Source organism: Vibrio sp. HENC-03 (assembly GCF_000305755.2).
In the GTDB taxonomy this organism is placed as follows: domain Bacteria; phylum Pseudomonadota; class Gammaproteobacteria; order Enterobacterales; family Vibrionaceae; genus Vibrio; species Vibrio owensii.
Window position 1 is genome coordinate 115,343 of the sequence record NZ_JH976124.1, and the last position, 56,376, is coordinate 171,718.

Sequence of the window (56,376 nt, forward strand, 5' to 3'; positions counted from 1 at the left end):
ATACTGCTGATCTCCCGGAGCAGGCATTCCGCCAACCTTACCTGCTGCAACTTGTATGTTTTGTGTTTTGATTGCTGTGATGACGTCACTGGCAGAAAGCTTCAAGGTCGCTAGCTTGTTAGGATCTAACCAAACTCGCATGGAGTAATCTTTTTTACCCAGTAAGGTAATATCACTCATACCTTCAATACGCTTCAAACGTTCAACTACGTTTAAATCCGCATAGTTGGAAAGGTAAATGCTATCGAATGATTGATTTGGTGAGCGAAGAGTAATAACGCCAAGCATGTCCGACGACTTTTTTTTCACCGTTACACCGATTTGGTTTACTTCTTGGGGTAAAGAGGAGGTCGCTTGGGCAACTAAGTTGTTCACTCGAACCTGTGCCATATCACCGTCAGCACCTACCCGAAAGTAAACCTTCAGCGTGTATGAACCATCGTTACCTATGACGGATGACATATAAATCATGTCTTCAACACCATTGACTTTGGCTTCGATAGGTTGAGCTACCGTCTTTTTAACCACATCCGCATTTGCACCCGGATACATGGTTGTTATTGAAATTACTGTCGGTGATATTTGGGGATACTCAGAAATCGGCAACACATTTAAAGCGATCATCCCCATCAAGGTCATCGCCAATGAAATGACCAAAGCGAACTTTGGTCGGTGAATGAAAAATTTACTTAACATCGTGGCTAACCCTGTCGCTCAATATCATTCACAGTGCTGCCTGGACGCACTTTTTGTAGACCGTTCACAATGACTTTTTCATTTTCAGACAGGCCTGATAGGACAGCATGGTTCACACCATAAACTTGACCCAACTCGATATTGCGACGTGAGACAACATGATCATCAGCAACCACCATAACGTAGCTACCAGCTTGATCTTGTTGAATCGCTGATGACGGAACTAGCAACCCATCAATCGTTTTGTTACGGAGTTTGATCGTCAAATTTCCGTATTCACCCGGCATGAGTGAGTAAGTTGGATTGTCAAACTGAGCCTCAGCCTGAATTGAGCCTGTTTCTAAATCGATCTTATTCCCAAGTGCATAGATCTTTCCTTTGTGCGGATATGTTTTGCCGTCGGATAAAGAAAGCGTTACATCAACATTGAGCTTTTCGTCGTGGCTTCGTGCCACATCAATTGCATTTCTTACACGTCGATAGAGTTTTTCATCCACATCAAAACCAAAGCGAATCGGATCAATTTGGGTAATCGAAACGAGTGGAACAAGTTGTATTTTTGAGATGCGGTCGCCAACGCGAAAGTTACTGAATCCCACACGACCAGAGAATGGAGCACGAACTGACGAGAATTCCAAATCAAGCTTAGCTGAAACCAGAGTCGCTTTTGCCTCTTCCACCTCTGCACTAGCCGTTGCTTTATCTGTAATCGCCTCATCAAACTGCTGCTCACTGATGCTCTTGTCTTTGATCAACTTTTGAGCTCGCTGTGCATTTCGGTTAGCTTGAAGCAAGTTAGCGTGGGCCTTTTCTAATGATGCTTCGGCATAGGAAAGTGCAGCTTCGTAGGGTCTCGAATCGATTTCAAATAGAAGCTGACCTTTTTCAACCATATCTCCATCTTTGAAATGAATCGCGGTCAACTCTCCTCCCACTCTCGGCATAATATCAACATCATTGACAGCTTCGGTTCTGCCGATAAAGGTATGGTAAGGGGTGATTGGTGTTTTAGTGAGAGTGAGCGTTTCGACTGATGGGACTGCCTTATCTAGTGTTTTCGCCTCATCAGTATTACACCCAGAGAGTAAGGTAGTCGTAATAAGTAGAGAGAGTAATACTGCTTTATTTTGGACTTTCATAATAGACCTACTTAGGAAAAAGTGAGCTTATGAAAATACGCCCACTCGTTTATTCCTGAGATATAAATATAATTATTAGAATTGGTAGTTATATTCGATGCGGTGATCACCATCGCCAAAGTCGACTTGCTCATTCCAGTTAGCGAAGTAACGAATATTTGAGCGTGGTGTTATTTGGTAAGAAATCGCAAATTCATGCGTTAAGATATTATCCTCACCTGCATAATACGCGTCTTTATAATCACTTGAGCCCGACAAGGTGTGCATATACATCGGGTTGTAGTTGATCCAAATTTTGTCGGTAATATCGATTTTCGAATACATACCGACCACAGTAAACGTCCCCGGAATCTCGTAGCCGTTGTCTTCACCACTGAAATCGTTGGCGATCGTTACACCTGCACCTGCTAGTGGGTAAAGCTGGACGACACCAAGCTTAGGCAAGGCCTTGATGAAGCTGTACGATGCATCTAACTTGTCAGCATCCACGTCGTAGTTCACATCAAGCTGACGTCCCAATCCTTTCGCCACTTCAACTTGGAAATTACGCAGACGGAAGGAATCAATACTGTCATCCACTTTGCTGTACAACGGATCATCTTTGTCTCGAATGCCAAACAGTTCACCACCAATACCTTTGACTTCGATAACGTTCATTGCCATCGTGCCCGGTTGTGACGCTTTATAAGTTTGGCCTATTTTGATGTTTGCTCCTTTGTCCGTAATACCAAAACCTGCTTGGGTATAAACCGCAAGAGGATCCGACATATCTTGTAATTGTTCATCTGAATTTGTCTCAGCAAAAACGGGGGACGCAAACTGGATTGCTGCTGCCATTACAACAACAGATGGTTTCACCAAATTCATAGGATTTTGTCCATTCTCATGATAATTAATTGTTTTGCGTCATCGAGTCATCACAAACAGCAAACGTTCAGAAGCAAGCTTTGGAGGATAATATTTCTAAATGCTATTCTAATGATGGCTAAAGGATTGACGCTGTGCGTAAATTAAGAGAAATGGTATAGAAAGTTCAATCACCTATGGTTATATGAGTTATAACCTAAACTTTGGTAAAAGAAGAAATAATAAGAAAACAATGGAACTAGAAATAAACAAGCATTGACAAAACAAATAATAAGTTGTTTTTAACATCACTTCTTCATGTGAAATCTTTCTTTGATTCTATAAGTTAACAAAAAAGAATCACTATTGATATTAGCTAGTAAATACGTGAGATACAGAAGTTTTTTATATCTATGTAATTTTCCTATTTCATATTTATACTTTACAGTTGTGGAGCATTTTATATTAAAATAATGTTATTCTCCCTTTTGTAAAAGTACCGTTTAATACCCTACAGAGAAATAATGAGGAATGTGAGAACTGTCACTCTTACTTTATCCCTTGTATTCACATAAAAAACGCAGCCCGAAGACTGCGTTTTAATTCCAAGGTAAATGAGCTTAAGCTCTTCGGTTAATCCGCCCTCTCGCTTACAGCTTTTCAACGCCCATATTGAACAAAGTAAAGCTGTAAACATCGGCAGTTTTCTCGATGACCTTGCTAGTCGGTGTGCCTGCACCGTGACCTGCATTGGTTTCGATTCGAATCAAAGTTGGGTTTGTACCCGCTTGTTTAGACTGTAGCTCAGCCGCAAACTTGTACGAGTGCGCAGGAACCACACGGTCATCGTGGTCACCCGTTGTTACCATAGTTGCAGGGTACTTAACACCGGCTTTAACGTTGTGTACTGGCGAGTAACCTTTGAGGTAATTGAACATCTCTTTACTTTGTTCTGCTGTACCGTAGTCATAAGCCCAGCCCGCTCCTGCCGTAAAGGTGTGGTAGCGAAGCATATCCAATACACCCACTGCTGGCAGTGCCACTTTGAACAGCTCTGGGCGCTGCGTCATCACTGCACCAACAAGCAAGCCGCCGTTCGAGCCACCGTTAATCGCGAGCTTGTCTGACGAGGTGTAGTCTTTATCGATAAGGAACTCAGCTCCGGCAATAAAGTCATCAAACGAGTTTTGCTTCTCTAATTTGGTGCCGGCGTTGTGCCACTCTTTACCGTACTCACCACCACCACGAATGTTCGCGACAGCATAGATACCACCCATTTCCAACCATGCAGCTCGGCTTGGGCTGAAGTAAGGCGTTAGACTGATATTGAAACCACCATAACCATACAAAATCGTTGGTGCACTTCCGTCTATCGGAGTGCCTTTCTTGTAGGTAATGATCATCGGAATCTTGGTGCCATCTTTCGACTTGTAGAACACCTGACGAGATTCAAATTGTGCCGGGTCGAATGGTGCGTTCGATTTGTGGTAAACCTCGCTGTCACCGTCTTTGATGTCTAAGCGATAGGTCGTGCTTGGCGTCTTGTAGTTGGTGAAAGAATAATAGACTTCAGCGTCTTCTTTCTTACCCCAAAAACCGTAAGCACTGCCTATGTCTGGTAGCTTGATTTCACGAATGAACTTGCCGTCCATGTCGTATTGTTTGACCATAGAAAGGGCATCAACAATGTAGCTTGCGAATAGGTAACCGCCCGCGGTTGATGGGCTAAGCACGTTGTCAGTTTCAGGAATTAAATCTTTCCAATTCTTCGGCTCAGGGTTGCTCGCATCCACCGTCACCACGCGTTTGTTTGGTGCATCTAAGTTGGTGACCAAATACAGCTTGGTGCCTTTGCTATCAATCACCCAAGTATCAGAATTGGTGTCATCCAAAATAGTTTGCAGCGGACTGTCTGGCTTGGTCAAATCTTTGAAGAACAGTTTATTGCCAGACGTTGAAGTACTTGCCGAAATAAACAGGTAACGTTGGTCGTCGGAAGTGTAACCACGAACGTATCGGTGCTTCTCAGCCTCCGTACCACCGAAGATAAGCTTGTCTTCACTCTGCTTAGTGCCTAGCTCATGGTAGTAAAGCTTGTGTTGGTCGGTTTTGGCCGAAAGCTCGCTGCCTTCTGGCTTGTCGTAACTTGAGTAGTAGAAACCTTTGTTGCCTAACCAGTTTACGCCACTGAACTTAATATCCACTAGCGTCTCACCGACAGGCTTTTTGGTTTCAGCATCAAGCACAATCACTTTGCGCCAATCACTACCGCCTTCTGAAATGCTGTAAGCGACTAAAGAACCATCTTTGGTGAAGCTCACATTCGCCAGCGAGGTCGTGCCATCTTCGCTAAAGGTATTTGGGTCGAGGAAGACTTCTGGCTTGCCATCGTCAAGTTGGCGGTAAAGCACATCTTGGTTTTGTAAACCGTCGTTCTTATAAAAATAGGTGTATTTACCTTCTTTGAATGGACGCCCTAACTTCTCGTAATCCATCAACTGAGTTAAGCGTTCTTCAATCTGGTGACGATAAGGAATTTGCGCCAAGTAATCGAACGTGACTTGGTTCTGCGCTTTCACCCAATCTGCGGTTTCTTTACTCCGGTCGTCTTCTAACCAGCGGTATGGGTCACTAACTTTGGTACCAAAATACTCATCCACCACATCGACTTTCTTTGTCGTTGGGTACTTCACCGCCATTTTGTGTACGTGTTCAACCAACTCCTTTGTTGAGTCTTCGGCATAAGCACTCGGCAATATGCCCGTCATCGCAAACGCGGTCACCAGTGCTAAGGTTTTCTTTTTCATAGACTTCCTTTTCTGTTTTTGTTTTGTGTAATGCATCAAGCATCTTACCCATATCGAAGTAAGGATTCTAATTGCTTTGAGAAAATTGCTTGGTAAAGGTTTTAAAGTCACCAAAGCCAAACTAGCTGCTTAGCTTCGGTGATCCCCCTCAATGTGGAGTTATAGACAAGAGCTTGTTAGCTCAGTTCAATGCTTCGAGACACACCCGACTCCGCAGCAAAATCTTGGTCGTGACTGATAAGAATAAAGCCACCTCGATACGCACTTAGTGCCTGAGCAAGCATGATTTTCGAATCCAAGTCGAGGTGATTATCTGGCTCATCCAAGAGCAACAAAGGCTGCGTTGGTTGATGACTGACAATCAGCATCGCGAGCTTCATTTTCTCGCCGCCGCTCAATACGCTGCCCAAACGAAACACACTGTCTCGGCGAAAGCCAATGCCTGCGAGTAATGTTCTGGCATCGCTCTCTTTCATCCCCTCACAATGTTGCATTAGGTTTTTCAACATCGAGAGTTCAGGCTCTATCGCACCAAAGTGCTGGTCGAGATAATAAAGCGGCGTATTGATTTGTAGCTCACCACTTTGCAGTGAGAACTCCCCCAAGAGGGTTTTCAGTAAGGTCGATTTACCGCATCCGTTTTTGCCCAACAAATGCAATTTATCATCCGCATGAACTTGCGCAGTGATGGGTTGAGCCGAACCAAATGGCAGCACGCCTTCTAAGAGCGACACGACTTTTCGCGAGCGACTTTGACTGTCTGCCAAATACAGTTTTTGCCCTTTAATTTGCTCTTTACGCACTCGCAAGCTTTGCTCTTTCTCCTGCAGGTGCGCTTGGCGAAGTTGCTCGTTTTTATTACGACTGGCGGCTCGGGCTGTGGCTTTGTCTTTCATACCATCTAGTAAGATTTTCGGCTGGCTGCCATCCTTTCTCAGCTTGTTACCTTGAGCCGCTCTTTGTTCTGCTTTCTCCCGATTGCGCTGAGCTTGCTCTTCCAATTGCTTTTTTTGTTTATCGACAGCAGCTAATTGGCGTTCCACCGCTTGCAGTTCGGTGCGCTTTTGCTCGGCATATACGTCGTAATTACCGCCAAACACTTGCAAGCCTAAACCGGATAGCTCCCAGATTTCCTCCATTTCGCGCAGTAACTCTCTGTCATGACTGATGAGCAGAATCGCAACTGAGAAACTGCGCATCGAATCAATCAACCACTGCTTGGCATGCGTATCAAGATGGTTTGATGGTTCATCAAGGATCAGCAATTCCAGTTCGCTGTCGAACAACTGCCACAGCTGCAAACGCGCTAACTGTCCGCCACTCAATTGCGAACAAGGAAAGTGTGGCTGTGGCGGTAAACCCATGGTTTCTAACTGCTTAGCAAGTTGGATGGGCAAATCCCATTGTTCGCCCACCACCTCAAACAAATGCTCAGAGCAATCGCCCATCTCGATCTGTTTGAGCGCGCTTAGCACGTTGTCCTTTGCTAAAAATTGGGCAATCGAAAGCTCTCCCCCCAACAAGTGAGATGGTTGCTGGCGATACACCGCAAAGGACCTTGGTAAGGTTACTGTACCGCTGGTTGGGGTTTGCTCACCGCTGAGTATCGATGCAAACACCGATTTTCCGACACCGTTGCGTCCGACTAACCCAACACGACGTTTGGTCATTGAACATGAGATTTGCTGAAACAGCGTTTCGCCATTACCAAATTGGTGACTGATATTGTAAGCCTGTAAAACTGGCATAATTTGCCTCCTGTATGACAGGGACAACAGCCGTAGCTTGAGATAAATCTAGAGATGAGATCGATGCAAATACACGCGTGCATAGAAGCGCTTCAAACAGAAAAATGGTAATTGCAAAGAAATATCGGAAAGTGAACTACGCCTACTAACCCTGTAAATCCAAAAAATAAAATGAGAGTTGGATGACAGGTTTAGTTGTTCATGTTGGCGTAATCTCCTAAAGAAGTGATGCACAAAGTCTAAAGGTTTCCTTGTATAAAAAGCAAGCGACTTCTGTCATCACATGAATCGGTTCGATCCAGAAGTGAACTAAAATCCATCGCTCGCCGTAACAGCCAAAGAGTGAAAACACCAATGGGAAACGGCTATGAATCTTTTGATTGAATCGGTCGAGGGTGGTATCTACCTCGCTTACAATGTGGAAAACCATACGAAGTCACTGATATTGAACGAGCACAAAAGCCCGCTCAAATTTGCCAGCCTCTGCGAGGCGAGAGACCACTTTCGAGGAGAAGGATACTCCTCTGCAAAACTGGTTCACCTCAACGCATCCGATGAGATGTGTGGAGAAAGAATACGCTGTGACGTGCCATTAGAGATTGAATTGAGCTGGTATTAGTACCGGCTCTTTTTTCGCCCTCCCCCTATATCCTCTCGCTCTTAGGCTGGTGATAATTTGCCAAAACTTTGAGCGATTTCGGGATCTTATCAACACATTTTTTGTTAAAGGCGTACTATGCTATTGGTAGTGTATTCCACAAGAGGGCGTGGTTATGAAATACAAACATATCCTAGTCGCACTGGAACTGTCTGATGAGAGTACTGTGTTGATTGACCGAGCGGTATCTATGGCGAGTTATCTCGGTGCCGAGATTTCTTTTATTCATATCGATGGTACTCATGGCGAAATTTATCGTGAGCTTGTCGATATCAAAGCAAACCCAGACCAAAGACCGTTGAATGAACATTCAATGGAGTGCTTGAAGTCCTTTAGCGATTACATGGAGCAGCCATTGAAGCACTTCTTCGTTGGCACGGGTGACTTGGCGGATAAACTGGAAGTGACCATCAAAGAGCAAGAAGTTGATCTGCTTATTTGTGGCCACCATCAAGACTTCTGGAGCAAGATCATTTCTTACTCAAGACATCTGATCAACAAGTCTCCGGTAGATATTCTGGTTGTGCCGATTCACGACTAGTTTGAATGAAGGATCTAAAAAGCCGCCAACGATGGGCGGCTTTTTTGTGTTTCTTGTTGGCTCAATTAAGGCTCTATTTCACCAATCGAATACAGCACCAACTCTTCTGGGTTGTTCCCTTCCCCTAACGAGTGAATGTCTTCCCCTTCTTGCTTCAGCTCATTAATCAGCTTGAGCGCTTTATCTTGCTTCACCCCAATAATGGTCGGCATTTCAGAGGCAGAGACGCCAAAACGTGTCGCAACAAGCAAGTTTCTTACTTTGGTTTTATCCGATTCAAACATGGCATGACCTCTTTATTTTCAATCATCTAAGCATAGCGAATCGCGATGAAAAAGCATCACGCAGGTCGAATCAATAACGGATTTTCCTACGAGTTAGACAAGTATGGCGAGCAAAAGGTCAGTTACTGAAAACGCGGTCGAAATAATTGAGTGGCGCCACCTTAGTGTTGGCTCTTCGCTGCCATTTACTCTTGTTCGCCACCAACCACTTTTGTTCGGAGTTAGCTAAAATTGCTTGGCTCACTTTAGCTTCTCGCAACTCATGTTCCATCGCGAACAACTGAGTCTCAACTTCAGTGCGACCAAAATTGACCATCTCTGAATGAGGCTGCGCGATTTCGGTGATACCTGCACAGCCAATAATTCCGATGTCTGCAGAAAACTGGCCGTAAAACTGCTCTGCCGAACCATCCACGACGTCGCGATCGTTAGTACGAATACGACCACCCGGAATCCAAGTTTCGATGTGTTCAAAGTGAGAAAGAATATGCGCCGCTTCGAAGTTATTGGTCACCACACGTAACTCGCTGTGATTAGCTAGACGCTCAGCAACCAAAGCAATCGTGGTACCAATACCTAGAAACAGAGTCGTGCCGTTTGGGATAGCTTTGACCACTTCATCGGCGATGATCTGCTTTTCCTGTTGATTGGTGACTTGGCGAGAGGCATAGCTGCGATTGCTCAGAGTAGCAGGCAGTCCGACACCACCATGATGGCGTCGGGTAAGTCCGAGTCGACAAAGTTCATTGATGTCGCGACGAATGGTTTGCGTCGTGACTTCGAAACGTTGGGCAAGTTCTTCTATCGAGCAATATTCTTGCTGATGAATTAGTTCAATGATGCTTTGTTGACGGACGTTTAAATTATTCATTCAATGCGGGTTCTCGTATGGCTGAAGGCACTTTAACTTTATAACGTTGAGGCGTATCTGTAATCATCATATCCACGCCCCAATGCCAATGTGCTTCAACTAATTGAGGAAAGTTTGGTGTATAGCAGAAGAGTTGATAACCATACTGCTTGATCTTCTGGGCTTGCGATTCAGTCAGGAAACGGTAATCACAATGCACACTGTATGCATCAATGTGTTGTAGCACGACAGGGGAATCATCTGGAATCTCTTGCCATAGCTGCCCTCTTCTCACTTCTGGCAGGTAGTTTTTCATCATCATTAAGGCTTCTGTGTTAAAGCTAGAGAACAGAATCGCGTCCGCTTCTACACCCAAATGCTCAATCACCTGCGCAACCTTTTCGCACAACAGGTCGATTTCGTCACCAGAGTAAACCTTCAATTCAATATTAAGCTTCACACCCGCTCTTGAAGTCAGCTCAAGCGTCTCTTCTAAACTAGGGATAGGTTCGCCTGCGAAGTCATCACCGAACCACAAGCCTGCGTCGAGTGTTCTCAGCTCCTGCAAAGTCAGATCTTTGACTTTACCTCGACCATTCGTGCAGCGGTTGACCGTTTTGTCATGGATGACGACAGGAATGTTGTCCGCACTGAGCTGAACGTCGATTTCAATCCATTCGCAACCAAACTTAATGGCGCGTTGTATTGCCGATAAGGTGTTTTCTGGAGCCAAACTGGATAAGCCGCGGTGTGCTGTTATTTTCATTTTTTATTCCGTCTTTTTCATTTGTTTTCAAATGAACTATCTCAACCCTCAATGACGCTTTGATTACAAAATAGTGACGAAAGTAATGTTCAAATAAGTTCATTTTTTTGTAACTAGAACGTCATTTGGCTCATTTAATGTTCATTTGAATTTTTTGGAGCGGATTCATAATCAAAATGAACATTCGCAAGGAAACACCTGTTCAAATCATCCAATGAAAAGGAATCATTATGGCTATTAAACACCTCGCCGGACTTGCAGTTGCAGCGGCATTCATCAGCACGCAAGCACAAGCAAAAACAGAGGTTGAGTGGTGGCACGCGATGGGCGGCGCGCTAGGTAACAAGGTTAATGAAATTGCGGCAGACTTTAACGCAAGCCAATCAGAATACGAGATCAAACCGGTTTACAAAGGCAGCTACGCAGAAACCATGACCAGTGCTATCGCGGCGTTCCGAGCAAAAGAGCAGCCAGCGATTGTACAAGTATTCGAAGTGGGTACGGCGACCATGATGGGCGCAGACAAAGCGATTTATCCTGTTTACCAATTGATGGAAGACACCAAAGAGTCGTTCAACCCTGATGATTACCTTGCAGCCGTAACGGGTTACTACACCACAAACGAAGGCAACATGCTTTCCCTGCCATTTAATAGCTCTACGCCGGTGCTTTACTACAACAAAGACATGTTCGCAAAAGCTGGCGTAGCAAACCCACCAAAGACATGGAAAGAGATGGAAGAAGTTTCCCGTAAGCTGCTGGCATCTGGTGCGAAGTGTGGTTTCAGCACAACGTGGCAATCATGGACGCAGATCGAAAACTTCGGTGCGCGTAACAACGTTCCTGTTGCCAATAACAACAACGGCTTTGCTGGCTTAGACACCGAGTTTAAGTTCAATGATTCGGCGTTTGTTCGTCACATTGACCAAATGGGCAAATGGTCGAAAGAAGGCATCTTTAAGTACGGCGGTCGCCAATCTGATGGTATGCCACTGTTCTACACCCAAGAGTGTGCCATGACTATGGGTTCCTCGGCAGGTCTTGCTGGCATTAAAGAGAACATGAAAGACGTTGATATCGGCGTGGCGCAACTGCCTTATGATTCAGAGATCGTCGCGAAGCCACAAAACACCATCATCGGCGGTGCATCACTTTGGGTACTTCGTGGTCATTCAAGCGAGGAATACAAAGGCGTGGCGAAGTTCTTCTCTTACCTTTCTAGTCCAGAAGTCCAAGCAGATTGGCACCAGTTCACGGGTTACCTACCAATCACTAAAGCGGCTTACGAGCTAACGAAAGAACAAGGCTTCTACGCTAAGAACCCAGGCACTGATACAGCGGTTCTACAAATGACGTCAACCGAGCCTACAGAAAACTCGAAAGGTATTCGCTTTGGTAACTTCCTGCAAACACGCGACATCATCAATGAAGAGCTAGAAGCAGTGTGGGCAGGCAAAGCAACGGCACAAGCTGCGCTAAACAATGCAGTTCGTCGTGGTGACGAGCAGCTACGTCGCTTTGAGCGCACACAGAAGTAACGAACATTAATAACGAACAATGGTGCACTGAGTCTTATTCAAATAACCACTCAGATACGCACTCTCCCCGCCCATCTTGGGTGGGGAATTCGTTCACACACCTTGCCTGTTTTACTTTGGTATTTGTATGTCCTCACCTGTTGTTTTTAAACACAAATGGCTTCCGGTTGCGCTGATCGCACCTCAGTTGGTGATCACCTTGGTGTTCTTCATCTGGCCGGCAGGACAAGCCATTTTCCAATCTTCTCAACTTGAAGATGCTTTCGGCATGAGCCGTGAGTTTGTGGGTTTGGAGAACTTTGAAAAGCTCATCCATGATCCCCTTTACCTAAATTCATTAATGACCACGCTGCAATTTAGCATCAGTGTTGCGGTGCTCGCGTTGGTCAGCGCACTTGTTCTTTCCGCTTTCGCCGAACAAATCATCCGTGGCGCAACCATGTATCGCACCTTCTTGATTTGGCCTTATGCGGTCGCTCCGGTTGTCGCAGGTTCGTTATGGCTATTTTTATTCGATCCAACTATCGGTGTCATGACCGAACTGTTGAACCTGTTTGGCGTGGACTGGAACCCAACGCTCAATGGGACCCATGCGATGTGGATGGTGATCATCACCTCGACTTGGAAGCAAATCAGCTACAACTTTCTGTTCTTCTTAGCGGCGCTGCAATCCGTTCCGAAGTCTTTGCACGAAGCCGCAGCCATTGATGGTAGCGGTCCGATCAAACGCTTTATCACTATTAGCTTCCCACTGATTTCACCAACCAGCTTTTTCTTGTTGGTCGTGAACTTTGTTTATGCATTCTTTGATACGTTCGCCATCATCCACGCGATGACACAAGGCGGTCCAAGTAACAGCACCTCGACCTTGGTTTACAAAGTCTACAACGATGGCTTTATCGGGCTGGATTTAGGTTCATCGGCCGCACAGTCTGTGATCCTGATGATCTTGGTTGCTTCCCTGACTGTGATTCAATTTAAGTATGTTGAGAAGAAGGTGGCGTACTGATGGTAGAAAGAAGACCGTTTTTTAATCTGTTTTGCCATGTCATTTTGATTCTTGGCATCATTTCGATTGCGCTTCCAGTTTGGATTGCGATCGTAGCAACGACCCATGAGAACAGTGCATTCGCTACGGGCACTCCATTGTGGTTTGGAGACTTGGGTTTTAGTGTATTTACTGACTTATTGAGTAACGACACTCAGTACAACAACAATACTTTACCGATTGGCAGTATGCTGCTGAACTCTTTCATTATGGCGATGTGCATTACCATCGGTAAGTTGAGCATTTCCATCATGTCAGCGTATGCAGTGGTGTTCTTCCGTTTTCCGGGACGAATGCTGGCGTTCTGGATGATCTTCTTCACGCTGATGTTACCCGTTGAAGTTCGCATCATGCCGACGTTTGAGGTGATTACGAACCTCAACATGCTCAACTCATTTTACGGCTTAACCATTCCGCTGATTGCCAGTGCGACCGCCACTTTCTTGTTCCGTCAGTTCTTTTTAACGGTACCGAATGAGTTGGTGGAAGCTGCACGCATTGATGGCGCAGGACCAATCAAGTTCTTCTTCGATATCTTGTTGCCCCTGTCGCGTACCAACATCGCTGCACTGTTCGTCATCACTTTCATTTACGGCTGGAACCAATATCTATGGCCACTGCTGATCACCACTGACGTGCAGTACTACACCATCGTAATGGGTATCAAACAGATGCTTGGAGTGGTTGATGGTGTTGTGGAATGGAACAAAATTATGGCCACCACCATTATCGCGATGTTGCCACCCGTGATTGTGGTAATTGCAATGCAAAAAGCCTTTGTTAAAGGTCTGGTAGATTCGGAGAAATAAATGTCCACGTTAACTCTTTCTAATATCGCTAAATGTTATCCGAACGGCTATCAGGCGATCCAAAAACTCAATCTTGATATCTGCGACGGTGAAATGGTCGTATTGGTTGGCCCAAGTGGCTGTGGTAAATCCACCCTACTTCGCATGATTGCGGGTCTAGAAGAAATCAGCTCTGGTGAGCTCAAGATCGACACTACAATCGTCAACGATCTCGAACCGGGCGAGCGCGATATTGCCATGGTTTTCCAGAACTACGCCTTGTACCCACACATGACGGTGTACAACAACATGGCTTATGGGCTGCGCAACCGCAAAACACCGAAAGCGGAAATCGAGCGATTGGTTCACGAAGCAGCAAAGATGCTGGAGTTGGATCACCTACTCGACCGCAAACCGGGGCAGCTCTCTGGCGGGCAACGTCAGCGTGTCGCGATGGGGCGTGCAATTGTACGTGAACCAAAGGTGTTTCTGTTCGATGAGCCTCTATCTAACCTAGACGCCAAACTGCGTGTTCAAATGCGTTTGGAAATAAAGAAGCTGCAACGTCGCCTTGGTACCACGTCGGTTTACGTTACCCACGACCAAGTGGAAGCAATGACGCTGGCAGACAAACTTGTCGTGCTGAACAAAGGTAATGTCGAACAAGTCGGCACACCGCTAGAGATATACGATAACCCTGCTTCTCTGTTCGTCGCGACCTTCATTGGCTCACCATCCATGAACATCTTGGATGGCAATGTTAGCGTTGACGGCATTACTATTGGTGACGCACTGCTGCCTACATCCACAACAAACTTAGATCTAGGTGAAGTAAAACTGGGGCTTCGCCCAGAGCATTTACAAATCAGCCAAGATGACCCATGGTTGCAGGTAAAAGTCGAATTGATTGAATCGCTCGGTGCTGACTTGTTGCTTTACTGCCGCACAGAAGGCGATGACTCACAAAAGCTGGTTGTTCGTGTTGAGGGGCATACGCCTATTCAAATTGGCGACAAGCTTGGTCTGGATATCAAACCAAAGCATGTTCATCTATTTGATGCCAATACAGAAAAGCGCATCGAGTGTACACTGGCTCCAGCGGTGTCACTGCAAGACGTCAGTAACAATACCCAAGCAATCAATCCTAAAGTAAACAAGCAAGGAGTGGTGAATGCCTAACCCGTTATCAGAGCTCAATGTGGAGAGCCTGAAACAGATCGAATGGCTGCTGACCGACGTGGACGACACGTTGACTTGGCAAGGCAAACTGCCACCAGAGACATTAATTGCGCTAGCAGAGTTAGAGCGTGTGGGCGTAAAAGTGGTCGCAGTAACAGGTGCATGTGCTGGTTGGTGTGACCAAATGGCAAAGATGTGGTCACTGCATGGTGTGATTGGTGAAAATGGCGCGTTTTGGATGAGAAAAGACGCGACAGGATTCAATACCACCTTCGCTCGCCCAACCGAAGCGATGCGCAAAGAACAACGCGCATTACAAGAAAGCATTGCGGGCATTTTGGCAGAGTACCCTGATGTCGAGTTCAGCCAAGATCAGAGTTTTCGCTACTGTGACGTTGCGGTGAACATAGCGCAAGATAGAGCGCCAGTTTCCCCTTCCACGACAATGGAGCTTCTTAATCGCATAGTGAATTTGAATGTGGAGTCTCACCCCGTGAACGCCACATTGAGTTCGATTCACATCAATGCTTGGGTAGGTAATCACAGTAAGCGTACTAGCGGTGAAGCGTACATTAAGCAGTTCAATAATGGTGAGCTACCGAGTTTGGAACGTATCACTTATGTGGGAGATTCATTGAATGATGAAGGCATGTTTGAGTGGCTGCCAACGACCTTTGGCGTAAACAACATTCGCCCTTTATTGGCGAAGCTTAATCATAAACCTAGCTTTTTGACCGAGGAAAATGGCGGTTTTGGGTTTGCCCAATTGGCTAACCTAATCGTCAAAGCCAAAAGGCAGTAACGGCTTTTATCAGGGCTGTTTGGTAAAAGTGCAGCCTTCGAAAGGGTTAGATACTCGGGTAAATGGATACCCTAAGAATAGGAGGACGCGGTTCTCTCTTCGGCGAACAGTCGATGGATGAATTGGCGTTCTTCTTCACTCAAACGCACTGTCACTTCCTGTTTGGTTGCATTCTGAACCAACTGATAAACCTCATTCAATTGCGATAACGTCAAAGAATTCAGTTTTTGCTTTATTGCACTAAATTGCTGCTGTTCCATATTTTTATGCTACTTATTCCTTATTTCATCCCTCATTGAGAAAAAAAGACACTCAATCCAAATATCACCATGGAGGGGGGAAATATATTCGGATTGAGTGAAAAGAAGGAGTAAAGACTGCGGCGGATTGCATGAGAAAATCAAACTCTCAATCTTTATTAAGCACTCCAACGAGAAAAAGAATATCGCTTTCTGATGTATTTATAATTAGCAGTTGTGAAGTTTATTTATCATAAGTGCTTAAAAATCTCTCACCGAGAAACACCGCTTAAGCCCTTGCTGTACTTAGCATTTCTCCAATTTAAGCAGCCTACCATGCCCAGAATGGACAATCTCGCAACAAAGATTGCTTGTTGTTTTCACTAATTATTTTTGTTTGTCGCATCCAAAAGCAGCCCATATTATCCGCAGCACAAGGGATGACATTCCTTACGCTCTTTAACAATCAAATGCCGTACTTCCTCATCTGCAACTTTCCTACTGATGTAAAAATTTCCTTTTGATTCCCATTTTCTAATTTTTACAACCACTGCGCAGAGCATTTAAAGCTGTGTTCTGCATTACAGTCTATTCATGTAGGAATTCATCGTGGATAAATATCAAGCTGCATACGCTAAGCGTCTAGAAAAACTGAAAGGCAATCGTTCGCCAAAAGCTATTGCACGTATTTCGGCGTGGGATGCGTTTTTTAACAAAGAATACGAGATGCAAGATCTAGAGTCTCAAATGACAGACTCAGCTCGCAAGCACTACGAGCAATCTGAAGTTAAAAATGAAATCAGCTTTGGTTCATTCAAACGCGCGTTCTATAAAGAATCGATCGTGATTTATGACCTAACCGATGGTGCTTCAATTCAGAAGGTGTTCACACCACTACTTGTGCTAACAACAGCATGGGTACTGTTCGTGTGTTTTACCCAGTAATTGAAGAACCGAATTTAATAAGCAATAGATAAACTATTGGCAGAGTGTTTATTACCTTTGTTCAATACAAACAGTTGAGAGTTTAAGGATGAAAGGAAGAAACATTGCGGCATTTGCCATTGTGATGGCAGCACTAACGTTTGGGTATGGCTTTAAAGCGTACCAAGAGGCTAATGGTGTCATTTACCCAACCTTTAAGAAGGAGTTTAATCTCTAATGCCTAAGATTACCCTTCTGCTACTCGCAACGACCGTCGCCATGGGCATTACCGGCGCTGCATTCTGTGTTGGCGTCACTTACGCGTTTACACAATTGCCAATAGAGCAAATTCTATCGAGCTTATAATAAAAAAGTAGAGCATTTCGGTGCTCTACTTTTTTGCTATTTAGGGTTTAAAAAACCAATCAAAATTCTCGATTCATCTTCTCTAAACAGGCGAACAAAATCGCTTGATGCTCAGGGTCGATATTACGCGTTAAGTCTTGAACCAAATCTAAATGCAGTTGATTGTGGTGGCGGTGAATCTCTTCACCCGCTGGTGTGAGCTTCACAACAATTGCGCGACGATCTTCTGGGTGCGGGCAACGCTCAATAAGCTCTGCTTTCACCAGCTTCTCAATTTGAACCGTCAGCGTACCCGTGGTGATACCGAGTTTCTCGGCCAACTCTTTCATACGCATTGCACCGTGCCCACCCAACACTTCGATGGTGTGAGTTTGAGCCAGTGAATAACCCGTTTCTTTTACTACAGATTGCTCCCAAGAAGACATTTTGTCATAGAACTCGGTAAGCGTTTGATTCAGCTTTTCTAATTCGCGCATCAGTCAGTCGTTTGAACTTCCAAAGTCAGGTGATGAATCTTATCAAATTTACTCAATAATTGCTTAAATTCATCCAGCGTTTTGTCGCTGTGATTTTTCAGTGCGATTGCCGCAGAGTAATGGTGACCACTCACTTTCCAGATGTGTAAATCAACAATCTCAGCATAAGGTGCAAGCGTCTCTATAATCTCATCTCGGTAAGACTTGTTGATGCTCTCGTCCAACAATACAGGCGCTGTTTGCTTCATTAAGCCCAAGGTCCATTTACCAATCACAACGGCACCCACAATACCCATCATGGCATCTAACCAAACCCAACCGTAAAACTTACCGACAATCAGCGCCACAATCGCCAGCAAAGACGTCAATGTATCCGCCAGCACGTGGAAATACGCAGCGGTTAAGTTGTGGTCGTGATGATGCTCGTGCTCATGATCGTGAGAGTGGTGATCGTGATGGTCATGCCCATGATGATGGTGATCTTGCAGAAGTAGCATGCTTGCAAGGTTAACCACGAGACCAATCACCGCGACCATGATCGCCTCGTTAAATTGGATACTTTCTGGATTAAAGAGACGATGAATCGACTCAACCATCATCATCAGTGCCACAATCCCCAACGCAATCGCACTGGTAAAACCGCCGAGTACACTCACCTTGCCCGTACCAAATGAGAAGCGGTCATTGTGAGCGTTTTGTTTCGCATAGCGGTAAGCAAAAAGAGTAATACAAAATGCCGCTGCGTGTGTGCCCATGTGCCAACCATCTGCGAGCAATGCCATTGAGCCAAACATAGTTCCGGCAGCAATCTCTACAACCATAGTGGTCACAGTTAGAATCAATACGTAGAGCGTGCGTTTTTCACCCTTTTGGTTATGAGAAACGAAATCATGTGAATGTTGCGATACAGCCATTGCGACACTTACCTTCCAATTTTAGTTTGATTATCAAATTATTTGATTTTAATTTAGTTTGATTATCAAACAATGTCAACCTAGGAAGGCAATTTGATCAAAGAGAAGGTAGAAAAAGGATCTTACTGAGCGCAGAAAACGCAAATGTAATAAAGCACTTAAGCTCGCTAGAGAAGCCTAAGTGCTTTTGAAGAAAGTGATGTTCTTGAGTTGAGAGTCGGGACTAACGTTCAACTAATCGGCGGGTATCTTCATCGATGATTGCTCGAAGCGCTTTGGTCAGATCATCAAAGTCGGTGTGCTTTTTGCCGTATTCCAGATTAAACGCGTAATTGAAATCAACAGGGTTATCACCTTGCGTGTGCTGCAGAATGGTCTCTAACTTATCCAACGCTTTGGTGAGGCGAGCTTCTTCGGTAGTCGCACTGTCATATTCCAACCAAAGGTCCAACAACTCCTGTTGCATAGACGCGTCTAGTGGAGCGATAAGCTGTTTCAAATCCGCCAGTTCTAGCGCACTTTTATCCAGCCCATCGTGTTGCTCCAATGCCGAAATGTCGCCACTCACGGCTTCTGCTAAGTCATGCACAATGCAAAGCTTGAGCACTTTAAGCATGTCTAAATGCGGATAATGTTCTGCCACCAGCATGGCTAGTAAACACAATCGCCATGTGTGCTCAGCTGTGCTCTCATGGCGACCAGATGATGTCCAAGCAGTGCGCAAGGTGCTTTTTAGCTGCTCCGCCTCACGCAGAAAAGTAAGAATGCCGGGTAGCTTGTCGATCATGTTTACACTCATTTCTGTCTGTTTTGCAAAAGACTAGCGGATTGCCCTCCATGAAGGAAGCAAATCGCTCGAACCTTTGTTCCAAATAGAGGCGTTAAACATCTATATCGAACACTTGGCTAAAGCACCTTTGCTCGCAACTGGGCAATTTTCAAACTGCCTGAATCCAAAATGATTTTTAGATCCTGATGCACGCGCATGTCGTAGTTATCGCCGTTCTTCGCTTTGGCTTTCCAAACCACATCGTAACTCACTGCCCAGCCAGAGTTTTGATCGCCCTTGATGGTCAAACCTTGAATATCGTGCGAGTTCCAGACGATGTTGTCCGTCACGCCTTTGTACCAACGGAGAAAGTCTTGGTATGACTGAATAGGGAAATCTGGGTACGCCATATCAACGGGCTCTGCGATACGAGCAAGGAAGTATCCTGATTCGCGCTGATGGTCAAAACCTGCGAACCACTGGTAAACAAAACTTGCGATGTCGTTTCGGCTCAACTGTGAACGAGCCTCTGCATCGTACGTCTTACTCAAAACATTCATATCAATTTGTAGCAGCTCAATCTCGCCCGCATCATTGAAAGTGAAATATTCCGTCCAGCGATGTCCATCTGGGTTGATGGTATCACTTTGACCGTCTTGAGTTTGAATCAGTGTGCCGAACAGCTCAACCTTCACTCTTCCGTCTTTCGAAACCGGAGCAATACGGTAGCTAAAATCATCTTGAGTTTGGTAAATCTCAAACCAGTCTTTGATAGATTCAAGATGCCCTGCTTTCCCTTTGTATTCTGTCGCTGTTAAGTCGTTGACAAGTGTTTTGCTGTCGTTAGAAAACAAGGTTTCACGCACTTTCGCAAATGCATCGAACCCTTGCTCTCCAAGCAGCTGATACTGAGCAAAAAATGCATTAATGGTGGCTTCGTTTTGAGCCTGTTTGTTTGGCTCATTCGCCAAAGAGAAAGCACTCACTAAAACCAATAGTGAAGCGAGAAATTGTTTTACGCGCATGGATTTTCCTCCCCCAAGGATATGCTGATCAAATTGTATGATAACGATTTGAATTACTGGGGATTAGAGGAATAAAGACTTAAGAACTATTAGCGAATACCTAATAATCAGAAGAAAGAAAAAGGCACCTCACGAAATGAGATGCCCAAGTTCGCAGTTTATGCTGATTCACACGAAAGCAGTTTGGCTTCAAATTGATCGTCAATGCTGTCTGCAATCAATTCGATGCGGCTTTCGGCACAATCATCCAACTCCACTTCGGTTAGTCCATCTGGCGTTAAGTTGTAGCCATAAATGCCATCGCTAGTAATAAACACGGCTTTCATGCGCTCGACTTCTAGCTCAACCAACAAAGGAATCAGTTTCCGACGGTCAAACACTTTCTCCGGTGAGAAGCGCCAACCAACACTTTGGAAGCCTTCGCCTTCATTGGTCGCTTTAATAATGCCACTTTCAGGCATTGGCATGTCTGAAGCCAACGGCTTGTCACTCGCATGATGGTGGTGATGGTGCGGCGGATGCTCATGAATGGTGGTTTCGCCTTCGAATTCATGAAAAGGAATCACACCGTGCTCCGCAAAAATCACTTTTGTGTTTGGACGACCAACTTCCGCCACGTAAGCTTCTAGCTTCTGGGTGTCGCCCTCTTGATAGAGATCGAGCTTGTTACCCACCACCGTATCGGCAATGGCGATTTGCTGATTGAATGTGTCGTGCTCGGTGTAACGAAGATCTGTCAGTTTACGAGCATCAACTAAAGTGATGTTCTTTTGCAGTGACAACACTTGTCGATAATGATCGGTCGATAAAACCTGTAACACCTCTTTTGGATGCCCAAGGCCAGTTGGCTCAATCAACAAACGGTCAGGCTTTGCTTCATTCAGCAGTTGATTAAGTGCGATTTGCATTGGCAATCCCGCCGCACAGCACATACACCCGCCGGGTACTTCACGAATAAAGACTTGCTGCTCTTCGCTTTGCTGCCCTTGAACCAAGCTGCCATCAACACCGATTTCGCCAAACTCATTCACCAAAACAGCCCAGCGTTCGTTCTCTGGCTTATTCGCCATCAGGTTCAAAATCACAGAGGTTTTACCGACGCCCAAAAACCCGGTAATAATGTTAGTTGGAACCCCAAGTATGGGCTGTTTATCAGAGCTCATTGGCAATTCTCCTGTAGCCTTGAACCAGCTCGTGGTTTGCTGAAACCACAGACTCCGAAAACGCCGAGTATTCTGGCGGCACTTTCGAGATGCTGTTCAAATCAAAGTCGGCGCCGATATTGGTCATCGGCGGAACATGGAAGTTCTCTGGCAAGTCTAGTCCATCCACCACACAGTTATGACGAATCACACAACCTGTACCAATCACAGCATTAAACACCACGGAGTTAAAACCGATAAACACGTCATCACTGACTTCACATGGGCCATGAATGATAGAACGGTGCGCAATCGAAGAACGTTCTCCAATGGTCACGGCTGCACCTGCTTTTGAGTGGATAACGACGCCATCTTGAATGTTGGTATCGCGCTTGATCACGATGGCTTCCATGTCGCCTTGCTCGTTCACTTCATCGGCACGAATCACCGCGTAAGGACCAATAAAAACGTTATCTTCAATGATTACTTTGCCACAGATGATCGCCGTTGGATCAATGAACGCCTTTTCCGATACTTCCGGCATGTGACCAGTAGGGTTTCTTCTTAACATATTGATTTCTCTTTATTCGGTGCCTTAGAGACACTCAAGCTACGACAACTATACTTCTACAAATAAAGCTCAAAGAAAGCGGATAAATGTAAGCTTTCGAAAATAAACTGAGCTTTCAAATAATCTAAGTTTCTGAAAAAAGTGAATCCTAACGCTCAAATACCAATCGCATGGCGTGTGCAGCCTGCTCATTCACTTGCTGGTTGGCATACACTAAACCGCCATTGACCCATGTATTCTTAATTTGAGCCGAGAACTGGTGACCAGCAAATGGCGACCAACCACAATGGTACAAGCTGTTCTCGTTCGTCACTGGCATTGGGGCTGCGGTATCAACAAGAACCAAATCAGCAAAGTAGCCTTCACGAATAAAACCGCGCTCCTGAACACCATAACGAATCGCCGGGTTGTGAGCGGTTTTCTCTACCACTTGCTCCATCGTCATGTGCCCACGACTCACTTGATCGAACAGCGTCAGTAGTGCGTGCTGCACCAAAGGTAAGCCAGCAGGTGCTTGGTCGTAAGGCACTTGTTTTTCTTCCCAAGTGTGCGGGGCATGGTCCGTCGCAATAATATCAATCTGACCTGTGCTTAATGCCTTTAGTAGCGCGTCGCGATCGCTTGGGTACTTCACCGCTGGGTTGCATTTAATTTGGTTACCACGATCTGCATAGTCTTCATTGCTAAACCAAAGATGGTGAACACACGCTTCTGCGGTGATGCTCTTACCTTGAATCGGGCCCGCTTCAAACAAAGCCAATTCTTTTGCTGTTGTGATATGCAGTACGTGCAGTTGGCTGTTGTGCTTCTTCGCTAACTCAACGGCGTAAGAAGAAGAGGCATAACAAGCTTCATCGTCACGAAGTACAGGATGGTCTTCAATGGTGAATTCCGATTTCTCTTTCAACAAACGTTCTTTGTTCTGAGCAATGACAGGACCACTTTCACAGTGCGTTACGATCAATACTGGCGAATCACGGAAAATCTCATCCAATGCTTGCTCGTCTTCGACCAATAGATCTCCGGTAGATGCGCCCATAAAGACTTTCACACCGCAGTGTTTCTTTGGATCGAGTAATTTGATTTGATCCAGATTGTCTTCTGTTGCGCCAAGGTAGAAAGAGTAGTTAGCCAGAGAGCTTTGTTCCGCGATAGCAAATTTGCGTTCCAACGCTTCAATCGTCGTGGTTGCTGGGTTTACGTTTGGCATTTCCATGAAGCTCGTGATACCACCAGCGACGGCTGCGCGTGATTCGGTTGCAATAGAGCCCTTATGAGTCAGTCCTGGTTCGCGGAAATGTACTTGGTCATCGATCATTCCAGGGAGCAAATAGCAACCTTTCGCATCGATAACGACATCACTTTCCCTTGCTGCTATGTCAGTTGCGATGGTTTCGATTCGTTGATCGACCATTCGCAAATCGGTTTCGGTGATGGTTCCTTCATTTACCACACGGGCGTTTTTAATGAGCGTTGCAGACATAGCGGTTCAGAATCTCCTTGCTGATGATGCTAATGGTTGGGATGTATTTGAGGAAAAGGCGACGAAGTCATCATGGTGTGAGCCAAGCTCAATAAAAAGCACAGCTATTTGGTGTCGGCGCAGTCATCACACACACAATTGATTTCTAATTGCGGGCTAACGACGGTAAACCCCTCTTGTTTTGCATGAAATTTAAGACCGTTAATCAATTTGGGATCGATGGCTTGTTCGCTGATCTTGTTGCACTTGGAACAGATAAGAAATTGAGGGATACCGTGCTCGTGTTCGCAGAGAATATGGGAGCATACGATGTATTTATTGGAAACTTTAAGCTTGTGAGCCAGATGCTCACCTTCAAGAAAATCCAAGATTCGATACACAGACATAGCCTGAATATTCTGATCAAAATGGGCTTTGCAATAATCCACTAGCTCATAAGCTGATAACGCTCTATCGGCATGGACCAAGGCTTTCAACACCAGTTTTCTCTTAGAAGTTAATTGCTTTCCCTGAGCCTTAAAACTTTTCTCAACATGCTCAATAATGGCGTCAATATTGCTCACTCTCACCTCACACAAGACACACGCTACCTTTTAATAATTTTGATTATTGTTATGTTATAACATAAAAAATAGATTCATCAAGGTGAGACCAAAGTGAACGCGACTTGGGAATGCGCATTAGATCCGTTACTCTAATTAGCTCGTATCCCAAATCAGAATAATCAAAACGGATGGCTAGAATGGAACACGTTGGCTCTCGGGCACTGGTTGTTGAAGGCGGTGCCATGCGCGGGGTATTTTCCTGCGGCATACTCGATCATTTTATTAAGCAAGACTTCTCCCCGTTTGACAGTTTTTGGGGCGTTTCGGCAGGCGCGAGCAACTTAGCCGCATACCTTGCAAAAATGCCGGGAAGGAACCTCAAAATCTATCTTGATTACAGCTTGCGTAAAGAGTTCATATCTCCCACTCAACTGCTGCGTGGCGGTGACATGATGGACTTGGATTGGATGTGGGATATCACGCTTAAAGAACTCGATATAGATAGAGATGTGCTTTCTGCAGATCCCCGTCCTTTCTTTTTAGGGGTCACTCGACAAGACAATGGGCAACCAGAATACCTTACGCCATCCATTCAAATGCTGGCAGAAACCATGAAAGCCAGTAGCGCCCTGCCCATCATGTACCGAAACGGTGTCGCTTTAGATGGTGTGAGATACGTCGATGGCGGCGTAGCGGATGCGATTCCCGTCGCCGAAGCCATTAAACGCGGCGCGACCAGAATCATGGTGCTAAGAAGTCGGCCAGCCAGCTATCGCAAATCCAAACCTAAACTTGAAAAGCTCACTGCACGCCTGTTGAAAGATCATCCTGCTTTGGTCGAGCCAATGCTCACGCGTCATATTCGCTATAACCAGAGCTTGGAATTGATAGAGAATCCACCCGCCGGTGTTGAGATCATTCAAATCTGCCCGCCAGAAGGCTTTAAATTAAAACGCTTGAGCCGCTCGCCAGAACCATTGCGCAAAGCTTATGAATTAGGGTTGGAATTTGGCAAACATGCCATAACGCGTTGGGAGCAGAGCTAAACACCACTTTCAAAACGCAGCAGAATAAAAAAAGCCACACCATGTTAGTGTGGCTGATGCAAATTCGATGGCAGTGGATATCGTCTTTGCTTGCGTATGAGCCCAATGCACGGACTCCAAATCACTTAGGGGTCACCAATCGTGCTAAATTCAGTGCGCACGACTGTCAGTCAAACTAGTACGTTTCAAACAATCCAGAGTTGTAATCTTGAATCGCTTGTTCAATCTCTTCGATGCTATTCATGACAAACGGGCCATAATGCACGACAGGTTCATCAATTGGTTCACCGATAAAGAGCAGTACACCACTGGTGTCATTGGATTGAAGCGTCACCAACTCACCTTTAGAAAGCAGTGCCATTTCTCCCTGCATGACAACGCGCTCTCCAATATTAATGCTGCCTTTATAAGCATAGAACATCATATTGTGATCGTTAGGTGTCATCAGGTTTAACGACGAGCCTTGGTGCGCTTGCCAATCAGCGACCGTCACAGGTACACCTGTTTTACTCAATGGCCCCCGAATCACTTCATCATCAATATTCAGCTCACCAGAAATAACGCGAACTAAGCCATGCGCCTCTGCGCGATGTTCGGTAATGGTTTCCGGTTGGAAGTCGTGATATTGCGCCGGAGCCATCTTGTCTCGCGCTGGTTGATTAATCCAAATTTGGAAACCGTGCAGCTCACCATCTTCCATTATTGGCATTTCACTATGAATGACACCTCGGCCAGCCGCCATCCATTGCGCACCTCCGGAACGAAGTTCACCAACATTATCCATATGGTCACGATGTTGGAAGTGTCCCGTTAACATGTAAGTCAGCGTTTCAATGCCTCGGTGTGGGTGCGGAGGGAACCCGCCTACGTAATCGGCTCTTTGATCTGATTTCAGTTCATCTACCATCAAGAATGGTGAAAAGCTCGCATTGTTAAAGCCTGCGACACGGCGAATCTTCACGCCGTCACCATCAGCAGTTGCATGTGATGGGATAATCTGACGAATCTCTCTCACTGTACTCATAATCTTGCCTCCCTTTAGGATATGAGTTGATTCTAGAGAGCAAGTACTGAGTTTATGAGGGGGAAAAATTGTTCTACTTCATCAACTTTTTCGAACGAAAAAAAATGAAAAATAAATGTAGCTATTTTTTAAACACCCTGTATAGTGGCGGCTGGCTCTAGAAAAGAGCTGTTAATGCTACATTTAGTTTAAGTTCCCTCTCAGTAACATCCTGAATCTTCGGTTCAGACTCCTGCGTAAAACTTCCTCTTGATTGCACATTCAATAGCTTAAAAAAGATCCATCACAATTCGTACATTATTGTTTAATTTCAGAGGTTTTTATGTCTGGTAAAGTAACTGGTTCAGTAAAATGGTTCAACGAAACTAAAGGTTTTGGTTTCCTAACTCAAGACAACGGCGGCCAAGATGTATTCGTACACTTCAACGCTATCGTTGCTGACGGTTTCAAAACTTTGGCTGAAGGTCAGAAAGTAAGCTTCAACGTAGAAGATGGTAAAAAAGGTCCTCAAGCGACTGAAGTTACTCCTCTATAAGATAGCTTTTCTTGGTGCAGCATTTCCTCGCTGCACCAAACTCTCTCTCCCTTCAAAAAATTCCTCAAACTTAATACTCAGCAATCAAATATTGCTCGGTTTTCTGCTGCCTAAAATAAATGGGCTGCACCACTGTATCCATCGTTGGAACAAGATATCTTTCGTTAGATCACTGTTACCATCGTTGGTATGTAAATTACTAAAATTAGGAAAAATTATGTCTAGAAGAACAGGTCGTCAAAGACACTGGTATCAATTATTGAATAAAGAAAAGATCACAAAGAAACAGGAGAATAAATGATAGAGATTGAATTTCGTTTAAAACAACCCGACATCTCTTGGAAAGCCAAAATTCACCAACTTAACAGTGATATTTTAAGGCGCCATATATTGCCAAAACTCCAATCCGCTTGCTATCTCATTGATTTTAAATACTGTGAGAAAACCTACTCCGGTGACATTCTGTGTGACTCAGGTTCAAAGCTAGGAAGTTTTATTATTAAATAAATCAGTTTCGTGCATTAATAATTAATGTGGAAATTTAGGAAGAAATTCCCAAGGTGAAAAACATGGCAAATAAAAGCAAGAAGCAAATTGAGCAAGAAAAGAAAGAGTCCGAACAAAACGCTGCTGCGATAAAACAACAAACTCGCCGCCGAATTGAGGACATCATGGAGCAAAGAGAATTTGATAAAATGTTCGAGCTATAAATACATTCCCTTTCATTTCCTTTTCTCTACTCTTCTCAATTTAAAGTATCGATGTGCAAGGTATCGCCACCCCCTCTCTCAGTTCACAATGAGAGCTCACAATGAGCAACGCACAATAAACTCGATATGACTCCCAATGTTTCTCGCATGATGTGATTCAGTATTAGCCACTGAATATTCGACTCAGCCAGGTGTGTGCTGACAACGAAGCCATCATGCGATGAAATCGCTCCCTTATCCCTTATCCCTTATCCCTTATCCCTTATCCCTTATCCCTTATCCCTTATCCCTTATCCCAAGGAATTACAATTTACTCACTAGCTCTAGCCAAGCCCCAAATTTTGCGTATAATCGCAACCGTTTGCTTCGTATAACCCCAATGATATGGTTTGGGGGTCTCTACCAGCTCCCGCAAAGTGCTGATTACGAAGAGTCGAGATCACTGTGGATCTTACTCTTTGTAATGGCGTTCGATTTTTCTCAATCTATACCTATTCTTAGAGTAATTGCATCCACGTAAAAGCATAAGAAGAGGTGGAATATGAACGCATTTATTCAAGGTCTTCCAAAGGTAGAGTTACACTTACATATCGAAGGTTCGCTAGAGCCAGAACTGTTGTTTGAGCTTGCACAGCGCAACAACATCGACATTCCTTACGAATCACCACAAGCACTGCGCAAGGCGTACGAGTTCGAAGATTTGCAGTCTTTCCTAGATATCTATTATCAAGGCGCTAACGCGCTTCGCACGGAACAAGACTTCTATGATTTGACTTGGGCATACCTAGAGCGCTGCAAAGCCGACAACGTTATCCATACTGAAATCTTCTTTGACCCACAAACCCACACCGATCGCGGTATTGAGTTTGAGACCGTCATCAACGGTATTCACCGAGCAATGCAAGATGGTAGCGAGAAGCTAGGCATCACCTCTCAAATCATTGCGTGCTTCTTGCGTCACCTATCGGAAGAGAGCGCGATTGAAACACTGCAGTCCATTGTTAAGCACAAAGACAAAATCGTCGGTGTTGGTTTGGATTCTTCAGAGCTTGGACATCCGCCAGAGAAGTTCAAACGTGCGTTCCAACAAGCAAAAGAAGCGGGTTTGCTCACCGTGGCACACGCAGGAGAAGAAGGTCCGGCACAAAACATCATCGATTCTGTCGAGATGCTGGGCGTTAGCCGCGTTGACCATGGTGTTCGCTGCGTTGAAGATGCATCGTTGGTCGAAGCGCTTATCGAAAGTAAAATGCCACTCACGGTATGCCCGTTATCGAACATCAAGCTTTGCGTGTTTGACGAAATGGAGCAGCACAACATTGTCGATTTGCTACGTAAAGGTGTCGCGGTAACCATTAACTCGGATGATCCGGCGTACTTTGGTGGTTACATGACGGATAACTTTATGGCGGTCAGCAATGCGCACCCAATGACGAAGGCAGAGTTGGCTCAGTTTACGATCAATGCCATTAATGCGAGCTTCATCAGCGAGGCACTTAAAGCCAAATACCGTGCTCAAGTCGCTGATTACTTAGCGAATCACTGATTATAAATACAAACCAATAAGGGCTAGCGATCTAGCCCTTATTTTGTTGTTTGCTATACCTATTTCGCTACGCACCTCATGATGTGTCTCGCTCGGTTTTAACACAGTTTCTTCCCGCATTTTTCGCAACATAGAGCGCCTTATCCGCTCTTGCGACCAGTTCATCAAAACTGTCTTCCAACTCTAATGTGGAAATACCCGCACTGAACGTCACTTTCGAAACGGGGCTGAAATCCTCATCCTTAAGCGCCTCTAACCGGCTTTGCGCCCATTGCTGTGCCTTCTCTAAAGATACCTTTGAAGCGACGATGACAAACTCCTCCCCGCCCCAGCGTGCCAACATCCCTTCTTCCAAAGGATCTTGAGCGAGAAAGTCAGCAATATGCTTCAATACATCATCCCCAACATCATGCCCATAGGTATCGTTGACCTCTTTGAAGTGGTCGAGATCGAGTAAAATCAATGACACAGGCCAACTGTGCGCCCTTGCCTTCTGAAGCTGCTCGTGGACTTTGGTGATCAGTGCGCGACGGTTAAACAAGTTAGTGAGCGGATCATGCATCGCCAACCACGTAAGCTTGTGGTTGTTTGCATTGAGCAGATTGACTGAGTACGCCAACTCTTGGTTCGCTGTGTTGAGCTCTTGCGTTCTGAGTGCAACTACTTCTTCTAGCTTTCTATTGTGCTGATGGATTTCATCAAAGGTGTTTTTAAAGGCATTGGAAAGCTGGCCGATTTCATCTTTCGAATCGTAGCCAGAAAACGTGGTGTAATGGTTGTTGACTGCGTTTTCTACATCATATGTCAGCTCCAAAATCGGTCTTGTGATGGAATTGGTGAGATAAAACACGATAGGCATAAAGACAACAATCACCACCGATGAAGTAATCGCAACGTCTTCCAGTAGCTCATTGATATTGAGGAAAATATCGGACTCTTCCGTAGTCACGAAGAGCGTCCAATTAGGCAAGGTGTCGATTTTAGCAAAGGTCACGATCTTGGCTTCATTGACCTTTCTGTCGTAGTAGTGGCCGTGTCCGACATTTTCCCAATTGGTTTGCACTGCAATGTCCGCAAAACCTTCAAAGCCAACTCGCTCACCTTCAAAAATATTGGCGTGCAAAATCAGAGAGCTGTCGGGGTGAGAAACCACCGTTCCACTGCTATCAGAGATCCACGCATAACTGCTGTTGCCTAACTTCACTTTCGACAAACGCTGCGCGAGGTAGTCGACAGAGATAGACACACCGACAATCCCTTTCCAGTTATCCGCTTCGTCATACACGGGCACACCAAGGGCAACCACGGGCGTTCTGACCAGTAGGCCGACGTGCGGCGCAGTAATATGATAATCCGCGCTCTTCCACCGAGCGTCTTCTACAAATTCTGGCCACTCAATTTTGATGGTTCTGCCTTTGTGATCAATTAGATTCCAATGTTCATCGACGAAAAGCGTATTAATCACAGACTTCTTAGACATGCTTTTGAGCCATTTAAGTTCTTCGACAATAAAGTCTATATCTCCTTCTTGCACACGTTGATGACCGCTGATGGTTTGCAGTGACGCCACATGTCGTTGTAGTTCTTGACTGATGACGTCTGAATGAAGGTTGGATAATTGAATGGAGTTTTCTAAGGCGACACTAAAAATCCGTTGCCGCTCTTTAAAGTACAACACGGCGAAAAGAATCAGGACGAAACAAATCGTCATTACTGAGTACGTAACGACAAACTTGGTTCTCACACTTCGGAAAGCAAACCCCGCGATATACACAAATGTCCTTATCAAGTGTATGGATATGCATATAGTCTAGTTTGTTAATAAAGAGTCTGCTATGTGGTTTAGCGCAAAAATTGGCTTAAATTGAATGATTTATTACGAATTTCTCAGCAGCTAATAAACACTGCTCACGTAACCATTGATGGCTTGGGTCATTAGTGCGAGAGGGGTGCCAATACATCGCCACGTCGATCGGATCTTTCATGAACTCGGCTTCAAGCTCTCTGAGGTGATACAGATCTCGATATTGTTCCAGTAAGGTCTGTGGCATCAGAGCAAGGTAATCACAGCGCTGTACCACTGGCAGTATCTCGATAATACTTCCCGCCTGCCATGCCACTTGGCGCTTCCCTAGGATCTGCTCATTCTTGATGCCACGGCCAATCAAATAACCGTTTTGTTGGTCAAACTGAGAAAGGGTCACATGCTTCTCGTTCAGGTACTCTTCAACGCTGATCGTATTACCTTGTAACCGAGGATGATCCTCTCGGCACACAACCGTGAGTTTATCCGACATCAAAATCTGTGAACGCAGATGCGGGTGCAAATTGGTCTGAGCTTCAATCACCAAATCGCACTGCTGTGACCTCAGCAAGCTGGTTAAGTCCATAGTGAAAAGCGGCTCAATCCGCGTGTTTGCCTTCGGTGCTTTTTCGTTAAGTAAGGCTGAAAGCTCTGGCAGCAAAGTAAAACTGAACACACTGAGTGAAGAGATCACAAAACGCTTATCGCACTCGGCAGGATTAAATCGTGAATGCTCCGGCAACATATAAGCGATGCTTTCTACCGCCGTCGCTAACGTAGGATAGATATCAATGGCGAAGGCTGTTGGTGCCACGCCGTGGCTTTCGCGAATGAATAACGCATCCTTAAACACCTCACGAAGCCTGACTACCGCTTGGCTGACCGCAGATTGACTCACACCAAGTCGTTGTGCCGCTTTGGTGTAACTCTTCTCTTCGACAATCGCCACGAAGGTCGGGATAAGACTGTAGTCTGAGTGCTTCATAGATTATGTGTTCTCGAATATCTTCATACTGATATAAGCGTAACTTATATCATATATAACTCAACTTATGACGTTTTTTCATACAATTCCGCGCATGTGATTACAAAAGACAAAACAATAATCACACGCTCAACGTTTTACCCTCACACATCGACAAAAGGTATAACTATGAACGTCATAAAAGCCATAGGTCGCGTTATCTTTGCGATTTTTATGGTGCTATTAAAGTTCTCACTATTCATGGCTCTCATGCTTGGTGGGGCTTACTTGCTTGCACCCATGGGCACGATCAATTCAAAAGACATTGATATGAGCTTGTTCACCAACACGCCCAACGACACCATGATGGTGATTTTCAACTCCGAATACTTCAGTGGTTATCTGTTCTCTGTCACCATAGCCCTTGCCCTTTTTGTCATCTATTTGCTGTGGCAGATCCATGAAGTTGCGGTTCACCGAGCTCAAGAAAAGAAAAGCTCTCATATCCAATTGGTGTTTGCCCTCTCCTTGTGTGGCTTGTTCCTTCACAAAGCGTGGTGGGTTCTGGCGCTGATCATTGCCTTCGCGAACTGGGAGCACATTGGCAACTCACTGAGCAACATCATTCGCAATAGCCGTTTGTCGTCGCAACCACAAACACCCGCAAAAGTGACGGAGGAATAAACCATGAAAGAGGTAATGATTCCGTACATTCTGATCATGTGGATTTTGGTCTCAACGGGTGCGATCAAGTGGACATTTAAGAGCGCGTTTTGGATCATCTCTGGCGGTGCATTCATTCTGGTGGTGTTAGGGATTCTCTCGCGTCTATGGGCTCCAGTTGATTTGACTTATTCATCGACGGTGAAAGCGCCCCACTCGGTGCTCTCTCCACTGTTTCGCGAGCAGATTGACCATATCTACGTCGACCACAACCAAGAAGTGAAGAAAGGCGATGTGATCTATACGCTCGTCGACACCACCTCTTTGGCTGACGTAGAAAAAATCAAAGCAGGCATTGTTCAACAAGAAGAAAGCGTGGCTCAGTTAAGGCGCGATATTATTCGCGGTAAGACATCACCAGAGATCTTCAAAGGACGTGACATTGAATACTACGAATCTCAACTTCGCGTAGCAGAAGCGTCGTTGAAGTCTTTGCATGCCGATTTGCAAAAGACCGAGTTTGAGCAAAGCCGTAAAACCGTTCGTGCGCCTTTCGACGGCCAAGTTGCAGTGGTGAACGTAGCCGATGGTAGCCGTGTTGGTAACATGCACATCTACGACACATCACGTAAGTTCTTGGAGATGCGCATACCAGACCAAACCTACCGCTATGTTGAACAGGGTCAGTTTGCTGAGTTCTACGTCGATGCGTATCCGGGTGAAGTGTTCCGAGCTCGTGTTCACAGCATCACGGCGGGTACTGGAGAATCATCGGTCTCGCCATTGCAAGGCCCACAGAGCGTTCGTCAACACGTAGGCGCAAACACCAGTAGCCACGGCCGTACAGTGATTCTGGAAATTTTCGAACCAGAGGACAAGTCCATCCCAATCGGTGCCACTGGCTCTGCATGGATTGCTGCAAATAAACCACACAGCCTGTTTGGCTTCATTGATGTGATTGGCGCAGCAACGGTTCGACTTCACTCTTATAAGTCTTACCTGAACGCGATGTAGTTAACAAACAAACCGCCAACTTCGGCGGTTTGTTTTTATGAAGCCAATTAAGACCTTACATTTCTTCCGTGGTTAGCCTGCGGTTTTAGCGCTAGACTGAGTGAGCTAAATAAAGCATACACAAAAGGAAGAAAATCATGATTCAACAAGGTCAAGCACTGCCTGCTGCAACGCTAAGCGAACTGACTGCAGATGGTATGGTAAATCACCAAGTAACAGAGCTATTTGCAGATAAGAAAGTGGTTCTATTTGCGGTTCCAGGTGCATTTACTCCTACTTGTTCTGAAGCGCACCTGCCAGGTTACGTCGTATTGGCTGACCAACTAAAGGCAAAAGGCGTGGACCTGATTGCTTGTGTATCTGTTAACGATGCATTCGTAATGCAAGCTTGGGGTGAAGCACAAAACGCATCTGAGCTGCTAATGCTGGGTGATGGTGACGCAAGTTTTACTAAAGCACTGGGCCTAGAAATGGACACCGGCGGTTTTGGTGGCGTTCGTTCACAGCGTTACGCGATGATCATCGACAATGGTGTGGTTACGACACTAAACGTTGAAGAACCGAAAACATTTGAAGCAAGCAAAGCGGAAACCATTCTCGCTGCACTTTAAGCTCAACGCTAAGATCACAAAACGGAAGCCTCTGCGCTTCCGTTTTTTCTATCTGAACTCACTGATTTTACTAGCTCAGCGCCACACATTTAATGAAGATAAAGTTCGGGAACGTCGCCAAACGTTGGTAATGCTCCTGAGAGATTTCACGAATTTTTTCATTCACCTTACCTTCTGAAATCGCCAGCATCGCCATGTTACTGCCCGTGATCGCATCGGTAATGTCTTGTAATGAGCGGCGGTAGAATGCCACAGGAACTGGTTCTCCTACGGTATTCCACATATCTTCAACCAGCTCTTTATCGTAGTAATTGCCAGAGGCCGAACATTCGAAATCCGCAAATGGATGATGGGTCGAGAAGACAAACTGACCACCGGCTTTTAATACTCGTTGAATATCGTTAAATAAGGGGCGAAGGTCTTCAATGTAGTGAACCATAAGCGGGCAAATGACCAAGTCGTACTGTCCGTCTCCCTCTTCTGGTAACCCGAGCGCCAAGTTTTGCGCGTAAGCGGTGACCGAGCTACCAAGCTTTTCTTTTACGATATCTATCATCTCTTGAGCAGCGTCGATGCAGGTTACTGAGCTTGCGCCCAACTCAAGAAGAAGCTGCGCGTAAATACCAGAACCACAACCTAAATCCAGCACCTTTTTGCCTGCCACATCACCGACTAGTTCAAGGGTGTTTGGACGCTCAAAATGCGCGTTGTACAGGTTATCTTGCGCGGCTAAATCGTATTGCTTTGCGTAGGTGGTGTACATTTCTTGCTTCATGGTGACTCCGACAGAAAAAGTGGGATGCGAAGACTAGAAAATACCCGATAACAAGTAAAGTCAAAAGCACGTTAGAAGCGTGATCTTGCGCGTACATTGAGGAAGATTGGCGATTAATGGTTAGGTTGAGCCTTTCCAACCGATTGCAAAGGCTCGATGTGTAACGATAAAGCGCTTGTTGGAATGAAAGGAACAGCACTAGCGCATGCGCACAACGCTGGTCTCTTGCTTGCGCTGCATCTCAGCAAACGTTAAGACAAACGGGGAAGATTGCTTAACTCGACTTGGTAATGAAGACAGGGCGTTGTAGGCGTCTTGCTTGGTTTTGAAATCCCCAACCGTCACCGTATACCAACGTGTGCCACGGCTGTTTTTCCAGTTTACCCACACCGGATGTTTAGGGTCGATGTAGCGAATGTACTCTTTGACATCCTTTTCTTTCTTTAAGGCCAGCACTTGCATGGTGTAGTGATTTGGGTTGAGGTAGCCATAAGCGTCTTGCGATGACATCACACCCACACACTGCCCTGTTTCCATTGGTTGGTGCTGCGGCATCACACAGCCAGTAAGTGACATAGCCAAAGTCAAAGATAGAATCTTGCGCACGCGTAACTCCGTTTTTTTGTTCTGAATGGTTCTCTTGAAGAGTGCTCTAAATTGAGTAGGCGACCACCGGCACCAAAACATGAAACACAAAATAAAAACGGCAGATTGACCGTATCAATCTGCCGTTTCGTTCTCTGTAATTTATCTATTTTCAGCGCAATTCTTAAAGCTACTGAGCCTCCGGTGGTTCTGGAAATACCACTTGGTTCTTACCATTGCGTTTAGCCTCGTAGAGACTTTTATCTGCTCGGCGGAAGTATTCATCGTTGTAGGTGAAGGTTTCGATTAACCCACCGTGACTGACACCAATAGACGTAGTGACATTCAAACTCGCTTCTTCTGTCTCAAACGAAACATCACCAATGTGTTGGCGCATTTCCTCAAGACGCTTGGCCAGATCGTCAGTGGTTTTCAACAACATTAAGAACTCTTCCCCACCCCAACGAATCAGTAACTCTTGAGATTGAACATGAACTCTTAAACGTTCAGCAAAGCCTTCTAGAATACGATCTCCCGTTTCGTGTCCATGCACATCGTTTACTTGTTTAAAGTTGTCGATATCAAACAACACCACTCGGTATTCCGCTTTGGCATCTAGGTGCTCAGGATGATCAATCTGCGCGTAGTAATAGCGTCGGTTGTGCAATTGAGTCAAAGGGTCGAGCAACGAAAGCTGCTCCAATTCTTGGTTTTTGCGCTGCGTGGCTAGCACTTTCGTCACCGTCAGCGCCAGTACCACTGCTGAGATCGCAATCCAAATAATCGCAATCTGAAAACGCAGTTTCTCTTGGTCCAACTCAGATTCCGCTAAGCGCTTTTCGACTTCCAACAAGTCTCTTTCCCGTTGGATATGCTCCGTCGCAAATGCCTGCTCTAAATCATACACTTTGCCCAGCAACTGCTTTTTGCTATCGACGGAAAAGTGTTTAAACGAGCTCAGCGCTTGTTCGTATTCACCCAGTTGTTCAAATATCTTCGCCTTTTGTTCTTCTACTCGAATCAACCAGCGTTGATGCTCGATTGAGCGAAAAGCCGCAGCGCTTAAAGCTGCACTCTGCATGGCTTTGTCTAAATCTCCCATCGCCAGTTGGCATTTGGACATAATCAAATAGCACTGGCCATATTCAATGGGATAATCCGCCGCTGAAGGCAACATCACACATTGTTGTGTGGTTTCCAACGCTTTCGGGTATTGCTCTTCCAACAGCAACATATCTGCTTTGCCTTTCAGCTGAATAAGGTGATGGCGCAGATTGGTTGAAGTAGGTTTGTAGAACTCTTGCGACTTATCATAAGCCGTGCGAGCCAATTCGGCTTTACCTTGTCGATTGTAGATATGCGCCTCATTGAGATACATGATCTGCAACCCTCTGGCTTTGTGCCCTTTGGCATGGCGCTTGAGGTAAATTTGCTGCGCTTTTTGAATGAACTCTAATGCTCTATCCCAGCTTTCGATGTGCAGATAAAGCAGACCAAGGTTATTGTAAATCGTACCTTTGTAAGCCTCTTGCCCAACTTGTTCGGCGATATCAATGCCATCAAGGAAGTAACGTTGGGCATCCACCAGCTGGTTTGTCGCATTACTCAACGCGCCTGCGACGTTATAAAACTTGGGCAAAAGCGAGTTGAGGTGCTCTTTCTCCGCTATTTCGATAGCGAGTTTTATTTCGCTCAACCCCACATCATTTCGGCCGTGCAAGGTGTGCTCTTTCGCACTGTCTGCTAGCAACACGGCATCAAGCCATGGTTGATCGCTCTCTCGGGCAATGGCTTGAAGTTGTTGAAGGTAGTCGGCCGCCAATAGAGGCTCATCATTCACACGAGCCAATCGATATTGCTGATACAAGGCATAGGAGGTTTCGAGCTCAGACGTAAAGGCATTACCGACTGCCTCCAACGCTTGTTGCGCACTTTCAGGATCACTGTAAATAAGCGAACTCACATCGAGTAGCGCTTGTCCTTGAGCTGTTTTAGCAAGCAAAATTTGAGGATCTTGACTGGCAGTTTGTTTGATATGTTCACTTGGCGAATCCTTACGCCAGTAATCGTGCAAAGCGAAAGCGACCACTACCCAAAGTAGCGCCGCTAACAAGGTGACAACATAGCTTTTTCTCACGAAGTATTACGTTCCATCTCGATTGTATTTAGATTTTTCTTTTTAGAAGCATCTGATTTATAAGAAAACCATAGCATTAATCAAATGCATTCCCAAGCATGCATAAGAATCGATATTTATATGAATGTCACGTTTCAGCCCATGGTTAGGCAAATGCTCTAATGGCAAGTTTTATTGCCATTTGTGTATGTTCTTCTGTGAAGTTAGGAGGAGAAAGGGCTGAGCTTGAGAGAAAAATGAAAAAGCCGCATCTGAAACTCAGATGCGGCTCAAATAGAATTGGATTCAGAGAAGTTAGAACCAGCTCGCAACCAAACGTTTGAACCAATCCATTAGGCGTTTAAAGATGCCACCCTCTTCAACAGGTTCAAGCGCAACCAATTCCGCTTCTTTGACTACGTCGCCATCGACTTTGTACAACACTTTGCCGACAACTTGGTCTTGCTGAATTGGAGCCATTAGGTCGCCATTGTATTCCACTTCGGCTTCCAGCTTATTCACATCACCTTTTGGCAACGTTAGGTAGATATCACGATCAACACCGACTTTTAGTTCGTCTTGGTTACCCATCCAAACACGTGCCGTTGCCACTTCTTTACCTGCTTGCGTTGGTACAACGGTATCGAAGAAACGGAAACCGTAGCTCAGAAGCTGTTTACTCTCTGACTCACGCACGCTAGGGCTTTTCGCCCCCATCACAACCGCAACTAAACGCATGTCACCGTTGGTTGCAGAAGTCGCAAGACTATAACCCGCGCCGCTGGTGTAACCCGTCTTCATGCCGTCAACGCTCATGCTTCGGTCACGTAGCAATCCGTTACGGTTGTATTGAGTAATGCCGTTGTAGGTAAACGAAGTCTCGCTGTACAACGGGTAGATATCTGGAAGATCACGGATAATCGCACGGCCTAGCGTTGCAATGTCACGCGGCGTTGAATACAGACCATCGCTATCCAAACCATGTGGGTTGGTAAATGCAGAGTTTGATAGACCAAGTTGGTTCGCCCAGCTGTTCATCAAACCAACAAAGCCCGCTTCACTACCTGCAACGTGTTCTGCGATAGCAACACTGGCGTCGTTACCCGATTGAACAATCAATCCACGGTAAAGATCCGACAGTGAAACCGAAGTGCCGACTTCGATAAACATCTTGGAAGAATCAGGGAAGTTTTTCGCCCACGCGTTGCGGCTGATCACCACTTCATCGTCTAGGCTAATGTTGCCAGACTTCACCTCTTGACCCGCAACATAAGCGGTCATCAGCTTAGTCAAACTTGCCGGGTTTAGGCGTTTGTCGGCATCACGTTCCACTAGCACGGTGCCAGTGTGGTAATCCATTAATACGTAGCCACGAGAGCTCAGCTCTGGGGCATTTGGAACAACGGTAGGAGCAGCAAAACTAAACGCAGAAACAGCAGTCAAGGTGGTCGCTAACGTAGCATTGAATAAAGTGTTTTTTCTCATAGCAGCATTCTGTGGCTTACAACTTACAAACTAACTCGAGTATATGGAAACGCTGTTCAGTTACAGCACCTCTGTTACGATTGGTTACGTTTACTCGATATTTGTCGAAAAGAATGCGAAGTTCGTTGGAATTTGTGCTTATTCGTTAACCAATCCCTTGAAATCATGAATTTTGATTAGCCCTAGTTCAGCGCTTGCGTTCTTTGGAGCCTTACCGACCTTTACTCGCGCGTCACGCTGCTACTTTTGGTCAAACAATCTTCGCTAGCACCAAACGAATACTTACACATCAAAACATTACACCTCATTGTATTTTTCACTAAAAACCTGACTTACAACCAGAATAAAAGCCTTAAAACTCTATCGATTTGCAATGTTTTACACAAAACATTATGATCACGTCGCATTTTTTAATTAGAACTCAAAACAATCGGAGGGCGGTTTTAGTGTTTTTCTTGTTCAGGAAAGGCACATTTAAAAAAGCGTACATGTTGTATTTATGGATAATGCACTAAAAAAATATAGTATCGACACTACCGACTATCAGGTTGGTCAAGATAACGTTCAAAAATGGGGATTTGATATCCACAATCCAGTATTTGGGATTAGTGCTGGTCTTGTTCTTCTCTGTCTTGCTTCTCTTTTAATTGTTGATCCTTCAACAGCCCGTGATGCCTTAAACGGCGTCAAGAACAGCATCATTTCTGACTTCGATGTGTTCTTCATGTGGTCTACCAACTTCTTCATCGTATTTGCTATCGCAGTCTTACTTTCACCACTGGGTAAAATCCGCATTGGTGGTAAAGACGCGCAAGCAGAACACTCAACAGTTTCTTGGTTATCTATGCTGTTCGCAGCGGGGATGGGTATCGGTCTGCTATTTTGGAGTGTTTCGGAACCAACGGCTTACTTCACTGATTGGTACGGCACACCACTGAACGTAGAACCTTACACCGAGGAAGCTAAATCACTCGCTATGGGTGCCACCATGTTCCACTGGGGCATTCACGGTTGGGCGATTTACGCCATCGTTGCACTTTCACTGGCTTTCTTTGCTTTCAATAAAGGCTTACCACTTTCTTTGCGCTCTGCGTTCTATCCACTATTTGGTGATAGAGCTTGGGGCTGGTTAGGTCACGTCATCGACATTCTTGCGGTACTTTCAACCCTGTTTGGTCTAGCAACTTCGCTTGGCTTGGGTGCACAACAAGCCACCAGCGGCATCAACCATGTATTTGGTTTGGATGGCGGCATTGGCATGCAAATGATCGTAATCGCGTTCGTGACCTTTATTGCGGTTCTTTCTGTTGTTCGAGGCATCGACGGCGGCGTTAAGCTATTAAGTAACATCAACATGGCAGTGGCATTTGCCCTACTTGCTTTCGTGTTGTTCATTAGCTTTGATGTAGCGACAACTTCTATCTGGGATACGACCGTCGCTTACGCAAAAGACATCTTCGCGCTAAGTAATCCGCATGGTCGTGATGATACGGAATGGATGCACGGCTGGACTGTGTTCTACTGGGCATGGTGGGTATCTTGGTCACCATTCGTGGGTATGTTTATCGCACGAGTTTCAAAAGGTCGTACTGTTCGTGAATTCCTATTTGCCGTTATCGTTATTCCAACCACTGTGACATTGATTTGGATGGCTGTGTTTGGCGGTATCGCGCTTGATCAAGTAGTCAATAAAGTGGGCGAACTGGGTGCGAACGGTCTGACAGATATCTCGCTCACGCTATTCCACGTTTACGATGCAATGCCGTTTAGTTCTGTCATTTCTGTTCTGTCTATCGTTCTGATTTTAGTGTTCTTTATCACTTCATCAGACTCAGGTTCATTGGTTATCGATAGCATCACGGCTGGCGGTAAAATTGATGCACCTGTACCACAACGTATTTTCTGGGCATGTATTGAAGGCTCTCTCGCTGCGGTGATGCTTTGGATCGGTGGTAAAGAAGCACTGCAAGCGCTTCAATCCGGCGTGGTGGCAACAGGCTTGCCATTCACCTTTGTTCTATTGCTGATGTGTGTCAGTTTGATCAAAGGTTTGAGATCAGAATTGCCTGCTTATCAAAACACTGCACAGAAACAATCTGTAGCTTAGTAAAAGCTGTAGAGCATCAAGGTGAGAAACGAGCGTCCATTTGGCGCTCGTTTTTTTATCCGCGTCATTGCCTGTATTGTTGAGTCAGTAAGTTAAATTCTTACACATAAAAAAGCCCCAAGCACAAAGGCCTGGGGCAAATAAAGCAATGAGTTATTGGTCAAGGGTAGCTAACTCACCACTGGAACAACGTTGTATTCATGAATGGTGATGGAGCCTGCTTCCTCAATCGAAACTTGCCATGTCTCGTTAACGGTCAAGTTAACGGCTTCACCTTTCATCATCGAATCTTCATAACTGTCTGCTGTTAATCGAATACGCAGTTCCACTTGGAAACGATCACCTTTTGGTTTCACTTCGATCTGCTGAACGTCGTGATCGCAGTTTGGTTTGAAGGTTGCACGAGCAATCGCGTACCAATCACGGAAGCCGTCATGCCCTAGGAATTCACCTTCTGGCATCGACCACTTCACGTCTTGTGCTAGCTTATCGGTAAAGAACTCTGTGTCTTCTTCCAGTACATCGAACTTAGCAAACCACTCGGCAACAAACTTCTGCATACGACTTTCTGGTGAAGCCGTGATCTCCTCAATCTGCGCCAACAAACGGCTCGCATGATCTTTCGCACGCGCTTGTACCTCTTCCAATTTGTTGTAAACATTTGGAATGTAAACCATGCGGTGCGTGTAAATTGGCTTGCGGTAGTTCATACCTGCCAAGTAAGCGGTTTGTTGGAATGGGTAAACAAACTGCTCAATAGTAAAGTGGTTGTAGCCTAGAGGATCGTAAGACTCTTCAGGGCCACCTACCGTAAAGGAAAGAATGAAATCTTTGCCTTTTAACTTGTCGCCTTCTGGGCCGTAAGCGAAGTTGAAATTGAATACATCATCCACCCACTTTTTCAGTAAGGCTGGCGACGAGTACCAGTAGAATGGAAATTGAAGCACAACCACATCCGCACTCACGAGCGCCGCTTGCTCTGCTTCAACATCAATTTGATAGTTCGGATACAGAGTATCTAGGCGGCGAACTTCAACATCATTCAGTCCCGCTTTTAGCTCGTCTATGATAACGGTGTTTGTGTATGACTCATCTAGGTTTGGGTGACCTGAAATTACCAGTACTTTGCTCATCGTGATTCCTCTGTTTCGAAGCGTTAACCGATGAGTAGAGAATACGCCGAAGTGACCTTTAGTTTTAGACGCTCTTTACTTAAATCATTATTAGGTAGAAACTAAAGATAAACACATCACTCGGGAAAAGGCATGAACGGCACGACCTACAACCAACTAATGATGTTCCATACCATTGCGCAAGAAGGCAGCATCACCGCCGCAGCACGTAAATTAGAGATCGCCCCGCCCTCGGTGAGCCAAGCGTTAAAGATGCTAGAAGAGCAACTCGGCTTGCCTCTATTTACTCGTACCACTCGCCGCATTGAGTTAACAGAAGCGGGACAGTTGCTCTATGAACGCACGCTCGCGTCGATGTCAGAGTTAAACCTTGCTGTTGAAAGCGTTAGCGACTTGAGCCGAGTCCCTTCGGGTAAAGTTCGTATCACCGTGCCTCGATTCGTGTATCAATCGCTACTCAAACCCATCTACATTGAGTTCTGCCAACGTTACCCGAGCATTCAATTAGAGATTTCTGTTTCTGACAAAGCCATCGACATCATTCGTGACGGCTTTGATATGGGTATCCGCTTTGGTGACCGAGTAGAAGAAGGCATGATCGCACGCCAACTAACACTCCCAGTGAAAGAAGCGTTATTCGCCTCACCGGGCTATGTTGAGCAATATGGCTTACCTGAAACACCCGATGATTTGAAACAACACAAACTGATTCAGTATCGGTTTATCTCGTCTAACCAAGTGGCTCCACTGAATCTAAACAATCAGGGCGAAACCATTACCGTTAACATGCCAACTGCCCTCATTGTGAATGATACGGATGTGATGATAGATGCCGCGCACAACGGTTTGGGGATTGGGCGTATCGTGACGCCAATGGTCGAAGAAGGCTTTAAGAAAGGTGAAATCGTGCCTGTGCTTGAGGAATACTGGCAGCCCTACTCGGGCTTATATGTCTACTTTCACAAGAATACTCAGAAGGCGAAGCGCGTCCGCGTGCTCATTGACTTCTTACTTGAGAAAGCTGAGCTTTAGTACAACAAAAAAAAGGAATGCCGAAGCATTCCTTTTTACTGATTCAGAAAGGGCAATTATTCAGGCTTCTTCGCCAGCGCCGCATCAATGTCTGCTGCGCTGTGACGCTCTGCCACTTGCTCCCACTCTTCACCCCATGCGCGGTTAACAATGCGACCACGTTTTACCGCTTCACGCTCATCAATCGCTTTCGCCCAACGCACAACGTTTTTGTAACTTGCTACGTCTAGGAATTCAGCCGCATCGTAAGCACGACCCAATACAAGGTTGCCGTACCAAGGCCAAGTTGCGATATCAGCAATGCTGTACTCATCGCCACCTAGGAATTCATTGTTCGCAAGACGCTTGTCGAGTACGTCTAGCTGGCGTTTTGTTTCCATCGTAAAGCGGTTGATTGGGTATTCGAATTTCTCTGGTGCGTACGCGTAGAAGTGACCAAAACCACCGCCTAGGTATGGTGCAGAACCTTGAAGCCAGAACAACCAGTTCATTACCTCAGCACGTTTCGCGCCTTCTGTTGGTAGGAAGTGACCAAACTTCTCTGCTAGGTAAAACAAGATGTTACCAGATTCAAACACGTTCACTGGCTCAGCACCTGAACGGTCTACCAACGCAGGAATCTTCGAGTTCGGGTTAACGGACACAAAGCCAGAACCAAACTGGTCGCCATCGCCAATCTTAATCAGGTACGCGTCGTATTCTGCTGCTGTTACGCCTGCCGCCAAAAGCTCTTCAAACATGATCGTCACTTTCTGACCATTTGGTGTACCCATTGAGTAAAGTTGGAATGGGTGCTCACCAATTGGAAGCTCTTGCTCATGACGTGCGCCAGAATCCGGACGGTTGATGCTCGCCCACTGACCGCCGTTTTCATTATCGTTTGTCCAAACTTTTGGTGGAATGTATTCGTTAGTCATTGTTATCCCTTATTGTGTTTGAATGCATCTTCAAACTGACGGCTTTTGCGCGCCAGCAAGCATTATTAAAATCACCACTTCGCCAACTGCGATTGGGCATACTCAAGATATTAGGTCGAATTCGCCAAATAAAAGTCCTGCAATCTCTTTTAGTTAGAACCTTTGGTTATGGGAATTTCTTTCACGCTATAAGTAAAAAGTGCACGTTAATGTGAACTAGGTTCGAGATGCCAATAACGAAGAACAGATCAGATTTAACGGCCCATCCATCATCTCCGTCTTAATCAAGCTCGCATCGTGGCAACAACTGATCGAGAACGCGAACCCGTGTAGATAATCTGCCAATAGATCCAAACTGTCTTTCTCCACTTGCGGAGACAATGCCAAAGGCTGAACAATGATTTGATAGCGCTCAGTAAACACTTGAGCAGGGCCATGAGATGTCATGCTCAACATGGTTTGCAATAACCCGTTGTATTCACGCAACAGTTCAATGTAGCTAACACACAAGTTTTTAAGTTCGCCTTGCCAATCTTCATTCACTTTCGGTTGATAAATTTCCTCCACCAGCGATGTGGTCAACGCTTCAAGCAACGCATTCTTGTTTTTGAAGTAGTGATAGATCGCCATAGGATCCACATTTAATTGCGTCGCTAACGAGCGAATACTTGGTACCTTGCCATCCTTTTTCATCAATGACTTAGCTGTATCTAGGATGTTTTCTGCGCTTAACTGCGACTGCTTGGCGGCTGGTCTCCCGCGTTTCTTTTCGTTGACAGACATTTGATCTTCCCGATAAACTCAGAATTAATTCTACATTGTAGAATTAATTTTAAACCATACTTTAGCTTGGCTCAAGCATCACTATTTTGATGAGGTACTCATGGCAAATATCGTATTTATTGCAACCAGTCTGGACGGTTACATCGCAGATAAGCAGGGCAAACTCGACTGGCTACATTCGGTACCAAATCCAGACAACATTGATACTGGCTTCTTCTCACTGATGGAGCGTATTGATGGCTTGGTAATGGGGCGCAACACCCTAGATGTGGTGTTGGGCTTTGATTGCGATTGGCCATACAGCAAACCGGTGTTCGTACTCAGCAACACCATGACAGAAGTGCCACAAGGCTACGAAGACAAAGTCTTTCTAGTAAAAGGCGAGCTAAAAGATGTGCTTGCGGATCTAAACGCAAAAGGCTTTAACGATCTTTACATCGACGGCGGTGTAACGATTCAGAACTTCTTAAAAGAAGATCTTATCGATGAATTGGTGATCACGCGCTTCCCTATCCTACTTGGCGGCGGCGCACCTCTATTTGGGGATTTGGAACAACCATTGAATTTCAAAGTCACCAAGAGTGAAGTTGTTTTGGAGACCCTAGTTCAAACCACTTATGTGCGTGAAAGATAACCTTTCTAGACAGTCAGAATAAATGAAAAACGCCCTTCATGGATATATGAAGGGCGTTTTTTTAAACTTTTCTAGCTTGGTGAAAATCGTTTTTGGGTATTAACATGTCGGTGATTTACTAATTTACTCTTTTGCGGAGTATTTAAGGTATAGCGATGCAATCCAAGTAAGGCTGAAACCTCACTAAAGTCTTTAGTCTCGTTGACGTAAGCGCACCAGTTCTAACAGGCCGAAAGTTGGTCATATTAGAAAAAGTATTGTTTTCGTTAATTCTCTAGAATTTTGTAATGACGAAGAAGTGCCAACCACAGGATGAGAAATACAAGATACACTTACGCTGATAACTAGCACTATGTTTACAACCAGTATAACAGCTACTCTCTAGATTACGATCACGCCACATGCTGGACTATCTCCATACTTTCCCGAGCCCCGCCCTTAACCGTCAATTGTTAATGTGGCTGATTTCACAGGTTGTATTATCAATCGTCACCAAACTGAGGCTAGTGCGACATAAGTTGTCGCAGTAACCAAATATCATTTATGCGCATCAGGTCACATGACTAAATGCTTGCATATGTAATATTGTCGCCAAATTGATGGAACAAATATCACATCTCTAATAATAACAACGGAACAGTCTGGCTTTGTCGAATAGAAAAACTACACAAGATTCACTAGTTCTTGCGTTAGAGATCTTAAAAAGAATCCCTAAGCACAGAAAGGTCACAGCCCTTGAGGTAAGAGAACAACTAGAAGCAATTGGTCTCTCCAGGGATATTCGAACCATACAACGAAACTTGGAAATGTTGAGTGAACACTTGGCCATAGATAGAGATACACGCTCCAAACCCTATGGTTATAGTTTGAGAAGCAGCGGCCCTGAATTTGGCGTCAGTTTCCTCAATGCACATGAATCGCTTCTTCTTGCTTTAGCTGAGAAGCACTTAAGATTTTTACTTCCAAAAGATGTTGTTAGGTCTCTCAGAACCCATTTCAACGAGGCTAGATACAATCTCGAGTTTGAGCCAAAGAATATCAAAGACCGCGTTTGGAAAGACAAAATAAAAATAGTTCGAGAAGCTCAACCTCTTTTGGCTCCAAAAGTTAATAAGGAAGTCCTAGAGAACATAAGTCAAGCTCTATACAACGACCGTTTACTAACAGTTATCTACCACAACAAAAGTAATCAAACGAGAAAGGCTACGATTATGCCACTTGGACTTGCGCAACAAGGAGTTCGACTCTATCTCGTTTGCCGTTTTGAAGGTTTTGACAATGAAAGAAGCTTAGCCGTACACCGCATTCATGATGCGAAAGTCTCGTCATTTTCTTTCAAGAGACCTGCAGATTTTTCGCTCGAAAAATATGACTCTGATGGAAGGTTTGGGTTTGGTGAAGGTGAGCGTTGTTGGCTCCAGTTCGAAATCTGCAAACAGGCAGGATATCACCTACTTGAAACACCTTTATCTGAGGATCAAATTGTACTGGAACTTGAAAACTCCTACAGAATTTCGGCTACCGTCATCGATTCATTATTGCTCGATAAGTGGCTAAGGAGCTTTGGCTCTGATGTTTGTAATATTCATAAGAATAAAGGAAATAAAAATGTTCATTCAGAACCTCAACCTTGAGCAGCAATCTGCTCTGTATCATTTCTCTAAAAAGCTTATCACAGCAGATGACCACGTTGATGAGCGCGAAACTTTACTGCTAGAAACCATTGTTGCTCAGTGTAGCGATAATGTTGATTTCAATAAGACTTTCACCTTGGTTGAATTATCGACACTGTTTTCAAATAACTCTCAGAAAGTAGCCTTCTTGATTGAACTTATTGGAGTGGGCTATGCAGATCAGGTTCTTGAAGAGAGTGAAGACAATTTCATCAAACATATTGCAGAAACAATAAACGTAGAATCACAACGCTTAGATGAACTGAAGAGTTGGGTCCAACGTCAGATGGCACTTGTAGTAGAAGCACAAAAGTTATTGGGAGAATAGACATGCCATTACCATTTATTTTAGCGGGTGCAGCGATTGCAGCAGCAGGTTACGGCGCCAAAAAAGGTTATGATGGTTACCAAGATAAATCAGAAGCAAATGATATTATCGAAACATCTAAACGAAAGTACGATCAAGAGAAGACAATTTTCGACGAACAAAATGATTCAACAAACCAGAGCTTAACTAAGCTTGGCGAACTTCAACTAAACATCGGCAGTGATTTTAGGGAGTTCAGAACTATTGCTGACAAGCTGTTAGCAAAATTGAACCAAGCTAATTCCAAAGATCTTGATATAGATTTCCCGCAGCACAAACTCGACAAAATAGATGGTCTTGCTTTATCTACCACCGCATATATGGGAAAGATAGCTGGAGCTAGTGCTGCAGGAGCTGCGGCTGCATACGCAGTATATGGTGGCGTAATGGCGGTCGCCGCAGCTTCAACTGGTACACCTATCGCGGCTCTATCTGGAGCAGCAGCTTATAACGCGACGATGGCTGCCATCGGTGGCGGTTCAATCGCTGCTGGCGGATTTGGAATGGCAGGTGGTGCAATGGTGCTCGGTGGCGTAGTCGCTGCTCCAATAATGGCAGTCGCGGGCTGGGCGTATGCTTCACATGCAGAGGAAGCATTGAGTGATGCTAGAAAAACTCGAACAGAAGTCAATGAAGCTGTTGGAAAAATGTCTAAAGGACGCGAGCAACTAAGTAAAACTAAACTGTATGTAGATAAGATATATGTGGAAACGGAACGTCTGTATACCATCTTCAAAGAGTACTTTGACAACCTCAAAGCCTTCGATCAGCTTATTACTGCAAAAACTGACATATCTAAGTTCGAAGATGATGTTATCCGTTTAATTCAAAATGGCTACCAAGTGGCGGCAATTCTTACCGACATTATTACGACACCATTATTCAAACCTAAGCTAGACGAAAAAGGTGACGTAGTGCTTAGTGATGAAAACATCGTTGAAATAGAAACCGACAGCGAAGGGATGCAGGTGATCAACGAATCGGCAATAGATACTGTACTCGCATCATCGAATTACACCCAGCAATAACAATGCTCTAATTTAAACAAAATGGGAAGGAGGTTCGCCTCCCTCCTTAAAGGAACTGCATAATATGTCAGGAACTAGTATACGAAATTTCCAGTTAACCGATGAACTAAACAAAACGATAACTAATAGCTTGATAACCACATTCGGTTTGGACTTTTTACTCTTCGAAGACAAAAAAGGCGGAGATGTAGCAACGATACATAATGCTCGCCAGCACCAAAAAGGCGACACGGATATATACATGTCCGATAGCATCCAACAAGACTATGCCAACAGAGGTGACTATAAGCCGATAAAACATGATGCAAATGGCAATATCATGACTGACAAAAATGGCAAAGTTAAGAAAGAAGACCTTTACCACTCTCATGAAAATTATAAAGCCAGAGGTAAAGAAGATAAAAAACTAAAACTAGATGGCAAGTTAGTTGACACATACCGTGGTAAAACAATGTCCGGAAATGAACAACGTCAACTCGACCATATAATTTCATCTCATGAAGTCCACGATGATGCAGGGAGAGTTCTTGCAAACGTTAATGGCGTAGAGATTGCCAACCAAAATTCGAACTTCCAATCAACTCACTATTACATCAACAACCTTAAGTCAGACCATTCAATGGATGAATTTCTGAGTGCCATCGTACCCAAGACAATTGAAAACAAGCGAAGGAGCATTGAGAAAGACTTGAAGCGCTTGGAGTCGATGCCAATGGAGACTAAGCAACAGCGCCATGAAAAACGTCAGTTAGAGGACAAAATTGCTAAACAGAATGAGCAAATTGAAGTTCTTGAGAGTATTGACGAAGACAAAATGAGAGAAGCCGACATAAAAGCCAGGCAAGAATACGATAAAAAGATTAACATCGCCTATTATACCAGTAGTAAGTTTTTTAAAGCCACTGCGATGGAGTCAGGTAAAGCTGGACTGAAGATGGGAATCAGGCAGGCTCTGGGACTTGTTCTTGCTGAAGTCTGGTTTGAGCTAAAAGACGCAATACCTCAAACATTTAAAGATGCTGAGGATAACTTTACCCTCGAGTTTTTTCTGGAGAAGCTAAAAACTACGTCTCAAAACATTTGGAACAGGGTCAAAGTTCGATTCAAAGATATTCTCGATGAATTTAAAAATGGTGCATTAGCGGGAGCTTTATCTAGCTTAAGTACAACCGTAATGAATATCTTTTTCACAACGCAAAAGTTGATTGGTAAGCTCCTACGAGAAACTTGGTCTAGTTTGGTCTCTGCGGCAAAGATCCTATTCTTCAATCCTGAGAACTTGGGACCTGGTGCTTTGGCGCGTGAAGTAACAAGAATCTTATCGACAGGTGTTGCTGTTGCTATGGGGGTTATACTCAATCAACAACTTACCTCTTTGATGACCTGCCCTCTTGGTACAGAACTCGCTGCTTTCGTTAGTGCCGTAGCAACAGGTTTAATGACTATAGGCATCACCTACTTTTTAGATCACAGTAAATTAATGCAAAAAGTCTGGGCATATCTCGATCAGTTTAGATCAGAAGCAAGGAAAACATTAGAGTACTTTCAGAAAGTAAACTCTGAGCTCGACCGATATTTACTCGAACTTTCCAAGGTTGAATTCAATCTTTCGCCAGCAGAGCTGGCAAGTTTTACTAGTAACCTAGAGTCGATGAGTTGTGAACATGAGCGAGGTATCATGCTATCGAATGAGATAAGTAAACGAGAAATAGAACTGCCATTCGAGTCAAATAATCTTGATAGCACTCGAGCTTGGTTAATGAGCTTATGAACCCAAAAACACTCTCACCCTTCCCATGTTACTCATGTGGAAAGTGCTGTTCGAATTTGCACTTATCAGAGGAAACAAAAAGCTTAGATCGAGGCGATGGTTTTTGTCTTTACCTCAATCTCAAAAATAAGCAATGCAGCATATATGACGAGAGACCAGATATCTGTCGCGTAGAATTACAATATCGAAAAAACTACGCCTCAAATTACACATGGAATGAATTTGTTGAGATAAACCTTTCCATCTGTGAAAAGTTACCAGACAGATTTAAAATGAATAACACCTGAGATTGTCAGTTCGAGCGAACTGTCTCATAGTCACCATCATTTTATCGGGGTGTCTAACCTGTTATGTAAGGTGAACATATTACAAAATTAAACAGTTATTACATTAAGCCTAATAAGCAAAGATGATTTTAGCCAATAACCCAACTACTTTTACCAACAAAAACGCCCTTCGCACAGGTGAAGGGCGTTTGTTATTTGAGGTTTAGTTAGTGGGCTAAAGCACCAAACCACCGTCAATCTTGAGTACTTGACCTGTTATGTAGGCACTCTTGTCGGAGGTGAGGAAAGAGACGCCATTGGCGATGTCTTGCACTGAGCCCATTCGGCCTAATGGGGTTTTACCCTCCATCATTTGAATGACTTTCTCTGGTAGGTTCTTAGTCATATCGGTGGCGATAAAGCCTGGCGCTACACAATTGACGCGGATTTGTGCGCCCTTTCTTGATAGCTCTTTCGCCCAGCCTTTGCTCATTGAAATAACACCACCTTTACTTGCGCCGTAGTTGCTCTGGCCGATATTGCCATCCGTTCCCACGATAGAAGAAATGCTGACAATGCTGCCTGCGCCCTGCTCTAGCATGACAGGGGCAACGCGCTGGGTGAGTAAGAACACCGCTTTTAGGTTCACGTCGATAACGCTGTCCCAATCTTGCTCTAACATGTCTGGCAACAGTGCATCGCGAGTGATGCCTGCGTTGTTAACTAGCGCATCGATTCTTCCGTGATGCTCTACGATACTTTCTACCACTTCGCTGACGGCTGCTGCATCACACAAATTCACTTGATAACTGCTTAGCTGCGCCGACTGGCTCCATTCCACAGGCGATATATCTAGCCCGACAACGTGGAATCCATCCTCCAGTAATTGCTCACAAATCGCTTGGCCAATACCACGAGCCGCACCAGTGACTACTGCTACTTTTTCCGGTTTCATCTTGGTCTTCCTTAAATGTTGAGATTACAAATTCGCTTGTATCCCTAGCGTTTTTTATTTTTATGCCTAGTCGCGTTACAGCTGCGCTTCTCATACGCAGGGTCTTTCATATCTTATAAAAACTATAGAAACAGTCTGGGAGTCGGATGTGAACTAATCAAGACAACTTGATGATGGTTTGCCAAATAGTTCGTTTCCGTCACCGTTCTGCCGATTAATCTGTGCAACAAATGCGCTTTTTGTTGAATAACTCGCCTTTCATTTAAAGCTCAGACGAATAATTTTTAGATTAGGCAGCAAAGTCACATTAAACCTGTGGGTATTACATTTTTGATATCCAAAATCTGGATTACGATTTTAAAGATACAGCGTGTTTTTAAATATGGACGTGAAAAGAGACGCCTTACCTGACAAAGATAAGAATACCTACGGGAGATAAAATGAATCAGGCTTACATAGACGCAGCAAGAACGCTGCAACAATGCACGTTTGGGGGTTCCCAACGTGACATTAATGACCTTGTTCAATCAGGAAGCATTGAAAACTGGGTCGCTCAACAAACTCTTATTCCCTCTTCTTCTTGGCTGACGCACTTTGAACAAGATGAGCTTAACGTACCCGACTTAGGGCAAGGTTTGTATTACGCCAGCAGTTGGACGCGCATGACGGTTGAAGGACAAGACATTCTGCGCCAACGCATCGCATATACCCTCTCCCAACTGTTTGTGGTGAGCGTGAAAGATCCGGCGTTTAGTGCCGCCTCTAAGCGTCGCTACATGTGCCAATACTTTGATGGATTGCTCGATAACGCTTTTGCTAACTTCCGAGATGTGATTCGTTTTGTGTCGACATCGCCAATCATGGGTGAATATCTGACCTTTGTAAACAACGTTTCTAATGAGCTCACGGCCCCAGATGAAAACTACGCACGAGAGCTGTTACAGCTGTTCACGCTTGGTCCAGTCAAACTGCGTAATAACGGTGAAGTACGTTTGGATGCCGAAGGTAACGAAGTTGCATCGTACACCCAAGAAGACATTGAAGAACTGGCTCGTGTGTTCACCGGTTGGAAATTCATCGACATTCGCGGTAACGACAAATACAGCCAGCCGATGGAACCGCGTGGTGAGCACGACATGGGTGAAAAACGCATTCTTGGTAAGACGTTCCCTGCCGGCGTAAGCGCAGTAGATGAACTGGAAGCCGTGATTGAACTCTTGATGAACCAAAACACGCTTTACACCTTTGTGACCAAATTCTTCATCAATAAGCTTGTGACCAGTAACCCTAGAGCGGGCTACGTTCGCCGTGTGCGCCGCGCATTCAAGCGCTCCGATGGCGATATGCAAACGCTAGTGATCGCGATTTTAACCGACAAAGACGCTCTGCGTTCTGGCAACACTGTAGGCAAACTGCGTGACCCACTGTCTGTATTTACGCATGCGATGCGCGCGCTACAAGTGAAGCGACGTGACGGTGTGATGATGTGGCCAAAGCAGTTCAACTGGTATAACAGAACGCTACCTCTGTCTGCCCCTTCTGTGTTCTATTACTACCAACCGGATGATGCGCCCAACCACCCTGATTTTAATGGTCTGGTTGCGCCTGAGTTCAACGTTTATCAATGGCACGACATCTATCAATACGGCATTCAATTCCGCGAGTTAATCGCTCGATTTGAAGAAGAAGCCAAAGATTGGTACATGGATGAAGCGCTATTCGCCCGTTACCTTACTTTTGATGACGAAGGCGTTGTGGATTACCTCAACGAGCATTTGTTTGCTTACCAAATGAGTGAGCAAGCACGTCAATGCTACCTCGATTACCTCGCTCAGTGCCCCAGCCGCCAATCTAAGTGGCGTAAAGAGATCAAGAATCTCGTTATGAACGCACTGCTTTCACCAGAATTCATCACACAGGGGTAATCACCATGAACTTAACTCGACGTCGATTTTTACAAGCAGGTTCCGCTGGTGTGGGGATTTCTGCGCTTAATCTTGCTGCATTCCCAGCCTTCGCGGATTCGTTTAACCAATGCAAGAATGGCTATCGCGCTGTGGTTGGTATCGACCTTGCGGGCGGTAACGATGGCTACAACATGCTTATCCCAACCGCCGCTAATGCTAACAGCCAATACCGCGCGCTACGTGGCAACTTGGCTTTAGATGAGACAACCTGTATCTACTTAGATGCAGTGAACGACGAGGCCAAATTGGCACTTAACCCAGCAATGGCGGCACTCAAACCTTATTGGGACAGCGCTAACCTTGTGCCTGTGGTGAACCTCGGCCCGTTGACTCAGCCCGTAAACAATGTGATTTACGATGAAAGCACTCGTCCGGCGCACCTGTTCAGTCACTCGCATCAATCCACTATGGTGCAGTCTCATGCCACCAAGTCATTGTCCAAAGAAGGCTTTGGTGCGAAGACATCCACAGAGCTTGGCTCTATGCTGCGCAGTTTAAACGAGTTGTCACCGATGTTTGATATTGGCGGCACACAAGTATGGACGAACTGCATTGAAGCCCAATCCAATTCGGTCGGTTCTCAGCCGCCAAGTGATATTTTCAACGATCAACGCTCACGCGATCTGTTCGATCAACTACAAAGCACGGGCAGTTACGGCAATGTCTTCCAGTCTCATTATGCGGGCGTTGCTGTCGACTCAACCAGAATGTATGAGCAGTTCAGCGCGATTCTAAATGCCGAGATCCCAGACGTATTCCCAGAAACTCGCATCGGTAAGCAATTGAAAGCGGTCTTTAAACTGTTGCTGCATAAAGATCAGTTCCAACATCCTGCGCAGTACTTTAGTTGTAAGTTGGGCGGGTTCGATACTCACTCAGCTCAAATCAGCCGCCAAACCGGTTTGCTGCAAGAACTGGCAGAAGCCATGGCCGCTTTCCAATTGGCACTGGAGAACAACGGTTTGTTCGAGCAAGTGACCACGTTTACGCATTCTGAATTTGGTCGAACTCTGATTCCAAACGGCACAGATGGGACTGACCACGGCTGGGCAAGCCATGCATTAGTCATGGGCGGCGGTGTAGCCGGAAAAGCAATTGTGGGTGAATATCCAGACTTATCTGAGACGAGCCCTTACTTGCTTTCACGTGGTCGTGTGATTCCAACTATCTCTTCTGATCAGCTTCATGCGAGCTTAATGGCGTGGTTAGGGCTGTCTGAAACGGGAATTAATCAATTATTCCCTGCGCTGGATAACACTTTGACAGATTCAATCCAACCTCAGACTCTACCTCTGTTCAAATCTTGCTAAGATAGTAGGAGATAAGTAACTAAGTAATCAGTTAATAACTAGCAAGGTTACTAATAAGAAAAAGCAGTGCTAAACAAAAGGCTCCGTTCACGCGGAGCCTTTTTATCATTGTGGTCCAATTTATAATTGACTGCCCACCAAACGAAACTACGTATACTTAAACAATGCAAAGCAAACACTGGAAATACGCAATGATAAACATGGACTTTTCACAACGTTTGGTGATTAAAACTGGCGAACAAGATTGGGTAGCCAGCCCAGCCGCTGGTGTATGGCGCAAACCGTTGGAACGAGAAGCGAAAGAGTCTGGGCACACGACCAGCGTGGTGAAGTACGAGCCGAACTCACAGTTCTCGACGCACCCTCATCCATACGGAGAAGAGATACTGGTGCTCGAAGGGGTGTTTTCTGACGAGCATGGCGATTACCCAGCGGGGACTTATCTACGTAATCCTCCGGGAAGCCAACATGCCCCATTCAGCAAAGACGGTTGCGTGATCTTAGTGAAACTCAATCAATTTGATCCTAACGATCTAGAAACGGTGCGCATAAATACCAACCAAACCGAGTGGTTGCCGGGTATTGGTGGTTTGGAAGTGATGCCATTGCACAACTTCGAACACGAGCATGTTGCGTTAGTTAAATGGCCTAAAGGTGAAAAGTTTCAGCCACACCGCCACTTTGGAGGTGAAGAGATCTTTGTCCTATCTGGAGAGTTTAAAGACGAACTGGGGGAATACCCTACCCACACTTGGCTACGCAGCCCTCACATGAGTGAACATTTTCCTTTCGTCGAGGAAGAAACGGTTATCTGGGTCAAGACTGGCCATTTGCCTGTCGATTAATCGAGCCCCTTAAAAATAGCAAAACGGCTCGAACATTCGAGCCGCCATCAAAGACACTTAACAGGACAATTAAGCGTTCATAATTTTTGAGTAAAGCCAGTCTTTTAGCTCTGCACGGTTATGTTTCATCGTGTTCATTTCGTGGTCGTCGATTGGGCTTCCTCGCAATTCTAGTTGGCGTATTTCCTTGTCGAGCATGTTGTAGTTTTTAGCGTTTTCAGCAAACGTGGCGTCATCTGCCGTAAGTTGAGTAATGGTATCCAAATGTTCTGGGAATTCATGAGTTAATGAGTGATTTTCACCTAACATAGAGACCTCTTTGGCTGAGTACATTTCAAGTTAAATAAGCTGCTTAAATAATAAGCACCGCTTAAAGTAACCATAGCATTTCATCTCACTGTAAATAGTCGAATTGAGCACATTTTTACCTCCCCTTGAAAAACTTCACGTTTCCATACTCAAATTGACAATTGCTGGCCTGATGCTAACCCGACGTTCATTTTACTCCCGAGAGAATGGGCTACATTTATAGAGCTTTATATCAAGAAAAGGGAATACAAATGAAC

59 protein-coding genes and 1 riboswitch (2 of these 60 only partly in view) are annotated in these 56,376 nt (G+C 45.1%); of the genes, 30 read left to right on the forward strand and 29 right to left on the reverse strand.

The features are described 5' to 3' along the window. The 5 genes from VCHENC03_RS11865 to VCHENC03_RS11845 all read right to left on the reverse strand — a co-directional run. A protein-coding gene (locus VCHENC03_RS11865) for an efflux RND transporter permease subunit (protein ID WP_032802778.1) crosses the window boundary here: on the reverse strand, positions 1–696 show its 5' portion. The gene continues 2,445 nt to the left of window position 1, outside the view; 696 of the gene's 3,141 nt are visible here — the first part of the coding sequence; it begins with the start codon at positions 694–696; its stop codon lies beyond the left edge, outside the window. A gap of 5 nt (positions 697–701) precedes the next feature. Further along, positions 702–1,835 carry an efflux RND transporter periplasmic adaptor subunit gene (locus VCHENC03_RS11860; RefSeq protein ID WP_009706238.1) on the reverse strand — a complete coding sequence of 378 codons (1,134 nt, stop codon included), beginning with the start codon at positions 1,833–1,835 and terminating at the stop codon, positions 702–704. A 75-nt stretch (positions 1,836–1,910) separates the two neighbouring features. After that, on the reverse strand, positions 1,911–2,702 hold the full coding sequence (locus VCHENC03_RS11855; protein WP_009706239.1) for a hypothetical protein: 792 nt from the start codon (positions 2,700–2,702) through the stop codon (positions 1,911–1,913). Between the two features lie 629 nt (positions 2,703–3,331). Then, a complete protein-coding gene (locus VCHENC03_RS11850; protein ID WP_032802780.1) occupies positions 3,332–5,488 on the reverse strand; it encodes a prolyl oligopeptidase family serine peptidase in 2,157 nt (718 codons plus the stop codon). Positions 5,489–5,664: 176 nt separating this feature from the next. Then, complete coding sequence (locus VCHENC03_RS11845; RefSeq protein WP_009706241.1) at positions 5,665–7,236, reverse strand: ABC-F family ATP-binding cassette domain-containing protein; 1,572 nt, start codon at positions 7,234–7,236, stop codon at positions 5,665–5,667. Positions 7,237–7,603: 367 nt separating this feature from the next. Between VCHENC03_RS11845 and VCHENC03_RS0125930 the strand changes: the two genes are divergently transcribed. Together VCHENC03_RS0125930 and VCHENC03_RS11840 are read left to right on the forward strand one after the other, a co-directional pair. Next, positions 7,604–7,855 (forward strand): DUF6482 family protein, encoded by a 252-nt coding sequence (locus VCHENC03_RS0125930; protein ID WP_032802781.1) that lies wholly within the window; start codon positions 7,604–7,606, stop codon positions 7,853–7,855. A 154-nt stretch (positions 7,856–8,009) separates the two neighbouring features. Further along, positions 8,010–8,435, forward strand: a complete 426-nt coding sequence (locus VCHENC03_RS11840) for a universal stress protein (RefSeq protein ID WP_009706243.1) — start codon at positions 8,010–8,012, stop codon at positions 8,433–8,435. 65 nt (positions 8,436–8,500) lie between these two features. Here the strand turns inward: VCHENC03_RS11840 and VCHENC03_RS11835 are convergent, their stop codons facing one another. The 3 genes from VCHENC03_RS11835 to VCHENC03_RS11825 form a co-directional block, all read right to left on the reverse strand. Beyond that, complete coding sequence (locus VCHENC03_RS11835) at positions 8,501–8,719, reverse strand: hypothetical protein (RefSeq protein WP_005439057.1); 219 nt, start codon at positions 8,717–8,719, stop codon at positions 8,501–8,503. 118 nt (positions 8,720–8,837) lie between these two features. Beyond that, complete coding sequence (locus VCHENC03_RS11830) at positions 8,838–9,590, reverse strand: DeoR/GlpR family DNA-binding transcription regulator (RefSeq protein ID WP_009706244.1); 753 nt, start codon at positions 9,588–9,590, stop codon at positions 8,838–8,840. Beyond that, positions 9,583–10,335, reverse strand: coding sequence for a glycerophosphoryl diester phosphodiesterase (locus VCHENC03_RS11825; protein WP_009706245.1), 753 nt, complete (start codon positions 10,333–10,335; stop codon positions 9,583–9,585). The genes VCHENC03_RS11830 and VCHENC03_RS11825 overlap by 8 nt, the downstream gene beginning before the upstream one ends. A 230-nt stretch (positions 10,336–10,565) precedes the next feature. On the opposite strand from VCHENC03_RS11825, the gene ugpB reads away from it, so the two are divergent. The 5 genes from ugpB (at position 10,566) to VCHENC03_RS11800 (ending at position 15,690) form a co-directional block, all read left to right on the forward strand. Beyond that, a complete protein-coding gene (gene ugpB, locus VCHENC03_RS11820) occupies positions 10,566–11,873 on the forward strand; it encodes a sn-glycerol-3-phosphate ABC transporter substrate-binding protein UgpB (RefSeq protein WP_009706246.1) in 1,308 nt (435 codons plus the stop codon). A gap of 127 nt (positions 11,874–12,000) precedes the next feature. Further along, positions 12,001–12,882, forward strand: coding sequence for a sn-glycerol-3-phosphate ABC transporter permease UgpA (gene ugpA / locus VCHENC03_RS11815; RefSeq protein WP_009706247.1), 882 nt, complete (start codon positions 12,001–12,003; stop codon positions 12,880–12,882). Further along, entirely contained in the window at positions 12,882–13,730 is an 849-nt protein-coding gene (gene ugpE, locus VCHENC03_RS11810) for a sn-glycerol-3-phosphate ABC transporter permease UgpE (protein WP_005439065.1), read from the forward strand. The genes ugpA and ugpE overlap by 1 nt, the downstream gene beginning before the upstream one ends. After that, the gene (locus VCHENC03_RS11805) at positions 13,731–14,888 is read left to right on the forward strand and encodes a sn-glycerol-3-phosphate import ATP-binding protein UgpC (RefSeq protein ID WP_009706248.1); all 1,158 of its coding nucleotides are present in this window, start codon (positions 13,731–13,733) and stop codon (positions 14,886–14,888) included. It begins immediately after the preceding gene. Continuing rightward, positions 14,881–15,690 (forward strand): HAD-IIB family hydrolase, encoded by an 810-nt coding sequence (locus VCHENC03_RS11800; protein ID WP_009706249.1) that lies wholly within the window; start codon positions 14,881–14,883, stop codon positions 15,688–15,690. The genes VCHENC03_RS11805 and VCHENC03_RS11800 overlap by 8 nt, the downstream gene beginning before the upstream one ends. Before the next feature lie 71 nt (positions 15,691–15,761). Here VCHENC03_RS11800 and VCHENC03_RS11795 read toward each other — a convergent pair whose 3' ends face one another. Then, on the reverse strand, positions 15,762–15,950 hold the full coding sequence (locus VCHENC03_RS11795) for a hypothetical protein (protein WP_009706250.1): 189 nt from the start codon (positions 15,948–15,950) through the stop codon (positions 15,762–15,764). Between the two features lie 588 nt (positions 15,951–16,538). Between VCHENC03_RS11795 and VCHENC03_RS11790 the strand changes: the two genes are divergently transcribed. The 3 genes from VCHENC03_RS11790 (at position 16,539) to VCHENC03_RS28125 (ending at position 17,219) form a co-directional block, all read left to right on the forward strand. Continuing rightward, the gene (locus tag VCHENC03_RS11790) at positions 16,539–16,874 is read left to right on the forward strand and encodes a hypothetical protein (protein ID WP_009706251.1); all 336 of its coding nucleotides are present in this window, start codon (positions 16,539–16,541) and stop codon (positions 16,872–16,874) included. Between the two features lie 88 nt (positions 16,875–16,962). After that, positions 16,963–17,091, forward strand: coding sequence for a hypothetical protein (locus VCHENC03_RS28120; protein WP_009706252.1), 129 nt, complete (start codon positions 16,963–16,965; stop codon positions 17,089–17,091). Continuing rightward, on the forward strand, positions 17,091–17,219 hold the full coding sequence (locus VCHENC03_RS28125; protein ID WP_009706253.1) for a hypothetical protein: 129 nt from the start codon (positions 17,091–17,093) through the stop codon (positions 17,217–17,219). Before VCHENC03_RS28120 ends, VCHENC03_RS28125 begins: the two co-directional genes overlap by 1 nt. Positions 17,220–17,278: 59 nt before the next feature. Here VCHENC03_RS28125 and VCHENC03_RS11780 read toward each other — a convergent pair whose 3' ends face one another. From VCHENC03_RS11780 to VCHENC03_RS0125935, 8 genes are all read right to left on the reverse strand, one after another. Next, the gene (locus VCHENC03_RS11780; protein WP_005439069.1) at positions 17,279–17,695 is read right to left on the reverse strand and encodes a MarR family winged helix-turn-helix transcriptional regulator; all 417 of its coding nucleotides are present in this window, start codon (positions 17,693–17,695) and stop codon (positions 17,279–17,281) included. After that, positions 17,695–18,609 carry a CDF family Co(II)/Ni(II) efflux transporter DmeF gene (dmeF, locus tag VCHENC03_RS11775; protein ID WP_009706254.1) on the reverse strand — a complete coding sequence of 305 codons (915 nt, stop codon included), beginning with the start codon at positions 18,607–18,609 and terminating at the stop codon, positions 17,695–17,697. Before dmeF ends, VCHENC03_RS11780 begins: the two co-directional genes overlap by 1 nt. 223 nt (positions 18,610–18,832) lie before the next feature. Then, positions 18,833–19,396 carry an HD domain-containing protein gene (locus VCHENC03_RS11770; protein ID WP_009706255.1) on the reverse strand — a complete coding sequence of 188 codons (564 nt, stop codon included), beginning with the start codon at positions 19,394–19,396 and terminating at the stop codon, positions 18,833–18,835. Positions 19,397–19,515: 119 nt separating this feature from the next. Then, a complete protein-coding gene (locus VCHENC03_RS11765; protein WP_009706256.1) occupies positions 19,516–20,403 on the reverse strand; it encodes a hypothetical protein in 888 nt (295 codons plus the stop codon). 158 nt (positions 20,404–20,561) lie between these two features. Beyond that, entirely contained in the window at positions 20,562–21,566 is a 1,005-nt protein-coding gene (locus VCHENC03_RS11760; RefSeq protein ID WP_009706257.1) for a CobW family GTP-binding protein, read from the reverse strand. Beyond that, the gene (locus VCHENC03_RS11755) at positions 21,556–22,116 is read right to left on the reverse strand and encodes a carbonate dehydratase (protein WP_009706258.1); all 561 of its coding nucleotides are present in this window, start codon (positions 22,114–22,116) and stop codon (positions 21,556–21,558) included. Before VCHENC03_RS11755 ends, VCHENC03_RS11760 begins: the two co-directional genes overlap by 11 nt. Before the next feature lie 148 nt (positions 22,117–22,264). Next, positions 22,265–23,599 carry a dihydroorotase gene (locus VCHENC03_RS11750; RefSeq protein ID WP_009706259.1) on the reverse strand — a complete coding sequence of 445 codons (1,335 nt, stop codon included), beginning with the start codon at positions 23,597–23,599 and terminating at the stop codon, positions 22,265–22,267. A 104-nt stretch (positions 23,600–23,703) separates the two neighbouring features. Continuing rightward, positions 23,704–24,162 carry a Fur family transcriptional regulator gene (locus tag VCHENC03_RS0125935; protein WP_032802782.1) on the reverse strand — a complete coding sequence of 153 codons (459 nt, stop codon included), beginning with the start codon at positions 24,160–24,162 and terminating at the stop codon, positions 23,704–23,706. Between the two features lie 179 nt (positions 24,163–24,341). On the opposite strand from VCHENC03_RS0125935, the gene VCHENC03_RS11745 reads away from it, so the two are divergent. Beyond that, positions 24,342–25,190 carry a patatin-like phospholipase family protein gene (locus tag VCHENC03_RS11745; protein WP_009706261.1) on the forward strand — a complete coding sequence of 283 codons (849 nt, stop codon included), beginning with the start codon at positions 24,342–24,344 and terminating at the stop codon, positions 25,188–25,190. Between the two features lie 175 nt (positions 25,191–25,365). On the opposite strand, the gene VCHENC03_RS11740 is transcribed toward VCHENC03_RS11745, so the two are convergent. After that, positions 25,366–26,214 carry a pirin family protein gene (locus tag VCHENC03_RS11740; protein ID WP_009706262.1) on the reverse strand — a complete coding sequence of 283 codons (849 nt, stop codon included), beginning with the start codon at positions 26,212–26,214 and terminating at the stop codon, positions 25,366–25,368. Between the two features lie 322 nt (positions 26,215–26,536). Between VCHENC03_RS11740 and cspE the strand changes: the two genes are divergently transcribed. From cspE to VCHENC03_RS11725, 4 genes are all read left to right on the forward strand, one after another. After that, complete coding sequence (cspE, locus tag VCHENC03_RS11735) at positions 26,537–26,749, forward strand: transcription antiterminator/RNA stability regulator CspE (RefSeq protein WP_005439099.1); 213 nt, start codon at positions 26,537–26,539, stop codon at positions 26,747–26,749. A gap of 297 nt (positions 26,750–27,046) precedes the next feature. Then, entirely contained in the window at positions 27,047–27,256 is a 210-nt protein-coding gene (locus VCHENC03_RS28035) for a hypothetical protein (protein ID WP_032802783.1), read from the forward strand. 62 nt (positions 27,257–27,318) lie between these two features. Next, positions 27,319–27,459 carry a hypothetical protein gene (locus VCHENC03_RS11730; RefSeq protein ID WP_009706263.1) on the forward strand — a complete coding sequence of 47 codons (141 nt, stop codon included), beginning with the start codon at positions 27,319–27,321 and terminating at the stop codon, positions 27,457–27,459. A gap of 346 nt (positions 27,460–27,805) precedes the next feature. Next, positions 27,806–27,905: riboswitch (purine riboswitch) on the forward strand. A gap of 95 nt (positions 27,906–28,000) precedes the next feature. Continuing rightward, on the forward strand, positions 28,001–29,005 hold the full coding sequence (locus VCHENC03_RS11725; RefSeq protein WP_009706264.1) for an adenosine deaminase: 1,005 nt from the start codon (positions 28,001–28,003) through the stop codon (positions 29,003–29,005). Positions 29,006–29,081: 76 nt separating this feature from the next. On the opposite strand, the gene VCHENC03_RS11720 is transcribed toward VCHENC03_RS11725, so the two are convergent. Next, complete coding sequence (locus tag VCHENC03_RS11720; RefSeq protein ID WP_032802784.1) at positions 29,082–30,716, reverse strand: sensor domain-containing diguanylate cyclase; 1,635 nt, start codon at positions 30,714–30,716, stop codon at positions 29,082–29,084. A gap of 148 nt (positions 30,717–30,864) precedes the next feature. Beyond that, complete coding sequence (locus VCHENC03_RS11715) at positions 30,865–31,794, reverse strand: LysR family transcriptional regulator (protein ID WP_009706266.1); 930 nt, start codon at positions 31,792–31,794, stop codon at positions 30,865–30,867. 168 nt (positions 31,795–31,962) lie between these two features. Here VCHENC03_RS11715 and VCHENC03_RS11710 point away from each other — a divergent pair, with 168 nt between their 5' ends. The 3 genes from VCHENC03_RS11710 to VCHENC03_RS11700 all read left to right on the forward strand — a co-directional run bounded on the left by VCHENC03_RS11710 (position 31,963) and on the right by VCHENC03_RS11700 (position 34,061). Further along, a complete protein-coding gene (locus VCHENC03_RS11710; protein WP_009706267.1) occupies positions 31,963–32,457 on the forward strand; it encodes a hypothetical protein in 495 nt (164 codons plus the stop codon). Positions 32,458–32,460: 3 nt separating this feature from the next. Next, positions 32,461–33,450 carry an efflux RND transporter periplasmic adaptor subunit gene (locus VCHENC03_RS11705; RefSeq protein WP_009706268.1) on the forward strand — a complete coding sequence of 330 codons (990 nt, stop codon included), beginning with the start codon at positions 32,461–32,463 and terminating at the stop codon, positions 33,448–33,450. Between the two features lie 137 nt (positions 33,451–33,587). After that, positions 33,588–34,061 (forward strand): peroxiredoxin, encoded by a 474-nt coding sequence (locus VCHENC03_RS11700; protein WP_005531886.1) that lies wholly within the window; start codon positions 33,588–33,590, stop codon positions 34,059–34,061. A gap of 70 nt (positions 34,062–34,131) precedes the next feature. On the opposite strand, the gene VCHENC03_RS11695 is transcribed toward VCHENC03_RS11700, so the two are convergent. The 4 genes from VCHENC03_RS11695 to VCHENC03_RS11680 all read right to left on the reverse strand — a co-directional run bounded on the left by VCHENC03_RS11695 (position 34,132) and on the right by VCHENC03_RS11680 (position 39,022). Further along, positions 34,132–34,836 carry a class I SAM-dependent DNA methyltransferase gene (locus tag VCHENC03_RS11695; RefSeq protein WP_009706269.1) on the reverse strand — a complete coding sequence of 235 codons (705 nt, stop codon included), beginning with the start codon at positions 34,834–34,836 and terminating at the stop codon, positions 34,132–34,134. 198 nt (positions 34,837–35,034) lie between these two features. Continuing rightward, positions 35,035–35,442, reverse strand: a complete 408-nt coding sequence (locus VCHENC03_RS11690; protein WP_009706270.1) for an SPOR domain-containing protein — start codon at positions 35,440–35,442, stop codon at positions 35,035–35,037. Between the two features lie 169 nt (positions 35,443–35,611). Beyond that, complete coding sequence (locus tag VCHENC03_RS11685; protein ID WP_009706271.1) at positions 35,612–37,558, reverse strand: tetratricopeptide repeat-containing diguanylate cyclase; 1,947 nt, start codon at positions 37,556–37,558, stop codon at positions 35,612–35,614. A 294-nt stretch (positions 37,559–37,852) separates the two neighbouring features. Then, entirely contained in the window at positions 37,853–39,022 is a 1,170-nt protein-coding gene (locus tag VCHENC03_RS11680; RefSeq protein ID WP_005439123.1) for a D-alanyl-D-alanine carboxypeptidase family protein, read from the reverse strand. Between the two features lie 499 nt (positions 39,023–39,521). Between VCHENC03_RS11680 and VCHENC03_RS11675 the strand changes: the two genes are divergently transcribed. Then, a complete protein-coding gene (locus VCHENC03_RS11675; RefSeq protein ID WP_009706274.1) occupies positions 39,522–41,129 on the forward strand; it encodes a BCCT family transporter in 1,608 nt (535 codons plus the stop codon). Positions 41,130–41,299: 170 nt separating this feature from the next. Here the strand turns inward: VCHENC03_RS11675 and VCHENC03_RS11670 are convergent, their stop codons facing one another. Beyond that, positions 41,300–42,262 (reverse strand): NAD(P)H-dependent oxidoreductase, encoded by a 963-nt coding sequence (locus VCHENC03_RS11670; RefSeq protein ID WP_009706275.1) that lies wholly within the window; start codon positions 42,260–42,262, stop codon positions 41,300–41,302. A 132-nt stretch (positions 42,263–42,394) separates the two neighbouring features. Here VCHENC03_RS11670 and VCHENC03_RS11665 point away from each other — a divergent pair, with 132 nt between their 5' ends. Continuing rightward, positions 42,395–43,294, forward strand: a complete 900-nt coding sequence (locus VCHENC03_RS11665) for a LysR family transcriptional regulator (protein ID WP_009706276.1) — start codon at positions 42,395–42,397, stop codon at positions 43,292–43,294. A gap of 56 nt (positions 43,295–43,350) precedes the next feature. Here the strand turns inward: VCHENC03_RS11665 and yghU are convergent, their stop codons facing one another. Both yghU and VCHENC03_RS11655 read right to left on the reverse strand, forming a co-directional pair. Further along, complete coding sequence (yghU, locus tag VCHENC03_RS11660) at positions 43,351–44,211, reverse strand: glutathione-dependent disulfide-bond oxidoreductase (protein WP_009706277.1); 861 nt, start codon at positions 44,209–44,211, stop codon at positions 43,351–43,353. A 216-nt stretch (positions 44,212–44,427) separates the two neighbouring features. Next, a complete protein-coding gene (locus VCHENC03_RS11655) occupies positions 44,428–44,994 on the reverse strand; it encodes a TetR/AcrR family transcriptional regulator (RefSeq protein WP_009706278.1) in 567 nt (188 codons plus the stop codon). Positions 44,995–45,094: 100 nt separating this feature from the next. Between VCHENC03_RS11655 and VCHENC03_RS11650 the strand changes: the two genes are divergently transcribed. The 6 genes from VCHENC03_RS11650 (at position 45,095) to VCHENC03_RS28220 (ending at position 50,754) form a co-directional block, all read left to right on the forward strand. After that, positions 45,095–45,628: a dihydrofolate reductase family protein gene (locus VCHENC03_RS11650; protein ID WP_009706279.1), complete on the forward strand. Its 534-nt coding sequence runs from the start codon at positions 45,095–45,097 to the stop codon at positions 45,626–45,628. Between the two features lie 641 nt (positions 45,629–46,269). Beyond that, a complete protein-coding gene (locus VCHENC03_RS11645; protein WP_050554382.1) occupies positions 46,270–47,262 on the forward strand; it encodes a helix-turn-helix transcriptional regulator in 993 nt (330 codons plus the stop codon). Further along, on the forward strand, positions 47,237–47,629 hold the full coding sequence (locus VCHENC03_RS11640) for a TerB family tellurite resistance protein (protein WP_009706281.1): 393 nt from the start codon (positions 47,237–47,239) through the stop codon (positions 47,627–47,629). Before VCHENC03_RS11645 ends, VCHENC03_RS11640 begins: the two co-directional genes overlap by 26 nt. Positions 47,630–47,631: 2 nt before the next feature. Beyond that, positions 47,632–48,696: a hypothetical protein gene (locus VCHENC03_RS11635; RefSeq protein ID WP_009706282.1), complete on the forward strand. Its 1,065-nt coding sequence runs from the start codon at positions 47,632–47,634 to the stop codon at positions 48,694–48,696. A 64-nt stretch (positions 48,697–48,760) separates the two neighbouring features. Next, positions 48,761–50,467 (forward strand): hypothetical protein, encoded by a 1,707-nt coding sequence (locus tag VCHENC03_RS11630; protein ID WP_009706283.1) that lies wholly within the window; start codon positions 48,761–48,763, stop codon positions 50,465–50,467. Next, positions 50,464–50,754 (forward strand): YkgJ family cysteine cluster protein, encoded by a 291-nt coding sequence (locus tag VCHENC03_RS28220; RefSeq protein ID WP_083481842.1) that lies wholly within the window; start codon positions 50,464–50,466, stop codon positions 50,752–50,754. The genes VCHENC03_RS11630 and VCHENC03_RS28220 overlap by 4 nt, the downstream gene beginning before the upstream one ends. 214 nt (positions 50,755–50,968) lie before the next feature. Here VCHENC03_RS28220 and VCHENC03_RS11625 read toward each other — a convergent pair whose 3' ends face one another. Further along, entirely contained in the window at positions 50,969–51,688 is a 720-nt protein-coding gene (locus tag VCHENC03_RS11625; RefSeq protein ID WP_009706284.1) for a beta-ketoacyl-ACP reductase, read from the reverse strand. A gap of 440 nt (positions 51,689–52,128) precedes the next feature. Here VCHENC03_RS11625 and VCHENC03_RS11620 point away from each other — a divergent pair, with 440 nt between their 5' ends. The 3 genes from VCHENC03_RS11620 to VCHENC03_RS11610 all read left to right on the forward strand — a co-directional run bounded on the left by VCHENC03_RS11620 (position 52,129) and on the right by VCHENC03_RS11610 (position 55,810). Next, positions 52,129–53,613 carry a DUF1800 family protein gene (locus VCHENC03_RS11620; RefSeq protein WP_009706285.1) on the forward strand — a complete coding sequence of 495 codons (1,485 nt, stop codon included), beginning with the start codon at positions 52,129–52,131 and terminating at the stop codon, positions 53,611–53,613. Between the two features lie 5 nt (positions 53,614–53,618). Further along, positions 53,619–54,965: a DUF1501 domain-containing protein gene (locus tag VCHENC03_RS11615; RefSeq protein WP_009706286.1), complete on the forward strand. Its 1,347-nt coding sequence runs from the start codon at positions 53,619–53,621 to the stop codon at positions 54,963–54,965. Between the two features lie 191 nt (positions 54,966–55,156). After that, positions 55,157–55,810, forward strand: a complete 654-nt coding sequence (locus VCHENC03_RS11610) for a cupin domain-containing protein (protein WP_005439149.1) — start codon at positions 55,157–55,159, stop codon at positions 55,808–55,810. Positions 55,811–55,879: 69 nt separating this feature from the next. Here VCHENC03_RS11610 and VCHENC03_RS11605 read toward each other — a convergent pair whose 3' ends face one another. After that, positions 55,880–56,119, reverse strand: coding sequence for a YdcH family protein (locus tag VCHENC03_RS11605; protein ID WP_009706287.1), 240 nt, complete (start codon positions 56,117–56,119; stop codon positions 55,880–55,882). 251 nt (positions 56,120–56,370) lie between these two features. On the opposite strand from VCHENC03_RS11605, the gene VCHENC03_RS11600 reads away from it, so the two are divergent. Further along, positions 56,371–56,376, forward strand: the beginning of a protein-coding gene (locus VCHENC03_RS11600) for a DUF4382 domain-containing protein (protein ID WP_009706288.1). It continues 1,035 nt past the right edge of the window; the window shows 6 of its 1,041 coding nt (coding positions 1–6); its start codon is at positions 56,371–56,373; its stop codon lies off the right edge, out of view.

Excerpts from the sequence above, each read along its gene's own strand:
- VCHENC03_RS11795 (WP_009706250.1), bottom strand. The coding sequence starts at position 15,950 with ATGGAACAGCAGCAATTTAGTGCAATAAAGCAAAAACTGAATTCTTTG.
- VCHENC03_RS11625 (WP_009706284.1), bottom strand. The coding sequence starts at position 51,688 with ATGAAACCGGAAAAAGTAGCAGTAGTCACTGGTGCGGCTCGTGGTATT.
- VCHENC03_RS11860 (WP_009706238.1), bottom strand. The coding sequence starts at position 1,835 with ATGAAAGTCCAAAATAAAGCAGTATTACTCTCTCTACTTATTACGACT.
- VCHENC03_RS11835 (WP_005439057.1), bottom strand. The coding sequence starts at position 8,719 with ATGTTTGAATCGGATAAAACCAAAGTAAGAAACTTGCTTGTTGCGACA.
- ugpE (WP_005439065.1), top strand. The coding sequence starts at position 12,882 with ATGGTAGAAAGAAGACCGTTTTTTAATCTGTTTTGCCATGTCATTTTG.
- VCHENC03_RS11755 (WP_009706258.1), bottom strand. The coding sequence starts at position 22,116 with ATGTTAAGAAGAAACCCTACTGGTCACATGCCGGAAGTATCGGAAAAG.
- VCHENC03_RS11620 (WP_009706285.1), top strand. The coding sequence starts at position 52,129 with ATGAATCAGGCTTACATAGACGCAGCAAGAACGCTGCAACAATGCACG.
- VCHENC03_RS11845 (WP_009706241.1), bottom strand. The coding sequence starts at position 7,236 with ATGCCAGTTTTACAGGCTTACAATATCAGTCACCAATTTGGTAATGGC.
- VCHENC03_RS11840 (WP_009706243.1), top strand. The coding sequence starts at position 8,010 with ATGAAATACAAACATATCCTAGTCGCACTGGAACTGTCTGATGAGAGT.
- yghU (WP_009706277.1), bottom strand. The coding sequence starts at position 44,211 with ATGACTAACGAATACATTCCACCAAAAGTTTGGACAAACGATAATGAA.
- VCHENC03_RS11760 (WP_009706257.1), bottom strand. The coding sequence starts at position 21,566 with ATGAGCTCTGATAAACAGCCCATACTTGGGGTTCCAACTAACATTATT.
- VCHENC03_RS11850 (WP_032802780.1), bottom strand. The coding sequence starts at position 5,488 with ATGAAAAAGAAAACCTTAGCACTGGTGACCGCGTTTGCGATGACGGGC.
- VCHENC03_RS11680 (WP_005439123.1), bottom strand. The coding sequence starts at position 39,022 with ATGAGAAAAAACACTTTATTCAATGCTACGTTAGCGACCACCTTGACT.
- VCHENC03_RS11695 (WP_009706269.1), bottom strand. The coding sequence starts at position 34,836 with ATGAAGCAAGAAATGTACACCACCTACGCAAAGCAATACGATTTAGCC.
- VCHENC03_RS11720 (WP_032802784.1), bottom strand. The coding sequence starts at position 30,716 with ATGACGATTTGTTTCGTCCTGATTCTTTTCGCCGTGTTGTACTTTAAA.
- VCHENC03_RS11655 (WP_009706278.1), bottom strand. The coding sequence starts at position 44,994 with ATGTCTGTCAACGAAAAGAAACGCGGGAGACCAGCCGCCAAGCAGTCG.
- VCHENC03_RS11665 (WP_009706276.1), top strand. The coding sequence starts at position 42,395 with ATGAACGGCACGACCTACAACCAACTAATGATGTTCCATACCATTGCG.
- VCHENC03_RS11705 (WP_009706268.1), top strand. The coding sequence starts at position 32,461 with ATGAAAGAGGTAATGATTCCGTACATTCTGATCATGTGGATTTTGGTC.
- ugpA (WP_009706247.1), top strand. The coding sequence starts at position 12,001 with ATGTCCTCACCTGTTGTTTTTAAACACAAATGGCTTCCGGTTGCGCTG.
- VCHENC03_RS11630 (WP_009706283.1), top strand. The coding sequence starts at position 48,761 with ATGTCAGGAACTAGTATACGAAATTTCCAGTTAACCGATGAACTAAAC.
- cspE (WP_005439099.1), top strand. The coding sequence starts at position 26,537 with ATGTCTGGTAAAGTAACTGGTTCAGTAAAATGGTTCAACGAAACTAAA.
- VCHENC03_RS11725 (WP_009706264.1), top strand. The coding sequence starts at position 28,001 with ATGAACGCATTTATTCAAGGTCTTCCAAAGGTAGAGTTACACTTACAT.
- VCHENC03_RS11640 (WP_009706281.1), top strand. The coding sequence starts at position 47,237 with ATGTTCATTCAGAACCTCAACCTTGAGCAGCAATCTGCTCTGTATCAT.
- VCHENC03_RS28125 (WP_009706253.1), top strand. The coding sequence starts at position 17,091 with ATGCCTAAGATTACCCTTCTGCTACTCGCAACGACCGTCGCCATGGGC.
- VCHENC03_RS11740 (WP_009706262.1), bottom strand. The coding sequence starts at position 26,214 with ATGAGTACAGTGAGAGAGATTCGTCAGATTATCCCATCACATGCAACT.
- VCHENC03_RS11715 (WP_009706266.1), bottom strand. The coding sequence starts at position 31,794 with ATGAAGCACTCAGACTACAGTCTTATCCCGACCTTCGTGGCGATTGTC.
- VCHENC03_RS28035 (WP_032802783.1), top strand. The coding sequence starts at position 27,047 with ATGATAGAGATTGAATTTCGTTTAAAACAACCCGACATCTCTTGGAAA.
- ugpB (WP_009706246.1), top strand. The coding sequence starts at position 10,566 with ATGGCTATTAAACACCTCGCCGGACTTGCAGTTGCAGCGGCATTCATC.
- VCHENC03_RS11610 (WP_005439149.1), top strand. The coding sequence starts at position 55,157 with ATGATAAACATGGACTTTTCACAACGTTTGGTGATTAAAACTGGCGAA.
- VCHENC03_RS11805 (WP_009706248.1), top strand. The coding sequence starts at position 13,731 with ATGTCCACGTTAACTCTTTCTAATATCGCTAAATGTTATCCGAACGGC.
- VCHENC03_RS0125930 (WP_032802781.1), top strand. The coding sequence starts at position 7,604 with ATGAATCTTTTGATTGAATCGGTCGAGGGTGGTATCTACCTCGCTTAC.
- VCHENC03_RS11745 (WP_009706261.1), top strand. The coding sequence starts at position 24,342 with ATGGAACACGTTGGCTCTCGGGCACTGGTTGTTGAAGGCGGTGCCATG.
- VCHENC03_RS11730 (WP_009706263.1), top strand. The coding sequence starts at position 27,319 with ATGGCAAATAAAAGCAAGAAGCAAATTGAGCAAGAAAAGAAAGAGTCC.
- VCHENC03_RS11650 (WP_009706279.1), top strand. The coding sequence starts at position 45,095 with ATGGCAAATATCGTATTTATTGCAACCAGTCTGGACGGTTACATCGCA.
- VCHENC03_RS11830 (WP_009706244.1), bottom strand. The coding sequence starts at position 9,590 with ATGAATAATTTAAACGTCCGTCAACAAAGCATCATTGAACTAATTCAT.
- VCHENC03_RS11855 (WP_009706239.1), bottom strand. The coding sequence starts at position 2,702 with ATGAATTTGGTGAAACCATCTGTTGTTGTAATGGCAGCAGCAATCCAG.
- VCHENC03_RS11675 (WP_009706274.1), top strand. The coding sequence starts at position 39,522 with ATGGATAATGCACTAAAAAAATATAGTATCGACACTACCGACTATCAG.
- VCHENC03_RS11780 (WP_005439069.1), bottom strand. The coding sequence starts at position 17,695 with ATGCGCGAATTAGAAAAGCTGAATCAAACGCTTACCGAGTTCTATGAC.
- VCHENC03_RS11710 (WP_009706267.1), top strand. The coding sequence starts at position 31,963 with ATGAACGTCATAAAAGCCATAGGTCGCGTTATCTTTGCGATTTTTATG.
- VCHENC03_RS11605 (WP_009706287.1), bottom strand. The coding sequence starts at position 56,119 with ATGTTAGGTGAAAATCACTCATTAACTCATGAATTCCCAGAACATTTG.
- VCHENC03_RS11765 (WP_009706256.1), bottom strand. The coding sequence starts at position 20,403 with ATGCGCGTAAAACAATTTCTCGCTTCACTATTGGTTTTAGTGAGTGCT.
- VCHENC03_RS11750 (WP_009706259.1), bottom strand. The coding sequence starts at position 23,599 with ATGTCTGCAACGCTCATTAAAAACGCCCGTGTGGTAAATGAAGGAACC.
- VCHENC03_RS11635 (WP_009706282.1), top strand. The coding sequence starts at position 47,632 with ATGCCATTACCATTTATTTTAGCGGGTGCAGCGATTGCAGCAGCAGGT.
- VCHENC03_RS11800 (WP_009706249.1), top strand. The coding sequence starts at position 14,881 with ATGCCTAACCCGTTATCAGAGCTCAATGTGGAGAGCCTGAAACAGATC.
- VCHENC03_RS28220 (WP_083481842.1), top strand. The coding sequence starts at position 50,464 with ATGAACCCAAAAACACTCTCACCCTTCCCATGTTACTCATGTGGAAAG.
- VCHENC03_RS28120 (WP_009706252.1), top strand. The coding sequence starts at position 16,963 with ATGAAAGGAAGAAACATTGCGGCATTTGCCATTGTGATGGCAGCACTA.
- VCHENC03_RS11770 (WP_009706255.1), bottom strand. The coding sequence starts at position 19,396 with ATGATCGACAAGCTACCCGGCATTCTTACTTTTCTGCGTGAGGCGGAG.
- VCHENC03_RS11825 (WP_009706245.1), bottom strand. The coding sequence starts at position 10,335 with ATGAAAATAACAGCACACCGCGGCTTATCCAGTTTGGCTCCAGAAAAC.
- VCHENC03_RS11670 (WP_009706275.1), bottom strand. The coding sequence starts at position 42,262 with ATGAGCAAAGTACTGGTAATTTCAGGTCACCCAAACCTAGATGAGTCA.
- dmeF (WP_009706254.1), bottom strand. The coding sequence starts at position 18,609 with ATGGCTGTATCGCAACATTCACATGATTTCGTTTCTCATAACCAAAAG.
- VCHENC03_RS11615 (WP_009706286.1), top strand. The coding sequence starts at position 53,619 with ATGAACTTAACTCGACGTCGATTTTTACAAGCAGGTTCCGCTGGTGTG.
- VCHENC03_RS11700 (WP_005531886.1), top strand. The coding sequence starts at position 33,588 with ATGATTCAACAAGGTCAAGCACTGCCTGCTGCAACGCTAAGCGAACTG.